This is a genomic window from Streptomyces sp. NPDC093225 (assembly GCF_044753805.1).
GTDB lineage: Bacteria > Actinomycetota > Actinomycetes > Streptomycetales > Streptomycetaceae > Streptomyces.
Map to the genome: position 1 here is coordinate 32,313 of NZ_JBIVNX010000005.1, position 53,887 is coordinate 86,199.

57 protein-coding genes and 2 pseudogenes (1 of these 59 running past the window's edge) are annotated in these 53,887 nt (G+C 75.3%); 31 read left to right on the forward strand and 28 right to left on the reverse strand.

The annotated features are described in order from the left end of the window. Together ACIQCH_RS07005 and ACIQCH_RS07010 are read right to left on the reverse strand one after the other, a co-directional pair. The coding region (locus ACIQCH_RS07005) for a hydrogenase maturation protease (RefSeq protein WP_402579155.1) at positions 1-635 on the reverse strand (635 nt) is incomplete at its 3' end. Beyond that, positions 632-1,516, reverse strand: coding sequence for a universal stress protein (locus ACIQCH_RS07010; RefSeq protein ID WP_402578762.1), 885 nt, complete (start codon positions 1,514-1,516; stop codon positions 632-634). The genes ACIQCH_RS07005 and ACIQCH_RS07010, both read right to left, overlap by 4 nt. A 315-nt stretch (positions 1,517-1,831) precedes the next feature. Between ACIQCH_RS07010 and ACIQCH_RS07015 the strand changes: the two genes are divergently transcribed. Both ACIQCH_RS07015 and ACIQCH_RS07020 read left to right on the forward strand, forming a co-directional pair. Next, positions 1,832-4,522, forward strand: coding sequence for a GNAT family N-acetyltransferase (locus tag ACIQCH_RS07015; protein ID WP_402578764.1), 2,691 nt, complete (start codon positions 1,832-1,834; stop codon positions 4,520-4,522). A gap of 89 nt (positions 4,523-4,611) precedes the next feature. Continuing rightward, positions 4,612-5,199 carry a TetR/AcrR family transcriptional regulator gene (locus ACIQCH_RS07020; protein WP_402578766.1) on the forward strand — a complete coding sequence of 196 codons (588 nt, stop codon included), beginning with the start codon at positions 4,612-4,614 and terminating at the stop codon, positions 5,197-5,199. A gap of 103 nt (positions 5,200-5,302) precedes the next feature. Here ACIQCH_RS07020 and ACIQCH_RS07025 read toward each other — a convergent pair whose 3' ends face one another. The 3 genes and pseudogenes from ACIQCH_RS07025 to ACIQCH_RS07035 form a co-directional block, all read right to left on the reverse strand. Next, positions 5,303-6,001, reverse strand: a complete 699-nt coding sequence (locus tag ACIQCH_RS07025; protein WP_402578768.1) for an NADPH-dependent F420 reductase — start codon at positions 5,999-6,001, stop codon at positions 5,303-5,305. Between the two features lie 117 nt (positions 6,002-6,118). Then, positions 6,119-6,283, reverse strand: a complete 165-nt coding sequence (locus ACIQCH_RS07030) for a hypothetical protein (protein WP_402578770.1) — start codon at positions 6,281-6,283, stop codon at positions 6,119-6,121. Positions 6,284-6,315: 32 nt separating this feature from the next. Further along, positions 6,316-6,757: pseudogene (locus ACIQCH_RS07035) on the reverse strand (CapA family protein); the annotation flags it as partial. Positions 6,758-7,011: 254 nt separating this feature from the next. Between ACIQCH_RS07035 and ACIQCH_RS07040 the strand changes: the two are divergent. Then, on the forward strand, positions 7,012-8,373 hold the full coding sequence (locus ACIQCH_RS07040) for an MFS transporter (protein ID WP_402578772.1): 1,362 nt from the start codon (positions 7,012-7,014) through the stop codon (positions 8,371-8,373). Positions 8,374-8,512: 139 nt separating this feature from the next. Then, positions 8,513-10,492, forward strand: a complete 1,980-nt coding sequence (locus ACIQCH_RS07045; RefSeq protein ID WP_402578774.1) for a helix-turn-helix domain-containing protein — start codon at positions 8,513-8,515, stop codon at positions 10,490-10,492. A 98-nt stretch (positions 10,493-10,590) separates the two neighbouring features. On the opposite strand, the gene ACIQCH_RS07050 is transcribed toward ACIQCH_RS07045, so the two are convergent. Both ACIQCH_RS07050 and ACIQCH_RS07055 read right to left on the reverse strand, forming a co-directional pair. After that, a complete protein-coding gene (locus ACIQCH_RS07050; RefSeq protein WP_402578776.1) occupies positions 10,591-12,684 on the reverse strand; it encodes a TerD family protein in 2,094 nt (697 codons plus the stop codon). 175 nt (positions 12,685-12,859) lie between these two features. Further along, positions 12,860-13,246, reverse strand: a complete 387-nt coding sequence (locus tag ACIQCH_RS07055) for a VOC family protein (protein WP_402578778.1) — start codon at positions 13,244-13,246, stop codon at positions 12,860-12,862. A gap of 242 nt (positions 13,247-13,488) precedes the next feature. Here ACIQCH_RS07055 and ACIQCH_RS07060 point away from each other — a divergent pair, with 242 nt between their 5' ends. The 7 genes from ACIQCH_RS07060 (at position 13,489) to ACIQCH_RS07090 (ending at position 21,066) form a co-directional block, all read left to right on the forward strand. Then, entirely contained in the window at positions 13,489-14,007 is a 519-nt protein-coding gene (locus ACIQCH_RS07060) for a nitroreductase/quinone reductase family protein (protein ID WP_402578780.1), read from the forward strand. A gap of 130 nt (positions 14,008-14,137) precedes the next feature. After that, positions 14,138-14,812 (forward strand): HAD family acid phosphatase, encoded by a 675-nt coding sequence (locus ACIQCH_RS07065; RefSeq protein ID WP_402578782.1) that lies wholly within the window; start codon positions 14,138-14,140, stop codon positions 14,810-14,812. A 139-nt stretch (positions 14,813-14,951) separates the two neighbouring features. After that, positions 14,952-15,716, forward strand: a complete 765-nt coding sequence (locus tag ACIQCH_RS07070; RefSeq protein WP_402578784.1) for an alpha/beta fold hydrolase — start codon at positions 14,952-14,954, stop codon at positions 15,714-15,716. 186 nt (positions 15,717-15,902) lie between these two features. Continuing rightward, a complete protein-coding gene (locus ACIQCH_RS07075) occupies positions 15,903-16,589 on the forward strand; it encodes a FadR/GntR family transcriptional regulator (protein WP_402578785.1) in 687 nt (228 codons plus the stop codon). Between the two features lie 134 nt (positions 16,590-16,723). Beyond that, positions 16,724-18,196: a hypothetical protein gene (locus tag ACIQCH_RS07080; protein ID WP_402579157.1), complete on the forward strand. Its 1,473-nt coding sequence runs from the start codon at positions 16,724-16,726 to the stop codon at positions 18,194-18,196. Further along, positions 18,193-20,151 (forward strand): GMC family oxidoreductase N-terminal domain-containing protein, encoded by a 1,959-nt coding sequence (locus ACIQCH_RS07085; protein WP_402578787.1) that lies wholly within the window; start codon positions 18,193-18,195, stop codon positions 20,149-20,151. The genes ACIQCH_RS07080 and ACIQCH_RS07085 overlap by 4 nt, the downstream gene beginning before the upstream one ends. A 132-nt stretch (positions 20,152-20,283) precedes the next feature. Further along, entirely contained in the window at positions 20,284-21,066 is a 783-nt protein-coding gene (locus ACIQCH_RS07090; RefSeq protein ID WP_402578789.1) for a 1-acyl-sn-glycerol-3-phosphate acyltransferase, read from the forward strand. Positions 21,067-21,193: 127 nt separating this feature from the next. Here ACIQCH_RS07090 and ACIQCH_RS07095 read toward each other — a convergent pair whose 3' ends face one another. Then, positions 21,194-21,808: a MarR family winged helix-turn-helix transcriptional regulator gene (locus tag ACIQCH_RS07095; protein ID WP_402578791.1), complete on the reverse strand. Its 615-nt coding sequence runs from the start codon at positions 21,806-21,808 to the stop codon at positions 21,194-21,196. A gap of 202 nt (positions 21,809-22,010) precedes the next feature. Between ACIQCH_RS07095 and ACIQCH_RS07100 the strand changes: the two genes are divergently transcribed. The 4 genes from ACIQCH_RS07100 to ACIQCH_RS07115 all read left to right on the forward strand — a co-directional run bounded on the left by ACIQCH_RS07100 (position 22,011) and on the right by ACIQCH_RS07115 (position 24,507). Further along, on the forward strand, positions 22,011-23,075 hold the full coding sequence (locus ACIQCH_RS07100) for an alkene reductase (protein ID WP_402578793.1): 1,065 nt from the start codon (positions 22,011-22,013) through the stop codon (positions 23,073-23,075). Positions 23,076-23,178: 103 nt separating this feature from the next. Then, on the forward strand, positions 23,179-23,676 hold the full coding sequence (locus ACIQCH_RS07105; protein WP_402578795.1) for a peptidylprolyl isomerase: 498 nt from the start codon (positions 23,179-23,181) through the stop codon (positions 23,674-23,676). 175 nt (positions 23,677-23,851) lie between these two features. Beyond that, positions 23,852-24,241 (forward strand): hypothetical protein, encoded by a 390-nt coding sequence (locus tag ACIQCH_RS07110; RefSeq protein ID WP_402578797.1) that lies wholly within the window; start codon positions 23,852-23,854, stop codon positions 24,239-24,241. Continuing rightward, a complete protein-coding gene (locus ACIQCH_RS07115) occupies positions 24,238-24,507 on the forward strand; it encodes a hypothetical protein (RefSeq protein WP_402578799.1) in 270 nt (89 codons plus the stop codon). The genes ACIQCH_RS07110 and ACIQCH_RS07115 overlap by 4 nt, the downstream gene beginning before the upstream one ends. Here the strand turns inward: ACIQCH_RS07115 and ACIQCH_RS07120 are convergent. Beyond that, the gene (locus ACIQCH_RS07120) at positions 24,494-25,243 is read right to left on the reverse strand and encodes a carbonic anhydrase (protein WP_402578801.1); all 750 of its coding nucleotides are present in this window, start codon (positions 25,241-25,243) and stop codon (positions 24,494-24,496) included. The genes ACIQCH_RS07115 and ACIQCH_RS07120 overlap by 14 nt on opposite strands. A 123-nt stretch (positions 25,244-25,366) precedes the next feature. After that, positions 25,367-26,272, reverse strand: a complete 906-nt coding sequence (locus tag ACIQCH_RS07125; protein ID WP_402578803.1) for a LysR family transcriptional regulator — start codon at positions 26,270-26,272, stop codon at positions 25,367-25,369. A gap of 71 nt (positions 26,273-26,343) precedes the next feature. Here ACIQCH_RS07125 and ACIQCH_RS07130 point away from each other — a divergent pair, with 71 nt between their 5' ends. Next, positions 26,344-27,258: a dihydrodipicolinate synthase family protein gene (locus ACIQCH_RS07130; RefSeq protein ID WP_402578805.1), complete on the forward strand. Its 915-nt coding sequence runs from the start codon at positions 26,344-26,346 to the stop codon at positions 27,256-27,258. 6 nt (positions 27,259-27,264) lie between these two features. Here ACIQCH_RS07130 and ACIQCH_RS07135 read toward each other — a convergent pair whose 3' ends face one another. Both ACIQCH_RS07135 and ACIQCH_RS07140 read right to left on the reverse strand, forming a co-directional pair. Then, positions 27,265-27,882: an SUMF1/EgtB/PvdO family nonheme iron enzyme gene (locus ACIQCH_RS07135; protein WP_402578807.1), complete on the reverse strand. Its 618-nt coding sequence runs from the start codon at positions 27,880-27,882 to the stop codon at positions 27,265-27,267. A 282-nt stretch (positions 27,883-28,164) separates the two neighbouring features. Further along, positions 28,165-28,575 carry an organic hydroperoxide resistance protein gene (locus tag ACIQCH_RS07140; RefSeq protein WP_402578809.1) on the reverse strand — a complete coding sequence of 137 codons (411 nt, stop codon included), beginning with the start codon at positions 28,573-28,575 and terminating at the stop codon, positions 28,165-28,167. 117 nt (positions 28,576-28,692) lie between these two features. Between ACIQCH_RS07140 and ACIQCH_RS07145 the strand changes: the two genes are divergently transcribed. From ACIQCH_RS07145 to ACIQCH_RS07155, 3 genes are all read left to right on the forward strand, one after another. Further along, on the forward strand, positions 28,693-29,199 hold the full coding sequence (locus tag ACIQCH_RS07145) for a MarR family winged helix-turn-helix transcriptional regulator (RefSeq protein ID WP_402578811.1): 507 nt from the start codon (positions 28,693-28,695) through the stop codon (positions 29,197-29,199). A gap of 109 nt (positions 29,200-29,308) precedes the next feature. Beyond that, complete coding sequence (locus tag ACIQCH_RS07150) at positions 29,309-29,983, forward strand: helix-turn-helix domain-containing protein (protein WP_402578813.1); 675 nt, start codon at positions 29,309-29,311, stop codon at positions 29,981-29,983. 11 nt (positions 29,984-29,994) lie between these two features. Beyond that, positions 29,995-30,180: a DUF6126 family protein gene (locus tag ACIQCH_RS07155; protein WP_402578815.1), complete on the forward strand. Its 186-nt coding sequence runs from the start codon at positions 29,995-29,997 to the stop codon at positions 30,178-30,180. 174 nt (positions 30,181-30,354) lie between these two features. Here the strand turns inward: ACIQCH_RS07155 and ACIQCH_RS07160 are convergent, their stop codons facing one another. Next, positions 30,355-30,795, reverse strand: a complete 441-nt coding sequence (locus ACIQCH_RS07160) for a subtilase-type protease inhibitor (protein ID WP_402578817.1) — start codon at positions 30,793-30,795, stop codon at positions 30,355-30,357. A gap of 455 nt (positions 30,796-31,250) precedes the next feature. Between ACIQCH_RS07160 and ACIQCH_RS07165 the strand changes: the two genes are divergently transcribed. Beyond that, a complete protein-coding gene (locus tag ACIQCH_RS07165) occupies positions 31,251-32,165 on the forward strand; it encodes a glycoside hydrolase family 19 protein (RefSeq protein WP_402578819.1) in 915 nt (304 codons plus the stop codon). Positions 32,166-32,299: 134 nt separating this feature from the next. Here ACIQCH_RS07165 and ACIQCH_RS07170 read toward each other — a convergent pair whose 3' ends face one another. Then, positions 32,300-32,911, reverse strand: coding sequence for a short chain dehydrogenase (locus ACIQCH_RS07170; protein WP_402578821.1), 612 nt, complete (start codon positions 32,909-32,911; stop codon positions 32,300-32,302). A 70-nt stretch (positions 32,912-32,981) separates the two neighbouring features. Between ACIQCH_RS07170 and ACIQCH_RS07175 the strand changes: the two genes are divergently transcribed. The 3 genes from ACIQCH_RS07175 (at position 32,982) to merB (ending at position 35,256) form a co-directional block, all read left to right on the forward strand. Then, positions 32,982-33,863, forward strand: coding sequence for a LysR family transcriptional regulator (locus tag ACIQCH_RS07175; RefSeq protein WP_402578823.1), 882 nt, complete (start codon positions 32,982-32,984; stop codon positions 33,861-33,863). A 58-nt stretch (positions 33,864-33,921) separates the two neighbouring features. Beyond that, positions 33,922-34,482: a GNAT family N-acetyltransferase gene (locus ACIQCH_RS07180; protein ID WP_402578825.1), complete on the forward strand. Its 561-nt coding sequence runs from the start codon at positions 33,922-33,924 to the stop codon at positions 34,480-34,482. A gap of 153 nt (positions 34,483-34,635) precedes the next feature. Further along, a complete protein-coding gene (merB, locus tag ACIQCH_RS07185; protein WP_402578827.1) occupies positions 34,636-35,256 on the forward strand; it encodes an organomercurial lyase in 621 nt (206 codons plus the stop codon). Between the two features lie 103 nt (positions 35,257-35,359). Here the strand turns inward: merB and ACIQCH_RS07190 are convergent, their stop codons facing one another. The 3 genes from ACIQCH_RS07190 to ACIQCH_RS07200 form a co-directional block, all read right to left on the reverse strand. Further along, complete coding sequence (locus tag ACIQCH_RS07190) at positions 35,360-36,175, reverse strand: alpha/beta fold hydrolase (RefSeq protein WP_402578829.1); 816 nt, start codon at positions 36,173-36,175, stop codon at positions 35,360-35,362. Positions 36,176-36,509: 334 nt separating this feature from the next. Beyond that, positions 36,510-37,238, reverse strand: coding sequence for a GNAT family N-acetyltransferase (locus ACIQCH_RS07195; protein ID WP_402578831.1), 729 nt, complete (start codon positions 37,236-37,238; stop codon positions 36,510-36,512). 494 nt (positions 37,239-37,732) lie between these two features. Then, on the reverse strand, positions 37,733-38,326 hold the full coding sequence (locus tag ACIQCH_RS07200) for a cysteine hydrolase family protein (protein ID WP_402578833.1): 594 nt from the start codon (positions 38,324-38,326) through the stop codon (positions 37,733-37,735). Positions 38,327-38,397: 71 nt separating this feature from the next. Between ACIQCH_RS07200 and ACIQCH_RS07205 the strand changes: the two genes are divergently transcribed. Continuing rightward, positions 38,398-39,360, forward strand: coding sequence for a GlxA family transcriptional regulator (locus ACIQCH_RS07205; RefSeq protein ID WP_402578835.1), 963 nt, complete (start codon positions 38,398-38,400; stop codon positions 39,358-39,360). A 136-nt stretch (positions 39,361-39,496) separates the two neighbouring features. Here the strand turns inward: ACIQCH_RS07205 and ACIQCH_RS07210 are convergent, their stop codons facing one another. Then, complete coding sequence (locus ACIQCH_RS07210) at positions 39,497-41,386, reverse strand: protein kinase (protein ID WP_402578837.1); 1,890 nt, start codon at positions 41,384-41,386, stop codon at positions 39,497-39,499. A 115-nt stretch (positions 41,387-41,501) separates the two neighbouring features. Continuing rightward, positions 41,502-42,131: an alpha-ketoglutarate-dependent dioxygenase AlkB gene (locus ACIQCH_RS07215; RefSeq protein WP_402578839.1), complete on the reverse strand. Its 630-nt coding sequence runs from the start codon at positions 42,129-42,131 to the stop codon at positions 41,502-41,504. A gap of 94 nt (positions 42,132-42,225) precedes the next feature. On the opposite strand from ACIQCH_RS07215, the gene ACIQCH_RS07220 reads away from it, so the two are divergent. After that, a complete protein-coding gene (locus tag ACIQCH_RS07220; RefSeq protein ID WP_402578841.1) occupies positions 42,226-43,824 on the forward strand; it encodes an ATP-dependent DNA ligase in 1,599 nt (532 codons plus the stop codon). 92 nt (positions 43,825-43,916) lie between these two features. Here the strand turns inward: ACIQCH_RS07220 and ACIQCH_RS07225 are convergent, their stop codons facing one another. The 3 genes from ACIQCH_RS07225 to ACIQCH_RS07235 all read right to left on the reverse strand — a co-directional run bounded on the left by ACIQCH_RS07225 (position 43,917) and on the right by ACIQCH_RS07235 (position 45,621). After that, positions 43,917-44,525, reverse strand: a complete 609-nt coding sequence (locus ACIQCH_RS07225; RefSeq protein ID WP_402578843.1) for a CBS domain-containing protein — start codon at positions 44,523-44,525, stop codon at positions 43,917-43,919. A gap of 50 nt (positions 44,526-44,575) precedes the next feature. Beyond that, positions 44,576-45,070 (reverse strand): universal stress protein, encoded by a 495-nt coding sequence (locus ACIQCH_RS07230; RefSeq protein ID WP_402578845.1) that lies wholly within the window; start codon positions 45,068-45,070, stop codon positions 44,576-44,578. A 158-nt stretch (positions 45,071-45,228) separates the two neighbouring features. Beyond that, a complete protein-coding gene (locus ACIQCH_RS07235) occupies positions 45,229-45,621 on the reverse strand; it encodes a molybdopterin-binding protein (protein ID WP_402578847.1) in 393 nt (130 codons plus the stop codon). A gap of 160 nt (positions 45,622-45,781) precedes the next feature. Between ACIQCH_RS07235 and ACIQCH_RS07240 the strand changes: the two are divergent. The 3 genes and pseudogenes from ACIQCH_RS07240 to ACIQCH_RS07250 form a co-directional block, all read left to right on the forward strand. Further along, a pseudogene (locus ACIQCH_RS07240) lies at positions 45,782-46,291 on the forward strand (SigE family RNA polymerase sigma factor); the annotation flags it as partial. Between the two features lie 230 nt (positions 46,292-46,521). Next, positions 46,522-47,448 (forward strand): hypothetical protein, encoded by a 927-nt coding sequence (locus tag ACIQCH_RS07245; RefSeq protein ID WP_402578849.1) that lies wholly within the window; start codon positions 46,522-46,524, stop codon positions 47,446-47,448. A 56-nt stretch (positions 47,449-47,504) separates the two neighbouring features. Then, positions 47,505-48,350 (forward strand): GNAT family N-acetyltransferase, encoded by an 846-nt coding sequence (locus ACIQCH_RS07250; RefSeq protein WP_402578851.1) that lies wholly within the window; start codon positions 47,505-47,507, stop codon positions 48,348-48,350. 20 nt (positions 48,351-48,370) lie between these two features. On the opposite strand, the gene ACIQCH_RS07255 is transcribed toward ACIQCH_RS07250, so the two are convergent. Beyond that, positions 48,371-48,970 carry a histidine phosphatase family protein gene (locus tag ACIQCH_RS07255; RefSeq protein ID WP_402578853.1) on the reverse strand — a complete coding sequence of 200 codons (600 nt, stop codon included), beginning with the start codon at positions 48,968-48,970 and terminating at the stop codon, positions 48,371-48,373. A gap of 149 nt (positions 48,971-49,119) precedes the next feature. Then, positions 49,120-49,608, reverse strand: a complete 489-nt coding sequence (locus tag ACIQCH_RS07260) for an ester cyclase (protein ID WP_402578855.1) — start codon at positions 49,606-49,608, stop codon at positions 49,120-49,122. 82 nt (positions 49,609-49,690) lie between these two features. Between ACIQCH_RS07260 and ACIQCH_RS07265 the strand changes: the two genes are divergently transcribed. Beyond that, complete coding sequence (locus ACIQCH_RS07265; protein WP_402578857.1) at positions 49,691-50,374, forward strand: TetR/AcrR family transcriptional regulator C-terminal domain-containing protein; 684 nt, start codon at positions 49,691-49,693, stop codon at positions 50,372-50,374. Positions 50,375-50,456: 82 nt separating this feature from the next. Here ACIQCH_RS07265 and ACIQCH_RS07270 read toward each other — a convergent pair whose 3' ends face one another. Further along, entirely contained in the window at positions 50,457-50,915 is a 459-nt protein-coding gene (locus tag ACIQCH_RS07270; protein WP_402578859.1) for a MarR family winged helix-turn-helix transcriptional regulator, read from the reverse strand. Between the two features lie 159 nt (positions 50,916-51,074). Between ACIQCH_RS07270 and ACIQCH_RS07275 the strand changes: the two genes are divergently transcribed. Continuing rightward, positions 51,075-51,590, forward strand: coding sequence for a DoxX family protein (locus ACIQCH_RS07275; RefSeq protein WP_402578861.1), 516 nt, complete (start codon positions 51,075-51,077; stop codon positions 51,588-51,590). A gap of 117 nt (positions 51,591-51,707) precedes the next feature. On the opposite strand, the gene ACIQCH_RS07280 is transcribed toward ACIQCH_RS07275, so the two are convergent. Further along, positions 51,708-52,286, reverse strand: a complete 579-nt coding sequence (locus ACIQCH_RS07280; RefSeq protein ID WP_402578863.1) for a hypothetical protein — start codon at positions 52,284-52,286, stop codon at positions 51,708-51,710. Continuing rightward, the gene (locus tag ACIQCH_RS07285; RefSeq protein ID WP_402578865.1) at positions 52,283-53,314 is read right to left on the reverse strand and encodes a MerR family transcriptional regulator; all 1,032 of its coding nucleotides are present in this window, start codon (positions 53,312-53,314) and stop codon (positions 52,283-52,285) included. The genes ACIQCH_RS07280 and ACIQCH_RS07285 overlap by 4 nt, the downstream gene beginning before the upstream one ends. A gap of 111 nt (positions 53,315-53,425) precedes the next feature. On the opposite strand from ACIQCH_RS07285, the gene ACIQCH_RS07290 reads away from it, so the two are divergent. Further along, positions 53,426-53,674, forward strand: coding sequence for a hypothetical protein (locus tag ACIQCH_RS07290; protein ID WP_030197095.1), 249 nt, complete (start codon positions 53,426-53,428; stop codon positions 53,672-53,674). Positions 53,675-53,810: 136 nt separating this feature from the next. Here the strand turns inward: ACIQCH_RS07290 and ACIQCH_RS07295 are convergent, their stop codons facing one another. Then, positions 53,811-53,887 carry the end of an XdhC family protein gene (locus tag ACIQCH_RS07295; RefSeq protein ID WP_402578867.1) on the reverse strand. 916 nt of this gene lie beyond the right edge of the window, so only the last 77 of its 993 coding nucleotides appear in the window; the start codon falls outside the window, past its right edge — the gene reads right to left on this strand; it ends in the stop codon at positions 53,811-53,813.

Below are 53,887 nucleotides of genomic sequence, written 5' to 3' on the forward strand. Positions count from 1 at the left end.
GGGGGGGGGGGCGGGGTGGGGGGGGGGGGGGGGGGCGGCGGGGGGCGCGGCGGGGGGGGGGGGGCCGCCCGCCCCCCCCCGGGGGGGGGGGGGGGGCGCGGGCACTCGCCGGTGCCGTGCCGTCCGATGTCCGCCTCGACGCGTCGGACCACTCGGGGAACGGCCGCCACCACCTCCGGGGTCATGCCCGGCCCCACGGAGCGGTCGCCGCCTTCCACCGCGTACACGATCAGACGGCCGGGACCGCGCCCCAGGGCGGCGCCGAGCCGGAGCGCCTCGGAGAGGCCCAGACCGTGCGTACTCTGCCTGCCCGGCCCGTCCGGAAGCAGCTCGCCCCGCTCTGCGGCCTCCCAACGGTGCACTCGTCCAGGTTGCGGGGCCGGTGGGAAGAGCGCGTCGACGATGATCACCAGCTCGGTGTCCGTCCACAGCTCCAGCAACCGGCCGGGGTCGCCGTCGCACTGCGCGAGGACGGTGTCCGGCGGCCGCCGCCGAGCGGCCCGTGCCCGCAACACCGCGACCACGGCCCATCCCACCCCGTCGTCGCGGCGGAACTCGTTGCCGATCCCGATGACCGCCCTGCGCCGGGCGGGGACCGGGGGAGGGAACGACCGGTCGGTGGGCGGGTGCGTCACGCGCGGACGCCTCCCTCGACCCGGGGGACGACCACGACGGGACAACGCGCGTGATGCAGCAGGACGTGCGCGATGCGGCCCAGCTGCAGGCCCGGCTGGTGCGGGTGGCGGTACGTGCCGACGACCACGAGGTCGGCCGCCGCGGTACCTGCCAGGAGAACCTTGTGCGCGGGGCCCTCCACGAGGACCCGGTGCAGCTCGGGGGAGGAGGGCTCCTCCTGCCGCGCCCGTGCCAGTGCTTCGTCGAGCAGGGTGTCCGCGCGGGCCCGGTGGTAGAGGCAGGTGCCGTCGGCGAGGGCGGGGTGGGGGGTGTCGTCGTGCGGGGGGCAGCGCCAGGCGCGTACCGCCTCCAGGGCACAGTCCCGCGCGGAGGCTTCGCGCAGCGCGAAGCGCACGGCCTCCGTGGCGCCGGGCGTGTCCGAGACCCCGAGCAGGACCCGGTGCCGCCCGTCCCGCCGCCCCGGCCCGTCACCGCGGACGACCACGACGGGGCACAGCGCGCGGGCGGCGACGGCCAGGCCGACCGAACCCAGCAGGAGGCCGGCGAAACCGCCGCGGCCCCGGGCACCGGTGACCAGGGCCCACGCGGTGCGGCTCTCCCGTATCAGGGCCTGGGCAGGGTCGTCGGCGACCACCTCGGTCTCCACCTTGACGTCCGGGTTCCGCTGCCCGGCCCGCCTGGCCGCGGACTCGACGACTCCGTGGCCGACGCCTCGGGAGGACCGTCCGGCCGTGGGGGCCGCGAGGTCGTACCACTCCCACCGGGAGGCGTACACCACCCGCAGCGGGCACCGGTGCAGCGCCGCCTCGTCCACGGCCCAGTCCAGCGCCGCGAAACCGGGCTCGGAGCCGTCGAGACCGACCGTCAGGGGCAGCTCCATCGCAGCGACCTCCTCGCGGCCGTCCCGTGCGGCAGGGGGTCGGGAGTCGGGAGGGGAGGGACACCTCCATGCTGCTCGTACGCCCGTGAACGCGCGATTCGGCCCGGGAAGGGAGGGACCGGCGGTGCCGAGGTGGCCGGGGGCGGGTGGGCCGTCCGGCCCGAAGGATGTCCCGATCGGCCCAGCCCCCGCCGCCCCGCGCCGCGCGACCCTGGACGGAGGACGGGCGCGGCCGCGGGCCACGACGAGCATGCGCCCCCGACGCGCACGCGGCGCCGACGCGCTCGAGCCCTTCGCACCGACAGGAGGCCGGCCATGGCACGAACGGCACAGGTGGTCCAGCCCGTACACGTCCTCCTCGCGGACGGGGCGACCGTGTCCGTCCGTCCGGTCGTGCCGGACGACCGCGCCGAGGTGGCCGGGTTCTACGAGGCCATGTCGGCGGAGAACCTGCGCCTGCGGTTCTTCACCGCGAACCGCCGCTCGGGCGAGCAGTCCGCCGAACGGGTCAGCCGTCCCGCTTCCCCGGGGCGCGGGGCGCTGCTCGCCGAAGCGGGTGGGGAAGCCGTCGGACTCGTCGAGTACGAGCGGCTCCCCGGGACCGACCAGGCCGACCTGGCGTTGGCGGTCGCCGACCGCTGGCACCACCGGGGTGTGGGCACGGTGCTGCTGGAGCACGCCGTGTCCCGGGCGAGGAGCGAGGGCATCACCGCGTTCGCGGCCGACGCACTGGCGGAGAACCACGCCGTGCTCAAGGTCTTCACCGACCTCGGGCTGAAGGTCACACGCCGTTTCAACGGCCCGGAGGTGCACTGCCTGGTCCAACTGGACGCCGACGAGACGTACCTGTCCGCCGTCGAGGCCCGCGGCCGCACGGCCGACGTCGCGAGCCTCCAGCCGCTGTTCCGGCCCCGATCGGTCGTGGTGGTCGGGCCGGGGAGGCGTCCGGGATCCGTGGGACGCGCGATCCTGGGCAACCTGCGCCGCGGCGGCTTCGCCGGCCGCCTGTACGCCGTGCACCCGGTGGCTTCCGACGTCCTCGGAGTGACGACCTACCGTTCCGTGCCAGACCTGCCGCAGGCACCCGACCTCGCCGTGGTCGCCGTGCCGGCCGCAGCCGTCCCGGCCGTCGCGGGGGAGTGCGGCGCGAGGGGCGTGCGCGCCCTGCTGGTGGTCTCGGCCGGCCTGGACCGCGTACACGGCCACGCGCTGCTCGAGGCGTGCCGCCGGTACGGGATGCGGCTCGTCGGCCCGAACTGCCTCGGTCTGGCCAACACGGAGGACGGGGTGGGACTGGACGCCACGTTCGCCGCCGAACTCCCCCGGCCCGGCTCGGCCGGGGTCGCCGTCCAGTCCGGAGGCGTGGGCATCGCCCTGCTGACCGGACTGTCCCGCCTCGGCATCGGGGTCTCGACCTTCGCGTCGCTCGGTGACAAGTACGACGTCAGCGGCAACGACATGCTGCAGTGGTGGGAGACGGACGACCGGACGGAGCTGGCACTGCTCCACCTGGAGTCGTTCGGCAACGCCCGCGCCTTCTCGCGCACCGCGCGCCGGGTCACCCGCCGCATCCCGGTGCTGACCGTGGACGCCGGGCGCACGGCGGTGGGCCGCCGGGCCGCCGCCTCGCACACCGCCGCCGCGGCGACGCCCACGATCACCCGCCGGGCGCTCTTCCGGCAGGCCGGTATCACGTCCACCACGAGCATCGCCGAGCTCCTCGACACCGCCGCCCTCATGCACGCCCAGCCGCTCCCGGCCGGGCGCCGCGTCGCCGTCGTCTCCAACGCCGGCGGCACCGGCGTCCTCGCGGCGGACGCCGCGGTCGAGGCCGGGCTGGACGTGCCGGCCCTGTCGGCGGAGCTGACCGGAAGCCTCCTGGCCTCCCTCCCCGAGGGCGCGGCCGCCGCCAACCCGGTCGACACCACGGCCGCCGTACCCGAGGACCGGCTCCAGGACTGCCTGACCGCGCTGGCCCGCAGCGGCGAGGTGGACGCCCTGGTCGTCTCCCTGGTCCCCACGGCCGTCGCCACCGCCACGGGCAGCGACCTCACGCGCGCCGTCATCCGCACGGCGGGCGAGAGCCCCTGCCCGGTGGCCGTCGTGCTCCCGGACCAGGCCGAATCCGTGCGCTACCTGGCGGGCCGTCGCGTCGCGGTCCCCTCCTACGCGGACCCGCAGTCCGCGGTCCGAGCCCTGGCGCACGCCGCCGACCGCACCGCATGGCTCGCCCGCTCCACGGGAGCGGCGACCGACCTCGGCGACCTGGACCCCGCGCGTGCCTCCGAGGCCGTCGCCGCCTACCTCGCGACGCATCCGGAAGGCGGCTGGGCAGACCCCGCGACGTGTGCCGCCCTCCTGGACTGCTACGGCATCCCGCAGACCCCGTCGGCGTGGGCGACGAACGGGTCGGAGGCCGTCCGCGCCGCCCGCCGACTCCGCGACCGGCGCGGCGGGGCGGTGCTCAAGGCCCACTGGCCGGGCCTGGTCCACAAGAGCGAGGAACACGCCGTCCGGCTCGACCTGAAGGACGACGCCGAGGTGGCGGCCGCCTACCGGGACCTGGCCGAGCGTTTCACGGGCAAGCTCTCCGGCGTCCTGGTCCAGCCCATGGCACGCAGCGGAGTGGAGCTCTTCACGGGCGTCGTGCAGGACGCGGTCTTCGGCCCCCTCGTGATGTTCGGGCTCGGGGGCACCGCCACCGAGGTGCTCGCCGACCACGCCGCCCGGCTCGCACCGCTCACCGACCAGGACGTCAGCGACCTCCTGCACGCCCCCCGCTGCGCCCCGCTGCTCCTGGGCCACCGCGGCGCGGACCCGGTCGACGCCGGGGGCCTGAGCCAACTCCTGGCGCGGCTCTCCCGGCTGGCGGGCGACCTGCCGCAGCTCGCCGAAGCGGACCTCAACCCCGTCATCGCACGCCCCGACGGCATCGACGTCGTCGACGTCCGGATGCGACTCGCGCCCTGCCGGCCGTACGACCCGTACCTGCGCCGACTGCGCTGACGACTCCGGTCCGACGACCGCAGCACACCCCGGCCGCCGGTGGAATCGCTACCGAACCGTTCGGTCCGGATATTGGCTATCCTGCGCCCATGGGAGCGGCAAGAGGGGCCGGGCGTCCGAGGTCGGCCGAGAAGGACCAGGCGATCCTGCGGGCGGCGCTCGAACTGCTGGCCTCGCAGGGGTACGTACGGATGACGCTGGACCAGGTCGCGCTGGCGGCCGGGGTCAGCAAGTCGACGATCCACCTGCGGTGGAAGAGCAAGGGCAACCTGGTCACGGCCGCCCTGGAGTCGATCCGGATGGTCCAGGCCCCGCTCGCGTCCGGTGACACCGCGGCGGACCTCACGGCGGTGCTCGAGGACTTCGCATCCACCGTCACGCGGGTCCGCGGGATGGCGCTGATCGGGACCTGCCTCGCCGAAGAGGCCCACACGCCCGAGCTGATGGCCATGCTGCGCGAGCGCACCGTGCTGCCCCGCCGGGCACTGCTGCGCGAGGTGCTGGAGCGGGCCCGGGCGCGGGGGGAGATCCGCGCCGACAGCGATCTGGAGGCCGCGGTCTCGGGGCTTCTCGGTCCCTTCTACGCCGACTACATGGCCGGCCGGACGGGCCGGGCCGGATGGGCACGACAAGCGGTCGACCTCACCCTCGCCGGGCTGCGGCCGCCCACTGCCTGAGGGGGCGGGTTCGCCGCCGGCCGGTGGCCCCCCGGGGCGGCCCGGCTGCCGCTGCCGTGCGGGCCCCCGGGGCGGGGCCGGGGCCCGGACCGCACGGTACGGGTCAGGCGCCGGTGCGGGCGCCCTGGATGTGGAAGTTGAACTCCCCGTGGCCGAGTGCGCCCCACAGGCGCAGCCAGATCGGCAGCAGCATCTCGGTGCCCCGCGCGGTGGTGATGTCGCCGAGGTCGATGATGCTGGCGGCCGGCCATCCGAACGAGAGCAGGAGCTCGGTGGCGGTCTTCTTCGCGCCGATGTCGTCACCGGAGACGAAGACGTTGTGCTCGCCGGGGACCCGGGCGGGGTCGGTCATGACGGCCGCGGTCATGGTGTTGAGCGTCTTGACGACCTTGGCGGCGGGGAAGGCGCGCTGGATCTGTTCACCCAGGCTGTCGGTGTTGACCGGGTCCAACGAAGGCGGCATGCCCCGCGAGAAGTCGAGGGGGTTGGCGATGTCCAGCAGCGGCTTGCCCTCGAGGTTCTCGGCGCCGGCGAGTCCGAGGGCCGCGAGGGCAGTGGCGCCGGAGGTCGCGTTGACGACGACGTCGGCGTGCGCGGCGGCGTCGGCGAAGGCGGCCAGCCGTACCTGAGGGTGGTCCCGGCCCCATTCGGCGAAGGGCGGGGTGCCCGTGGCGTCGGGCTCCGTCCGCGAGAGCGTCGACCGCGGGTCCCGCGTGCCGATGGTGACGTCGTGGCCGAGCAGGGCCAGCTTGGCGGCGACGGTTCGGCCGACCGTGCCGGTCCCGAAAACTGCGTAGCGCATGGGGAAGTTCCTTCTTCGAGGGTCAGGGCGCACCGCGGCCGGGCTCGACCGCTCACACCTCCCCTGAAAACTAAACCGAGTCGTTCGGTATTTCAAGGGTCGATGCCGGAAGTGCGGTCACGCCCCCGGCCCCTCCAGGCCGAGGGTCGGCGTCGCGTCGTCGCGGACGCTGAGCGTCGGCGAGAACCGGCGGCTGCTGCGCGTGAGGGCGGCCCGAAGCCATTGGGCGTCGCGCCGGTGGGCCCGGCGCAGCGTGAGGCGGTGGGCCTGGAAAGGGCTCACGCGCAGTGCGCGCAGCGCGCCCGTGGCCGCGTCGAGGCCGCGGGCACGAGGGCGACGCCGCCGCGGTCCGGGGTGGCCGCCCAGCTGAGCGGGATGCCGCTGCAGGGAAGCCCCACCGAGAACACCGGCAGGCGGGGTCCGTCCCCGTCCGAGGGCCCCGCTGCGGGCGGGGCGGGCCCCAGCGCCACCTGCGCCGGGCTCCAGGCCTCGGCACTGTCGCGCCCCGCGCCGGCGGCACGCAGCCCGGCGGCGCGAAGGCTGTCGAGGGTCTCGGCCAACCCGTCCCGGCCGAAGTCGAGGACGTGGTTGTTGGCCAGCGCGCACACGTCCGGCCGCGCGGCGGCCAGGCACGGCAGGTTCGCCGGCCCACGGCTCGGCCAGCTCCGGGTCGCCGGGATGCGGCAGCACCTGGTCGAAGCCCCGGCCGAGCATCACGTCCCCGGCCAGGCAGACCGCGACCTCCCGGGCGGCCACCGGGCCGCTGCTCGCTCCCACTCCGCCACGGTAGGCCCGGGCCGTCGCTCCGGAATCGTGCGCAGCAGGCCGACCCACGCACCTCCGTCCGTGCCACAGGTGCCCGGTCGCGGTCCGGACCGGCTCTGGTGTGGTGGTTGTGACGGGGTCGACGCCCCCAACTATGGCGGTCCACCACATACGCCCTTGACCTGGGCGTTCCTATGGTGTGGCGACACGACGACGTCCCCCGAACCCCCTCGGAAGTGGTGACCATGGCCGCCGCAACATCCGCTCCCACGCCTCCCCGATCGCTCGCGCGCATCGTCGGCGCCAGCCTCGTCGGCACCACCGTCGAGTGGTACGACTTCTTCCTCTACGGCTCCGCCGCCGCGCTCGTCTTCAACACGCTCTTCTTCCCCACCACCGACCCGCTGACCGGCACCCTGATCGCCTTCATCACGTACGCCGTCGGGTTCCTCGCACGCCCCCTCGGCGGCATCGTGTTCGGCCACTACGGAGACCGGCTCGGCCGCAAGAAGCTGCTCGTCGTCAGCCTCGTGATGATGGGCGGCGCGACCTTCGCCATGGGCCTGCTGCCCACCCACGCCACCGTCGGCGCCGCCGCCCCCGTCCTGCTCACCTTCCTGCGCCTGGTGCAGGGCTTCGCCCTCGGCGGCGAGTGGGGCGGCGCCGTCCTGATCGTGGCCGAGCACGGCGGGGAACGGCACCGCGGCTTCTGGGCCTCCTGGCCCCAGGCCGGCGCCCCCGGCGGCAACCTGCTCGCCACCGGCGTCCTCGCGCTGCTCGCCGCCGTGCAGTCGGACGAGGCCTTCCTCGCCTGGGGCTGGCGCATCCCGTTCCTGCTGTCCGGCGTCCTCGTCGGCGTCGGCCTGTGGATCCGCCTGTCCGTCTCCGAGTCCCCGCTGTTCCTGGAGGCCCGGGCGCGCGCCGAGGCCGCCGCCGAACAGGGCGCGAAGGAGACCCCGCCGGTGGTCGACGTGCTGCGCCGCTCCTGGCGCGAGGTGCTCACCGCCATCGGCACCCGCTTCGGCGAGAACATCTCGTACTACGTGCTGACCTCCTTCCTCCTCGTCTACGTCACCGTCCACCTCGGCCTGCCCAAGAGCACCGCCCTCGACGCCGTGCTCATCGGCTCGGCCGTCCACTTCGCCGCCATCCCCGCCTGGGGCGCGCTCTCCGACCGGATCGGCCGCCGCCCGGTGACCCTGATCGGCTCGGTGGGCATGGCCGGGTGGGCCTTCGCCTTCTTCGCGCTGCTCGACACGAAGTCCTTCCCGGTCATCGCGCTGGCCGTGACGGCGGGCCTGCTGCTGCACGGCGCCATGTACGGCCCCCAGGCGGCCTTCATCTCCGAGATGTTCGACACCCGCGTGCGCTACTCGGGCGCCTCGCTCGGCTCGCAGCTCGCCTCGATCGTGGCCGGCGCCCTGGCCCCGATCCTGGCCGTGGAACTCCTCAAGGACTACGACTCCTCGACGCCGGTCTCGCTGTACCTCGCCTTCGCGGCCCTCGTCACCACCTTCACGGTCCTCGCGGCCCGCGAGACCCGCGGCCGCACCCTCGACACGTCCGCCGCCACCGGCACCCCCGTCTCCGCCGCCGAGCGCGTCTGAGCGACGGCGCCCCACCGCCCGGACCCCGACGCCCCACCGCCCGGACCCCGACGCCCCACCACCCGGACCCCGACGCACTCCGCGCCGGGGTCCGGACCCGCCCGCCGTACGCACACCCCGCAGGCCTACGATCCGCACCATGCGCAGCCAGAGCCATCACCCCGACGCCCCCGACGGCGACCGACCCGCCGCGGCCGCCGCCACCCCCGTGGCCCGGGCCCTGCTGGACCTGCTCGACGCCCTGGCGCACGGCGGCCCGGCCGAGGAGCTCGACCGCCCCGTCGCCACCGCCCGGTCCGCCGGGGCCGCCCCCGCGGAGCTGGCCTTCCTCGCCGAGGCCACCGGGGCCGCCCGCGCCATCCACCGCACCCTCGACCAGCACCGGCGCCGCGAGGCCGAACTGGAGGCCCTGTTCGACACCGCCGGGGACCTCGCGGGCCTGCGCGACCTGGACGCCGTCCTGCGCGCCATCGTGCGGCGCGCCCGGACCCTCCTGCGTGCCGACGTCGCGTACCTCACCCTCCACGACCCGGCGGCGGAGGACACGTACATGCGCGTCACGGAGGGCTCCGTCTCGGCCGCCTTCCAGCAGCTGCGCCTCGGCATGGGGGAGGGCCTCGGCGGGCTGGTCGCGCAGACGGCCCGCCCGTACGCCAGCACCGACTACCGCACCGACACCCGCTTCAAGCACGTCGCCGCCATCGACACCGGCGTCGCGGAGGAGGGCCTGCGCGGGATCCTCGGCGTACCGCTGCGGCTCGGACCGCGGGTGATCGGCGTGCTGTTCGCGGCCGACCGGACGGTCCGCGAGTTCACCCAGGACGCCATCGCCCTGCTCGGCTCGCTCGCCGACCACGCGGCCATCGCCATCGACAGCGCCCGCCGGCTGGAGGAGACCCGCGCCGCCCTGGTCGACCTGGGCACCGCCAACCAGGCCATCAGCCGGGCCGCCGAGACCCACGACCGGCTCACCGACCTGGTGCTGCGCGGCGGCGGGGCCGGGGACGTGGCCCGGGAGACCGCCGCCATCCTCGGCGGCGAACTGGTCGTGCACGACGCGGACGGAACCGAACTGGCCCGCACCGCGGCGGCCGCCGCCGAGCCCCCGCCCGCCGGCGTGGCGGCCTCGCGCACGGCCGGCCGGGCGGTACGGGTCGACGGCGTGTGGGTGTGCGCGGTGCTGGCCGGGCCCGAACTCCTCGGCGCCCTCGCCCTGTCCGGTCGGCCGGAGCTGCCCGACACCGACCGCCGGCTGTTCGAACGCGCCAGCCTCGTCACCGCCCTGCTCCTGCTGATGCGCCGGTCCGTGGCCGAGGCCGAGGACCGGGTCCGCGGCGAACTCCTCGACGACCTGCTCACCCTCGCCCCCGACGCCGGGACCCGGCAGGTCTCCAGCCTCGCGCTACGGGCCCGCCGGCTGGGCGTCGACACCTCCCGCCCGCACGCGGTCCTGGTCGCCCAGTGCCCGCCCGGGTCCCGCTCACGCCTGGCCACCGAGGCCACCCGGCACGCCCGCGCCCTCGGCGGCCTGGCCGGCACCCACTCGGGCCACGCGGTCCTCGTCGTCCCCCTCCCGGCCCCCGAACCGCCACCCACCGGCGGTACGCCCCCCGCCACCCCCACCCCCACCCCCGGCCCCCTGGCGGCCGCCCTGGCCGGCGACCTCGGCCGCGCCGTGGGCACCCCCGTGACCGTGGGCGCGGCCGGCCCCGCCGCCGAACCCCAAGCATTCCCGGCCGCCTACGCGGAGGCCGCCCGCTGCCTGGAGGCCCTGCACACCCTCGGCCGCACCGGCGAGGGTGCGGCCCTCGCGGACCTGGGCTTCGTCGGCGTACTCCTGGGCGAGCGCACCGACATCGCCGGCTACGTCGACCGCGTCCTCGGCCCGGTCATCGCGTACGACCGCACCCGCGGCACCGACCTCCTGCGCACCCTGGACACGTACTACCGCCAGGGCGCGAGCCTCACCCGGGCCAAGGACCACCTGCACGTCCACATCAACACGGTCACCCAGCGCCTCGACCGCATCGCCCACCTCCTCGGCAAGGACTGGAACACCCCCTCCCGAGCCCTGGAGAACCAACTGGCTCTCCAACTCCACCGCCTCACCCGCCCCTGAGCCCTGCGAGGTCGGTCGCCGTCCCCGGCCGGTCCCGCCCCGTCCCCGGCCGGTTCCCGGCCCGCTCGTGGACGGACCGGGAACGATGTCGGCCGGGATCAGCCGGCCGCCGCGCCTCCCGCGGCGTGCGCCCGTCGGTCGGTGCGGCGTTGCAACTGTGCGAGGTGGACCACGACCGTCGCGTAGAAGCGGTCGACCGCCTCGTCGACGCTGCGGATGAAGCCCGACTCCGTGGTGCCGCGCGCCCCACCCATGCCCTTGAAGAGCGACAGGCGGAAGCCGGTGATCGGGGCGCCGTCCTTCGGCAGGAGGTCGCCCGGCTCGGGCCGCAGCCGCTCAAGCGTGCCGCGCGGGCCGTTGCGGGCCTCGACGAGCGTCTCGACGTGCAGGTCGGCAGGCGCCTCGGCGAGCATGCGCACCAGCCGTTTGGCGGCGGTCAGCGGGTAGCCGCCCTCGGGTGCGGGGATGTCCATGGACGTGCGCAGCTTGCCGGTGCGCAGGTCGGCGCTGAGACCGAGGACTCCCGGCGAACCGTCGACGCGTACCTCGGCCGCGAGGCGGCCCTCGGCGGACAACACGTCCGCGGCCTCCGCCCGCCGCGACCGCGGATCGCTGCCGCGGCGGGCCCGCTGTACGGGCAGTGCCTTCTGGCCCAGTTCGCCGCCGAGTCGGAGGCAGACCTGGCGCACCAGCCGCTCCCAGCTCTCGACCACCTCGACGGCGCGCGGGTCCCCCGCGGACAGCGTCTCGGTCTCGATGCCGGTGCGTACCGGCACCCATGAGGGACCCATGTTCTGGAAACCGTGGCAGCCGGAGTTGTCGTGGTGCAGGTAGTGCAGCAACTCCTGGAGGAGCCAGGCGTGGGCGGCGTTGCCCACGCCCTCGTGCCGGATCAGGAGCTGGGCCTGCTGGGCCACCTCCGCCCAGGACAGGTGCCAGAGCCCGACTTTGTGCTTGCGCCGGCCGTCGAGCTTGACCGTGACGAGGGGACTGCCGTCCAGCGCGACGTCGTTGGAGAGGGTGATCACCGCCTCGTATCCGCGGCGGGCGGCGATGTCCATGTAGTCCTGGACCTGTTCGCTCTTCAGCGGATTGCCGTTGGTCTTCGTCTCGACCAAGGCCGTCCACAGCTTGCCGGCCCGTTCGACGCGGACCACGCCGTCCGGTCGCCGGGGCGTGTCGCCGTGGGGCAGCGACACCTCGGTGAACGTCTGCATCCGACCCGCGGGGGCACCGAATCCGGCCGTCAGGCGGCGGCCGAGCTCGGGGACCTCGGCCATGACGGCGAGGAGCACCGACGTGGCCCGCGCCTCGCGCTCCCGGTCGCTCTTGGCGTTCGGTACGGGGAAGAGGCGCGCCGGCCGCCACGTCTCGTTCTCCGCGAGGGACTTCTTCGCGACCCGCGGGACGGTGATCTTCTTCTTGGCGGTGCGGACCGTACGGGTGCGGGCCGGCGCGGGGCCGGGGTCCGTCGGCCCGGCCTGTGCCGGCACGACGGGGGCGGCCGTGGCGGCCGGGTCCGCTCCGGTCCCGCCGCCGGGAGCGTCGGCGGAGGTGGATCCGGCGGGCCCACCGGCACCGGTGAGGGTGGGGCCGGCCCCGGCCGCTTCCATGTCGGCCTCTTCTCCCGCTTCCTCGGCACCCTCGTCGTCGACGATCGCGATGCCGAAGTCCGTGGCCAGCCCGGCGAGGCCGGAATCGTACCCCTGTCCCACGGCCCGAAATTTCCACTCCTCCCCGCGCCGGTAGAACTCGCCGAAAATGAAGGCCGTCTCGATGCCCGCATCCGGGATCGAGAAGCCGAGCAGCGTGTCCCCGGAGCCGTCGGAGAGCGTCATCCGGAGGTCGGCCAGGTCGCCGAACCGGGCGCCGCCATAGCGGCTCGCCGCGACGACGATGCGGGCGACCGCCTTCGGCACGACCGCGAGGTCGAGGCTGATGCGGTCCTCGCTGCCGTTGGAGGTGGGCGTCTTGCCCAGGAGCTGGACGCTGCCGTCCTGGGCCGCGGGGTGGTTGTAGAAGTAGAAGTCGTCGTCGCCTCGGACCTTGCCGTTGTCATCGAGCAGGATCACGGAGACGTCGGCGTCGCCGTCTCCCGTCGCGCTGGTCCAGCCGAGGCTGACGACCATCGCGCCGGGCTGCTCGGTGAGTGCCGCGAGTGCGACGTTGGCCCCCTTGGGCATTTCGTGCATGTGGAGTCCCCCCGGACCCGCGGCCGCCGGTGTCGGCGCGTGTCGGCTGCCGTGTCCAGTCGTTCGGTTCGTGGTGTGACGTGACACACGTTGGCGTCAGTGAGTGAACCGTAACGCTGTGCAGCGATGTGACGGGAGGTCACTTTCCGGCCACGGGACGGGCGGGGTGCGTCCGTCAGGGGCGGTAGCGCAGGGGGTGGTCCTCCGGTACCTCGACGACCGCGATCCGGACCCCGTCCGGGTCGGCGATCCACATCTCGACCAGCCCCCACGGTTCGCGCTGCGGTGGTCGGAGGACCTCGACCCCGCGGTCGCGGAGTTCGTCGTACGCCGCCCGGCAGTCGGCGACTTGGAGCCACAGTCGCATCGCGGGGCCGGCCGGCTCCGCCGACCGTCCGGACACCTCCAGGAACCCGCCGCCCAGGAAGTACACGGTCCCGCGGTCGACGCCGGTCCCGAACTCCCGGTACACCGCAAGCCCGAGCGCCTCCCCGTAGAAGGCGCGGCTGCGTTCCGGGTCGCTCGGCCGCAACAGGACCCGACTGCTCAGTACGTGCACCATGCCCCCGCACCCTAGGCCGTGCCGTCGGGTACACGTGCCGCGCCGTGCCGCGCCGTGCCGGGGAGTCCGGATCCGGGCGGGTCGTGCCGTCGGTGCACCCGGTCCGGGCGTGGTGCCGGGCCCGGGGCCGGTTCCGAGCCCCTCGTCGGGCCGTGCGCGGGATCTGGTCGGGGGCGGGGCGGTGGGGCTATCGTCCTCCGCGCGGTCGGCGCCGCCGGCGGGCCGGGGAGGGGGAGGGCGGCATGACGGGTGGGGGCGGGGCGAAGGCGCCGCGGGTTCCGCCGCGCTGGTTCGTGCGGCTGGCCTGGGCCGTGCACCGGGGGCTGTACCGCGCCTTCGGCGGCCGGGTCGGGCTGTGGCGCCCGGGCCGCAAGGGCTGGGGCACGCTGCGGCTGACGACCACCGGGCGTCGGACCGGCCGGCCGCGCAGTGTGATCGTCGCGTACGTGGCGGACGGACCCGACCTGGTCTGCCTGGCCATGAACGGCTGGGGCGCGGGCGGGCCCGCCTGGTGGCTCAACCTCCTGGCGCACCCCGACGCGGCGGTCCAACTGGTCGACGGGCGGCGGCCGGTACGGGCGCACGCCGCGACCGGCGAGGAGCGGTCCCGGCTCTGGGCGCGCTGGCGCACGATCGACGCGAACCTCGACGGGTTCGCGGCGCTGCGCCCCTCCGGGACCGCGGTGGTGGTGCTGGCGCCGCGGTCCGAGGGCGGGGCGGGTTCGAAGCAGTCGGAGCGGGGCGGCGGGGGCGGCGGTTAACCGGGCGGTCACCCCCAATTTCCTACCGACCAGTAGACATGGCGACGCAGCCCTCTCATTCTGGGCCGTGCACATGCCAATTTCTGCCGGCGGTCCCGCCAGACCGCCATGGTCGGAGGAGCAACTCCCCATGCCCGCACGCAAGTTCATCGCGCGCACCACGGCCGCTGCCGCCGCTGCCGCCACCGCCGTGGTCGTCCTGACGGCCCCGGCGCAGGCCGCCCCCGCGTCGGCCGCGCCCCGCCCGGCGCCGGTCGCGCCCGGAGCCTCGTACTCCGCCCCCGGAGGCAACGCGGTCTTCCTGGGCATCGACTACGACACCTGGCTGCGCGACGTCGGCACCGTGGTCGACCAGGCTCGCCCGTACCTCCGCCAGCGCATCGCCAACTCCCCGGCCGGCGAGAAGCCCGCGATCGTCCTCGACATCGACAACTCCTCGCTGGAGACGGACTTCCACTGGTTCTGGACCTGGCCCACCCCGGCGATCGCCCAGGTCCGCGACCTGGTCCAGGAGGCCCACGCCAGCGGCGTCGCGGTCTTCTTCGTCACCGCCCGCCCCGGCGTGGTCTACAGCCCGACGCTGTACAACCTGAAGACCGTGGGCTACCCGGTCACCGGCCTCTACGTGCGCGACCTCCCCGACCTCTTCCACGAGGTCAGCACGTACAAGACCGCCAAGCGTGCCGAGATCGAGGCCCGCGGCTACACCATCGTCGCCAACATCGGCAACAACGACAGCGACCTGGTGGGCGGCCACGCCGAGCGCACCTTCAAGCTGCCGGACTACGGCGGCAAGCTCTCCTGACGCGGGCTCCCGGGCCTGGCGGCCCCGCCCCCGTTCCCGTACCCCCGGTACGGGAACGGGGCCGGGGCGCAATGGGGTTGACGGCGCCCGGGACGCCGGATGGGATGGCCTGCCGATCACTCCGCCAGGAAGGCAGGCCGTGCGCAAGACTCCCGTAACCCCCGAGGGTGACGTCATCCGCTGGACCGAGTTCCCCGGCCGCGAGCCGGTCCGCCTGTACCTGCACGGACTCGGTGCCATGTCGGCGTACTTCAACGAGATCGCCTGGCACCCGCTGCTCGCCGGCCACCGCTCGCTGCTGGTCGACCTGATGGGGCACGGGACCAGCGACCGCCCGACCGGGTTCGCGTACACCCTGGAGGCGCACGCCGACGCGGTGGCCGCCGTGCTCGACGCGGCCGGGGTGGCCGGCGTCGAGGTGGTCGGGCACAGTATGGGTGGCGCCGTCGCCATCGTGCTGGCGGACCGTCATCCCCGTCTGGTGTCACGGCTGTTGCTCGTGGACGCCAACCTCGACCCGGTGCCGACCGCTCCGGCGGCCCCCGGCAGCAGTGGCATCGCCTCCTACACGGAGGAGGAGTTCGTCGCCCACGGCTGGGACCGGACGGCCGAGCGCGTCGGCGCCCACTGGTGGGCCACCATGCGGCTGGCCGGCCCGGTCGCCCTGCACCGCAGCGCCACCCACCTGGCCCGGGGGACCCGGCCCACCATGCGCGAGCTGCTCCTCGACCTGAAGGTCCCGCGCACCTTCCTGTACCCGGCCCCGGACGGCGCGCTCGACGGTGCCGACGCCCTTGCCGCGGCGGGCGTCGCCGTGGTGGCCGTTCCCGACTGCGGGCACAACATCATGCTGGACAACCCGGAAGGGTTCGCCCGCGCCGCGGCCGCGGCCCTCGCCTCCTGAGCCACGCTCGGGCGCCAACCCCCCTGCCGAATCGAGGGTTTGACCGCGCGCACCTCTTGACGGGGTGCGCGTGCATTGGTTGAGTGGCTGAGCCACTAGGCCACTGGGTCGCCGCCGACCCGCCGGCCGTCCTGGCCGCTCGGCTGGCGAGCCGCCGGACCGGGGGCCGCCCCGGAGGAGACCGCTGTGGAAGCCCTGCCCCGCGAGACCATCGTCGACGTCCTGGAAGGCCGGCTGCGCGAGGACATCCTCGCCGGCCGGCACCCCGCCGGAAGCCTGCTGCCGCCCGAGCGGCAACTGGCCGACGGGTACGGCGTCACCCGCACCACCCTCAAGCACGCCTTCGGCCGCCTCGTCCAGGCGGGCCTGCTGGAGACCCGGCACGGGGTGGGGACCCGGGTCCGGGACTACATCAGGCTCGGCGGTGCGGACCTGCTGCCGATGCTCGTCCGGCACAGCCCCGACTGGATCGGAGAGATCTTCGAAGTCCGGCGCAGCATCGGTGCACTGATCGCCGAGCGGGCCGCCGACCGGGCGACCGCACGCGACAGCGCCGCACTGGTCGAACTCCTCGCCGCGGTCCGGGAGTCCGAGGGCGGCGACGCCGTCCAGCTCGCCGACGCCGAGGTCCACCGGGCCCTGGCCAGGGCCACCGGCAACCGGGTCTACGTCCTGCTCACCAACACCCTGTTCAACGCCTACCTGCCGGTCCGGGCGGCGCTCGTGGCCCCCTTCACCGACCCCGCCGCCGCCCATGCGCGGCTGGCCCCCGTCGTCGACGCGGTGACCGCCGGCGACCCCGCGGCCGCCCGGACCGCGGCCGGGGCGTACCTCACGGCCACCGAGCGGATCATGCTGGAGGGGCTCGCGTGAGCGCCCCGCGCGGCACCCGGTTCGAGGAGGCCCTGCTCGGCACCCTCGACCTCGCCCCCGCCCTCGCCCCCGCCGGAGCCGGCCGCTCCGGCCTCCCGGTCCGCCTCGACCTGCGCGCCGCGTCCGACCGGCCGCTGCGGCCCCTCGGCACGACACCGGCCCGCCTGACCGGCCGGGTCCGCATCCGCGGCTGGGCCGACGACCCCGACGCCACGGGCGAGTTGGAGATCTCCCCGCTGGCCCGCCGCCGCATCCGCTACCGGCTGCACTTCACCGCCGCCGACGGCCGCGCGCTGACCCTCGACGGCTGGAAGTCGATCACCCCGGGGCGCCCCGTGCGGTCCATGACCGTCCTGCCCTTCACCCTGTACGAGCGCCACGGCGCGGCTCCCGAGCACGACGCGACCCCGTCGGAAGCCGGGCCGGAGACCCCCACCCCCACCCCCACCCCCAACGAGGCGACCCCGGGTCGGCGGATCGGCACCGGCAGCCTCCGCTTCCCCCTCGCCACCGGCCTCCTCCCGTTCCTCGCGAGCTTCCGTTTCCCGCGCCCCCCGGACGACCCCGGCGGCATCGGCCCCGCGGGCGACACCCGCGACGACCACACGGGCACCCCGGCCCGGGCGCTGATCCCGGCCCGGGCCGGGACCCCGGCCCCGACCCAGCTGCTCGCCCCGCGCTGGTCCGGCGAGCCCGGCCGCACCGAGGTCTGGTACACGACCCTCACCGACCCGGCCACCGGAACCGGCCTCTGGCTGCACCACGAACTCGTCGCACCCACCGATCCCGCCCGACCCGCGCACGCCCACGGCTGGATCGCGCTCTACCCGCCCGAAGGCCCCGTCGCGCACGCGCGCTTCGGACCGGAGCCGTGGCAGCCCGGCCCCGACGCGGACGGCTTCGCCGCGCGGGAGGTCCGGGTGCGCCCCGGCCGCCTCACCGGGACCGCGGCCGGGTTCACGTGGGACCTGACCGAACGGCCCGCCGACGAGCCGCTGTTCACGTTCCCCCGCTGGTCCTGGCGGCGCCCGCTGCTGCCGGCCGCGCAGATGCTGCCCGCTGCCCGGTCGACGTACCGGGGCACCGTGACGCACCCCGGTGGCACCCTCACCCTGACCGGCGCCCCCGGGGCCACGGCCCGCATCTACGGCCACGGCAACGCCCGGCGCTGGTCCTGGCTGCACGCCGACCTCGGCGGCGGCGACGTGCTGGAGGTCGTCGCCGCCGTTTCCACCCGGCCGGTGCTACGGGCCCTGCCCCCGCTGGTGTTCCTGCGGCTGCGCCGCGGCGGCCGCACGTGGCCCCGCCGCGCCGAGCGGACCGCCGTCGGCTGGGCGGGACCCGGCCGCTTCAAGGCCCGGCTCGGGCTCCCGCGGTGGACGGTGACCGGCCGCGCCGGGCTGCGCCGCATCCACGTGACGGTCACCCAGCCGCCCGACCGGACCCTGGCCCTCGACTACCACGACCCGGACGGCTCCCACGCCGTCTGCCGCAACAGCGAGCGCGCCGACGCGGTCGTACGGCTCGAACGCTGGCGCGGCCGCTGGCGGACCGAGGCCCTCTGGACCCTCGACGGGACCGCCCACGCGGAAGTGGGGGAGCGGTGAGCGCCGCCGGACTCGTGGCGGCCCTGCTCGCCACCGGCCTGCCGGACGCGCAGGATCCGGCCCCGCACGCACCCGGCGCCGAGCGGAGCGCCCCGCCCCCCGACCCGGCCTGGGAGCACCGCGTCCCCGGCCGCCTCCACGCCGTGCTGCGTACGATGCCGGGCCCCGCCCGGGCCGGGGTGCGCGCCGCCGCGGCCGCCGTGGACGCGTACGCCGTCGCCCGCACCGGGCGGCGGCTCGGCGCCCTCGACCCGGCCGCCCGCGAGGAACTCGTCCGTACGCTCGGCGCCCACGCGGCCCCGGCGGCCCTCCTGGACCTCGTCAAGGTGCCGGTCCTGCTGGCCGCCGGCACCGAGCGCCTGCTGGCCGCGCAGCCGCCCGCGGGCCCCCGCCCACCCGGTCCCGAGGACCCGCCGCTGGACTGCGTGCCCGTGGCGCAGTGGCCCGCCCGCAGCACCGCGGACGCCGTGGTGATCGGCTCCGGCGCCGGCGGGGCCATGGCGGCCCGCACCCTCGCCCGGGCCGGACTGCGCACCCTCGTCCTCGAAGAGGGCGAGCACCACACGACGGCCTCCTTCGCGGCCCGCACCCCGCTGGAGCGCTTCGGCGCCCTCTACCGCGACGGCGGCGCGAGCGCGGCCCTCGGCCGGCCCCCGCTCCTGCTCCCCACCGGCCGGGCCGTCGGCGGCACCACCGTCGTCAACTCCGGTACCTGCTACCGCACTCCGGACCACGTGCTGGCCCGCTGGCGCGACCGGTACGGCTGCGCCCTCGCCGACGGCCTCGAAGCCCGGCTCGACGACGTGGAACGCACCCTGCGCGTGGCCACCCAACCGCTCGGCCCACTGGGCCGCAACGGCCTGCTGGCCCTCGCCGGCGCCCGTGAACTCGGCTGGCGAGCGGCTCCGTTGCGGCGCAACGCGCCGGGCTGCAAGGGATCCTGCCAGTGCGTGGTCGGCTGCCCGACCGGGGCCAAGCAGAGCGTCCAGCTCTCCGTGCTGCCCGACGCCTGCGCCGCCGGGGCCACCATCCTCACCGGCGCCCGCGCGCTGCGCGTCCTGGTCGACCGCGACCGGCCCGGCGGACCCGCCGCGGCGGGCGTCCGGGTACGCCGGCCCGACGGCGGCGAGTGCGAGGTCCTCGCCCCGCTCGTGGTGGTCGCGGCCGGCGCCCTCCAGTCGCCGCCCCTGCTGCGCCGTTCGGGCCTCGGCGGCCACCCACGGACCGGCCGCAACCTCAGCGTCCACCCGGCCGCGGCGGTCGCGGGCCGGTTCCCCCGACCCGTGACGGCCTGGGAGGGCGTCCTGCAGAGCGTGGGCGTGGCGGAACTCCACGACCGGGGCGTCCTCATCGAGGCGACCGCCACCCCGCCCGGGATGGGCGGCGTCGTCCTTCCCGGCCTCGGCGCCGACCTGCGCCGCGAACTCGACGCCGCCGACCGGCTCGCCACCCTCGGCGCGATGATCGCCGACCTCCCCTCGGGCCGGGTCCTCGGCGCGGGCCGCCGCCCGCTGGTCCGCTACGACCTCGCCCCGCGCGACGCCGGACGCCTGCTGGCGGCGGTCCGGGCCATGGGCCGGCTGCTCTTCGCCGCCGGCGCGCAGGAGGTGCTGACCGGCATCACCGCCGCGCCGTACGCCCGTACCCCCGACGAACTGGACGCGGTACTGGCCCGGGTGAGGGCACGTCAGCTGCACCTCTCCGCGTTCCACCCCACCGGCACGCTGGCCGCCGGCGCCGACCCGGAGCGCTTCCCGGTCGATCCCGAGGGCCGGTTGCGGGGCGTACGGGGCGTGTTCGTGGCCGACGCCTCGGTGCTGCCCAGCTGTCCGCAGGTCAACCCGCAGCTGACCGTGATGGCGGCCGCCCTGGCGGTGGCCGACGCGGCCCTCGCGGGACCCGTCGCGGGCCCCGGCACTGGCACCGCCACGGGCACGGGCACGGGGCGGGTGTAAGGGGGAACGAAGAGTCGATTCCGCCGATCGGCCGCAGCTCGTGATCAAAGGGCGCCCGCGGCCGTTGGACGGGGCAAGGGCCCTGCCCGGACGGTGGCGTGGCGTGGCGCGGGGAGCGAGGGAGGACCGCTCGTGTCGGAGAGCGTGGCCGAGGTGATCGAGGTCGCGGGAGCCGAGCTCCGGTTCCTCCGGAAGCTGCTCGGCGGCGTCGGGGAGAACGCCTGGGAGCGACTGCTCGAGCGGTTCGTCGACGACTGGTTCCGGCTGGACGTGCTCGGGCTCGAGAACATCCCCCAGGACGGCCCCGCCGTGCTCGTCGCCAACCACTCCGGCGCCTGGGGCCTGGACGCGTTCGTCCTGCAGAAGACGCTGCTGCGGTCCCTGGGCCGGCCGCTCTCCGTGCTCGCCGCGCCCTTCGTCTTCCGGCTCCCGGTGCTGGGCCCGTACGCGGCGAGGAAGGGGGCGGTGCCGATCGGCCCCCGGGCGTGCATGGAGCGGCTGGCCCGCGGCGAACTCGTGGGCATGTTCCCGGAAGGTGTGTCCGGTCTGGAGAAGTCGTTCCGCGACGGTCACCGGCTCCGACCGTTCGATCCCGGCTTCGCCGTGGCGGCCCTGCACGTGGGTGCGCCGGTCGTGCCCGTCGCCGTCATCGGGGCGGAGGAGTCCAGCCCGAAGATGGGTGAGCTGCCCGGGCTGGCCAAGCTCCTGGACCTCCCCTACGTTCCGCTGACCTCGCCCTTCCCGCTGCCGGCGAAGTGGCTGATCACCATCGGTGAGCCGATCGGACCGCCCGACCGGCCACGGGCGTGGGGAGCACGTTCGGCAGCGGCCCGCCGGCTCTCCGAGGACGTCCGGGACACGCTCCAGGACATGATCGACCGCGAGCGGCAGCGGCGGGGCGGGCTCGTGCCGTAACGCCCGAGGGGCGGCGGCGGGGCCGTCGCGGGGTCCGGACCTCGGCGGCGGCACGGGCGCACCGTTCGGCGTGGTCGAGCAGCCGCATCCGGAACCGTTCGCCCGTCTCGGTCCCGTTCCAGCCGGGTCAGGCCCGGGCCGGCCCGCGGTCGCCGTCGGGCGTCGGGCAGGCGGCCACGGCGCCCTCGTGGCACAGGCTGCCCTCCACCTTCGCCAGCAGCCGCGCCAGTTCGGTCCGTTCGGGGCCGGTCAGCCCGGCCAGTGTCTGCTCCTCCAGCACGCCCCACGCGGTGCGCACCTCGCCGTGCAGGTCGCAGCTCGCCTCGGTGGCCTCGATCAGTACGGCCCGCCGGTCCGCCGGGTCGGGCCGGCGCCGCACGTGCCCGGCGTGCTCCAGGCGCTGCAGCATCTTCGTCACGGTGGACGGGTCGAGGCCGACCGCCTTGATCAGCTCGGCCTGGCGCACCGCGCCGTTGGCCCACAGGTGCATCATCAGGAACTCCTGGCCCGGGTACAGGCCGAGGTCCTTGAGCAGCCGGCCCGCCGCGGCCCGGTGCAGCCGGGCCACCCGGCTCACGGCGTGGCTGACCGGCCCGCCGAGCGCGGCGCCGGGCGCCGGCGCGCAGACGGGCGCCTCCCGGTGGGGGCCGCCCGTGCCCGGGTCCGTGGGCGCGCCGGCCCCGACCTCGGTGCCGGTCCCGGCACTCGCCCCGGCGACGCCGGTCTCGGCGTGGGTCGCCATGTGCTGTCCCTCCCTCGGGTGCTCCGTCCGCGGTCGTCCCCGGACGTGTCCGGCGTGACCGGACGCGTCCGGTCGACCGTACGTGCTGCTCAGAGGCATTTTACCTTGGTCGGCCAAGCTTTACCTTGGCCGACCAAGTAAATGGGTCTACAGTGTCTTCCGAAGCCATTGCTTGGCCGACCCATTAACTGTGAGGCACCACATGACCACAGCGTTCGAGCCCGTCGTCCTCGCCGGCACCCCGCTGGCCAACCGCATCGTCCTGGCCCCGATGACCCGCAGCCGCGCGGTCGAGGGCGGCGTACCCCCGCAGCTCACGGCCGAGTACTACGCCCAGCGGGCGTCGGCCGGACTGATCGTCACCGAGGGCGTGCAGCCCTCGGTGGAGGGCCAGGGCTACCCCTTCACCCCCGGTCTCCACACCGCCGAGCAGGTCGCCGGCTGGCGCACGGTGACGGACGCCGTGCACGCGGCGGGCGGGCGGATCTTCGCGCAGCTGATGCACACCGGCCGCATCGGCCACCCGGCCCAGCGCCCCGGCGCCGCAGGTTCGGTCGCCCCCTCGGCCGTGAGGGCGGCCGGCCAGTCCTTCACCCCCGACGGGCTCCAGGACCACGCGACCCCGCGCGAGCTCACCGTCCCCGAGATCCGCCGTGTCATCGCCGACTTCGCCGCGGCCGCCCGCAACGCCGTCGACGCCGGCTTCGACGGGGTCGAGGTCCACGGTGCCAACGGCTACCTGGTCCACCAGTTCCTCGCCCCCGGCTCCAACCGGCGCACCGACGAATGGGGCGGCTCCGTCGAGAACCGCATCCGCTTCGCCGTCGAGGTCGTCAGGGCCGTGGCCGCCGCGATCGGCGCCGAGCGCACCGCGCTGCGCGTCTCGCCCGGCAACGGGTACAACGACATCGAGGAGCCCGAGCCGCTCCCGGCGTACCTGGCGCTGGTCAAGGAGCTCGCCCCGCTGGGCCTCGGCTACCTGCACGTCCTGGAGTCCTCCGCCGAGACCCGCGAGGTCACCCTCGCGCTGCGCAAGGAATTCCCCGGCCTCCTCGTCCTCAACCCCGCGACCGCGGAGCCGACCGACCACGAGGCGCTGGCGCTCGTCGAGGAGGGCGTCGCCGACCTCATCGCCTTCGGCCGGCTCTTCCTCGCCAACCCCGACCTGCCGGCCCGGCTGCGCACCGCCGGCCCGTACAACACCCCGGACCCGGCCACGTTCTACGGCGGCGACGGCCGCGGCTACACGGACTACCCGGCGCTCTGAGGGCCCGTGACCGCACGGGCGCTCCCCGGCCGGTTACGGCGAATGGGGCCGTGTCGGGGAGCCCCGTGTGAAACCATCCGCCCGAAGATGTGAGGATGGGTCCATGAGCAACAACGTCTTCTTCGACATCACCATCAACGGCGAGCCGGCCGGCCGCATCGTCTTCAAGCTGTACGACGACGTGGTCCCGAAGACCGCCAAGAACTTCCGCGAGCTGGCCACCGGCGAGCACGGCTTCGGCTACGAGGGCTCCTCGTTCCACCGCGTCATCCCCGCCTTCATGCTGCAGGGCGGCGACTTCACCGCCGGCAACGGCACCGGCGGCAAGAGCATCTACGGCGAGAAGTTCGCCGACGAGAACTTCGAGAAGAAGCACACCCGCCCGGGTCTGCTCTCGATGGCCAACGCGGGCCCGAACACCAACGGTTCGCAGTTCTTCATCACGACCATCGTCACCGACTGGCTGGACGGCAAGCACGTCGTCTTCGGCGAGGTCGTCGACGGCATGGACCTCGTGAAGCAGATCGAGGACCTGGGTTCCCGCAGCGGCACCCTGTCCGCCAAGGTCACCATCGCCAAGTCGGGCGTCGTCGGCGAGTAGTTCGGCCGCGGACCGCTGGCGGCGGCCCCGCCGCCGGACGCCCCGTGCACCGCGTACGGACCCTCCCCGAGCCGAGCTCGGCGGAGGGTCCGCGTGTTTTCGGTGCGGAGATCGCCGGCCCCCTCCCCGGTGACTGATCCAGCGCGTACGGTGGAGTAGGACGGAGGAGGACACCATGAGTGCGCTGCCCCACGAGAGCCCCACCCGCCCCTGGGCGGACCCCTACCGGCTCGCCGCCGCCGAAGGGCCCCAGACCATCGCCGACCTGCGGGCCGCGCTCGCCGTCGTCTCCCCGCCCGACCTCGTCGCCTTCGACGCGCGCCTCGGCGCCGCCCGGCTCGACGAGGTGCCGCTGGTGCTCACCGAGTACCGCCACGTGTGGGCACTGCGCACCCGCCCCGAGGTGGCCGACGCGATCGGCGCGGCGCTCGAGGGCAGCGAGAAGACGGGCGGCCTGGACGAGTTCTTCGCCCGCTTCGACGACACCTACGCGGACACGTACGCGGACGCCTACGGCGACACCTACGGGGACGACTCCGGCGACGCGCGCGAGGGGGGCCGTTGAGCGACTGGCACGTCCTCCTGCCGGAGCGCCTCAACCGCGAAGTCGCCGAGCTCAGCCCCGGCGAGCGCCAGGCGCTCTACCGCGCCCTGAAGCGGCTGGTCGGCGACCCGCGGGCCGACAGCGCCGCCGAACCCGCCGCCAGCATCGAACTGCGCCGCGTGCTGGCCGGTCCGGCGACCGACACCGGGCGGATGGTGACGGTGCTCTACCGGGTGATCACGGAGACCCGGACCGTGGCGATCATCTGGATCATCAGCGGTCCCTGAGGGGCAGCGTGCGCACCGCCTGGTCGGTCAGTTCGTAGCGGGCACCCACGATGGCGAGCCGTCCCGCCGCCACCCGCCCGGCCAGGTCGGGCTCCGCCGCCAGCCGCTGCCTGACCAGCCGGACCTGCGCGGTGATCGTCGCGTCGACCCGGGCCGCGCCCTGCTGGGTGCGGTCGATGGCCGGGCGTATCTGATCGGCTATGTACTGGATGTGGTTCGGCAGCCGCTCGCCCGTCTCGTCGGCGTGCACGGCGGCCTTGACGGCCCCGCACGACTGGTGGCCGAGCACCACGACCAGCGGGATGTCCAGCTCCAGCACGCCGTACGCGACGCTGCCCAGCACCGCCTCGTCCAGTACCTCGCCCGCCGCCCGGACGGTCATCAGGTCGCCGAGCCCCTGGTCGAAGACGAGCTCCGGCGGCACCCGGGAGTCGATGCAGCCGAGCACCACCGCGAAGGGGTGCTGGCCCTCCACGAGTTGGCGGCGCACCGCCGGCGACTCGTGGGGGTGCCGCTCGCGGAACGCGCGCCAGCGGCGGTTGCCGGCGGCCAGCTCGCGCAGCGCCTCGGCGGGCGTGTCGGGGCGCGCGCAGCCGACGGGCGCCGCGGCCGCGGGCGGGGCCGCGCCCACGGCCAGGCCGGCCCCCGCGACGGCGGTGCCGGCCACGGCGGCGCGCAGGAGCCCGCGGCGGCTGGCGCGGGCGGGGGTGGGCGGGGTGTTCGTGTCAGTGGTCACGCCCGCAGCCAACCCTGAAGCTGAACTTGATAGTTGAACAAAAAGACGGATTGTCGGCTTGTCGGACAAAAGTCGGCCGGATCTGGACGAACCCGTCTCGCGGAGTGGGCATCCGCCCGCGCGCTAGACGGCCCGCAGTTCCGCCGGCAGGGCCTCGCGCAGCGCCTCCGCGAGCGCGGCCACCGCCGGGTGCCCCGCCGCCCCGCCGCGCGACGCGATCCGCGTCCACCGCCGCACCGGCAGCCGCGTCAGCGACACACCGACCGGTACGTCCACCAGCCCGAGCTGCGGCACCACCGCCACGCCCTGCCCCGCCGCGACCAACGCCAGCACGGTGTCGAACCCGTCCACCCGGTGCCGCACCCGGGGTGTGAACGCGGCCGCCTGGCAGGCCCGTACGGTCATCGCCTCGCACAACGTCCCCGGCGTGGCCGTGATCCACGGGGCCTCCCGCCAGCGGGCCAGCCCGGCCAGCTCCGTCGCGACCGCCGGAGCCGGGTCGAGGGAGGCCAGGTACATCCACTCGGCGCACAGCGGCTCCAGGGCCAGCCCCGGCTCCGGCTCCGCGGGCACGAAGTCGTACTCGTGCACCAGGGCCACGTCCAGCTCCCCGGCCCGCAGCGCGTGCGCCACCCCGGCCGGATCGGTCTCCGACACCATCGGCTCCAGGCCCGGGTGGCGCCGGGCGAGCGCGACCAGGGCCGCCGGTACGATCGCCCGGGCGGCCGTGGGGAAAGCCCCGATCCGCAGCGGCCCCGCCAGGCCGTGCCGGGCCCCCGCCAGCTCCGCGGCCGCCTCCTCCAGCCGCTCCAGCACCGCCTCCGTGTGCCGGACGAGGTTGCGGCCGGCGGGAGTCAGCCGCACCCGGCGGCCGGTGCGCTCCAGCAGGGGCACCCCCGCCTCCCGCTCCAGCGCGCTGAGCTGCTGGGACACCGCCGACGGGGTGAAGGACAGGGCCTCGGCCACGGCCGCGATGGTGCCGCGCAGGGCGAGTTCGCGCAGCAGGCGCAGACGTCGTACATCGAGCATCAGCTCAGCTTACGGTTCAGCTCAGAAAAGCGAACTGGACCTGTGGTTCGCGGACCGACAGGCTCAGGGGCATGACAACGCGCACCCCTCATGCCCCGTTCCGCCCGTACGGGATCCACGTCCCGCTCGTCACCCCGTTCGCCGCCGACGGCTCCGTGGCCCGGGACGCCCTCGAAGCCCTCGCGCACGACGTGCTCGACGCCGGCGCCGTGGGCCTGGTCGCCCTCGGCACCACCGCTGAGGCCGCGAGCCTCGACCACGCCGAGCGGGACGCCGTGGTCGACACCTGCGCCCGGGTCTGCCGCGAGCGGGGCGCGAGCCTGGCCGTCGGGGCGGGCGGCAGCGACACCCGGGCCGGTGGGCGGGCCCTCGCGGAGCTGGCCCGCCGGCCCGAGGTGGGGGCCGCGCTGGTGACCGTGCCCGCCTTCGTGCGGCCCGCGCCGGCCGGGGTGGTCGCGCACTTCGCGCGGCTGGCCGAGGACAGCCCCGTCCCGCTGGTCGTCTACCACATCCCGTACCGCACCGGCCTGCCGCTGGACGCGGCGACGCTGCGCGCCCTCGGTGCGCTCCCCGGGGTCGCCGCGATGAAGTACGCCGGGGGCGGGATCGACCAGGACGCGGTGGCCCTGCTGGGCGACCTGCCGGCCGACTTCGCGGTGCTGGCCGGCGACGACGCGTTCGCCTCACCGCTCATGGCGCTCGGTGCGACGGGCGGGATCCTGGCCTCGGCGCACCTGGCCACCGGGCGCTTCGTCGCGCTGGAGGCCGCCTGGCGCGCGGGGGAGGCGACGCGGGCGCGCGAGCTGGGCCACGGCCTGGCCCGGCTTTCGGCCGCGCTCTTCGCCGAGCCGAACCCGGTGGTGGTCAAGGGCGTCCTGCACGCACAGGGCCGCATCCCGACGCCCGACGTCCGGCTGCCGCAGCTGCCCGCCGGACCGGATGCGGTGGCGGCGGCGCTGAAGGAGCTGGCCGAGCTGGGCGCCTGAACGGTCTCAGGGTGCCGACGCGCACCGGAAGCCCAGGTTCCCGGCCGTCAGGACCGGAACCAGGCCCGCCCGGGCGCCGCCCGTTCGGACGGTCCGCGTCCCGCGCCCGGGGTCGTGGGCGTCGGCTGTCCACTCCCAGTGGTCGCCGGGCGCCCGGTGGGAGCCGGACCGCTCGTACCCGACGCCCCGGGTGGCCGCCGCGCGCACCCACTGCGCCTCGGACGGCAGTCGCTTGCCCGCCCAGGCGGCGTACGCCGCCGCGTCCGACCACGCGACGTGCACCACGGCGGCCTGCGGATCGGCGGCCGCGCCGAGCCGGTACGGGGTGCGCCACGTCAGCCCCGCGACGGCCCGCCGGCCGTGCTCGCCGACCTCGTACGTCCAGCCGGTCCGCTCGGCGGCGGTGACGTGGCCGGTCTGTCGGGTGAACCGGGCGAACTCCGCGGCGGTCACGGAATGCGCATCGATCCGGAACGCCGCCACGGGCAGCCGGTCGGGCCCGCTGCCGCCCGCCACCGGCACCATCGGCGCGGTCGCGCGGATGTGGGAGGCGAGCAGGACCGGCGGCGGCCCGCTCCGCGCGGGGTCGGGCCGGCTGCCGGCCCGCGGGCTCTCGATCAGCACGCGTTCCACCCCTGCCCCGCTCGACTTCCGGTACGGCGACCACTGTCGCCCGTCGGAGGGCGCGGGAGAACCGCGCCGGGCGTCTTGTCACGCGTTGTTCATGCGCAGTGCGCACCCGGGACGGGGAAGGGACTGGGGACGGGAGGGCAAGGGGAGGGGCGGGAGCCGGAAACGCCTCCGACCGCGCGTCGTGGGCGGCGGCCCGGGTGACGGCGGTCGGAGGCGTTCTGGTGCGGCCGCGGACGTCGCCACGCAGGTGGCGGCGGGTGCGGCGCGCCGCGACTACTCGACGACGAGCTCGACGGGGATGTTGCCGCGGGTGGCCTTGGAGTACGGGCAGACCTCGTGGGCCTGCTTGACCAGCAGGGTGCCGGTCTCGTTGTCCAGCTCGGCCGGCAGCTCGACGCGCAGGGTCACGGCCAGGCCGAAGCCGGTGTCGTCCTTGCCGATCGAGGCCTCGGCGGTGACGGAGATGTCACCGGTGTCGACCTTGGCCTGGCGGCCGACGAGGCCGAGGGCGCTGGCGAAGCAGGCGGCGTAGCCGGCGGCGAAGAGCTGCTCGGGGTTGGTGCCCTGGCCGTTCCCGCCGAGCGCCGGAGGCATCGCCAGGGCGAGGTCCAGCACACCGTCGGAGCTGACGGCGCGGCCCTCTCGGCCGTTGGCGGTGGCGACAGCGGTGTACAGCGCGTCCATCAGAGGGGTCCTCTCGTGGAGAGATCGGTGGTCGCGGCCGTCGTCCGGCCGCCCCATCAATAGACCACACAATTCAGTTGTGCACAACTGAATCGCCGTCGAGGTAACATGGGCCACATGACCGAGAACTGGACCGCAGCCGTCCCCGACGAGGAGTTCCTGCGGCTGGACCGGCAGATCTGCTTCTCGCTGGGTGCCGCGTCCCGTGCGTTCGGCGCGCTCTACCGCGTGATCCTCAAGGAGCTCGACCTCACGTACCCGCAGTACCTCGTCATGCTGGTGTTGTGGGAGCACGGTCCGACGCCCGTGAAGGAGCTGGGCCGGCGGCTGCGGCTCGACTCGGGGACGCTCTCGCCGCTGCTGAAGCGGCTGGAGGCGAACGGCCTGGTACGGCGCGAGCGCAGCGCTGCCGACGAGCGGTCCGTCTCCGCCCACCTCACCGCGGCGGGATCGGCGCTGCGGGAGCGCGCCGCGGCGGTGCCGCGCCGCATCGCGTCCTCGACCGGCTTCGACCTGGCCGAGGTCGCAGACCTGCAGGCGCGGCTGGACCGGCTCACCCTCGCCCTCGACGCGGCGGCGCTGGACGCGACCGCGGAAGAGGGCGGGCCCGTGGCGGGCGCCTGACCGCCCCGCCCCCGGCCGCCCCGGCCTCGGCCCGAAGGCCTCGCTCCCGGAGTTTGCCTCTGAGGCAAGACGGTTTGCCGCTTAGGCAACACTCTGGCTCAATCGGGGTATGAACCCCGTTCCCGAAGGGCCCGCTCCGCACGGGCTCCCCGGTACGCCCGACGAGGCCGACGGGTCCCCGCCCGTCCCGGAGGACGAGCTCCCGGTCGTCGCACCGCAGCTGCGCGAGCTGCGCCGGCGCACCGGGCTGACCCTGGAGGCCGCGGCGGCGCGGGCCCGGATGTCCCCGGCCCACCTGTCCCGGCTGGAGACCGGACGCCGCCAGCCCTCCCTGCCGATGCTGCTGGGCCTCGCCCGCACCTACGGGACGACCGTGTCCGAGCTGCTCGGAGAGACCCCGGCCGCCGCCGATCCGATCGTACGCGGCGGGGGAGCCGGGGCCCGCGAGGCCGACGGGTGGACGTACTGGCAGGCGGGCGGCTCCGGCCGCGGCATGCAGGCACTGCGCGTCCACGTCCCGTACGGGAGGAGCCAGGGGGAACTGGTCCGCGTGCACCCGGGCGAGGAGTGGCTCTACGTCCTCAAGGGGCGGCTGCGCCTGCACCTCGGGGAGGCCGAGTACGTGCTGGAGGCCGGGGACGGCGCGCACTTCGACTCGCTCACCCCGCACCGCATCGCGGCCGCCCGGCCCGGCGGGACCGACCTGCTGTTCGTCCACACGCTGCTGCAGAGCGCCGTGTCCCAGCTGTGCCTGGGCGGCGATCCGCGGCGCCCGAAGATCTGAGGAGACCCGCCGTGCCCGAGGAACCCACCGTCGTCCCGTCCGAGCGCCCCGGCGAGCTTCCCGCCGGGCGTCCCGCCCGCTTCGAGAACGGCTTCCCGCGCGGGCTGGCGATCCGGCTGTTCGCCTATCTCTTCGTCGGACACGTCTTCGCCGCCTTCCTGTACCTGCTCTTCGAGGTGGGCTCGCGCCGCGGCTGAGGCCGGCGCGCACGGGCGGAAGGGCCGGCGCGCACAGGCGGAGGGGCCGGGGTCCATGCGGACCCCGGCCCCTCCGTGTTGCTGTCCGCGCGGCCGGCGGGGAGGCGGCCGGAGCGGGTCAGAAGCCGAACTGCCGGACCGGCCGGTCGCCGGCCGGGTCGTGAGGCGACGGCGTCAGATGCCGAACACCGTGCCGCTGCCGTTGTGGAGCGTGCACCGGTTGGCGAAGGTGTGCCGGTAGGAGACCCGGCTGCCCTCCCAGACGCCGTCGACCGTGACGGTCATGGGGTGCCACTCGCGGGTGCACACCGCCGCCGACCCGGCCTTGGTGATCTGGTCGAACTTGGCGTTGTTGGCGCGCAGTTCGCCGCACGCCCCGGCCGGGTCCGGGTGCGTCCCGGTCGGCGTCGGCATACAGCTGAGGGTCACCGCACGTATGATCCCCTCGCTCGGGTCGACCCCTTCGGCGAGCGAGATGACGAGCGCGGACGGCGCGTAGAGGCGGGCTTCCCCGGTGGGGGCGGCGTCGGCCGTGCCGACGGCGGTGACCGCGGTGGCTGCCGTGAGGGCCATGGTGGTGGCCGCGAGTCCCAGACCCCTGACGATGGACCGCATTTCGAACACTCCCTGTGTGTGGTTGCGGATTGCGAACGTGAGTCTTGCCGACTCCGGGACCGCACGCATGGTCGAACCATCAATTCCGGTCACCTCGGGTGACCGTGCGGACGCGGGACGTGGTCGGCCGCACCGCCCTGACCAGGGCGGATGGGAATCCGTGAATCGGCTGAAGAAAGCCGTAACCAGTAGTTGATCAAGTGAACTTAAGGGCAGTAAACCGTTGAACCATTGATTGCAAGGTGTCAACGGAGAGGTGTTCGATCGGGGGTGCGGCCTGGCGGTGCGTCCCGCCTGATGGGCCCTCAGGTGGCGCGCGGCGCGGGGGATTTGCGTACGGCGGGTGTGCGGAGCGTGAAAGTTGGTCTAGACCTTGACAGGTCCAGACCAGTTTCGCTTCAGTGGCGGTAGCCGCCCCCCACCACGGCAACTCCCCCCACACAAGGAGCAGTTACGTGTCCCGTGCATCCCGCCGTCGTGCCCTCTCCCTGCTCGCCGCCACCGCTGCGGCCGCCGCTCTCGCCCTCGTCGTCCCCGCCTCGCCCGCCGCGGCCGCGGCCTGCGCGAGCCCCTGGAACTCCGGCGCTGTCTACACCGGTGGCATGACGGCCGCCCACAACGGCCACAACTGGCAGGCCAAGTGGTGGACCCAGGGTGAGACGCCCGGCACCACCGGCCAGTGGGGGGTCTGGGCGGACCAGGGCGCCTGCGGGGGCGGCGGCACGCCCGACCCCGACCCCGGCACCCCCTCCGGATTCGTGGTGAGCGAGGCCCAGTTCAACCAGATGTTCCCGAACCGGAGCTCCTTCTACACGTACCGCGGCCTGACCGCCGCGCTGTCCGCGTACCCGGGCTTCGCCACCACCGGCAGCGACACCGTCAAGCGGCAGGAGGCGGCCGCGTTCCTCGCCAACGTCGCGCACGAGACCGGCGGGCTCTACTACGTCGTCGAGCAGAACACCGCCAACTACCCGCACTACTGCGACGCGTCGCAGCCGTACGGCTGTCCGGCCGGCCAGGCCGCGTACTACGGCCGCGGCCCCATCCAGCTGAGCTGGAACTTCAACTACAAGGCCGCCGGCGACGCCCTCGGCATCAACCTGCTCGCCGACCCCTACCTCGTCGAGCGGGACGCCGCCGTGGCCTGGAAGACCGCCCTCTGGTACTGGAACACCCAGAACGGGCCCGGCACCATGACCGCCCACGCGGCCATGGTGAACGGCCGGGGGTTCGGCGAGACCATCCGCTCCATCAACGGTTCGCTGGAGTGCAACGGCGGCAACCCCGCGCAGGTCCAGAGCCGGATCGACAACTATCAGCGCTTCACGCAGATCCTGGGCGTCGCGCCCGGTTCCAACCTGGGCTGCTGACCGCCCGCGGTTCGCCCCCCCCGTGACCGCGCGGGGGCCGCGGTGCCGATCCCGCAGCCCCCGCGCGTCCCACCCGTCTCCCTCCGTCTCCCTCCGCCCCCCGTTCCACCCGTCCGGTGCTCGTCCGCCGCGGTCTACTGGCCCAGCTCGAGGACCCGGCCGGTCTCCGTCCCCTCGATGGTCCGCACGTAGGCCTGCGCCACCTCGGCCAGCGGCACCGGCGGGAAGCCGGGGAAGAAGTCCCCGTACGCCTCCAGGGACTCGGTGAACACCGTCGGGCTGATCGCGTTGATGCGCAGCGGCGCGATCTCCGGTGCGGCCGCCTGGACGAACGCCTCGACCGCCCCGCTGGCCATCGCCGCGGCCGTGGCGGTGGGCACCGGCCGACGCGCCGTGATCCCCGTGATCAGAGTGAACGAGCCGCGCGGCGCCAGCCGCCCCAGGCCCTGGCGCACGAGCTCCAGCTGTGACAGCACCTTGCCGCGGAAGGCCGCCGTCCAGTCCTCCGGGGTCATCTCGGCGACGGGTCGGTACGGCACGTCGCCGGCCGCGCTGGCCACCGCGTCCAGCGGGCCGGCCGCCGTGGCCGCCTCGTACAGGGCGCCGATCTGCGCCGGGTCCGTCACGTCGTGGCGCAGGTCGCCGCCGGTCCGGCCCGCGGTGATCACCTCGTGGCCGCGTGCGGACAGGGTCGTGTGGACGGCCGCGCCGAGCGTGCCGCCCGCGCCGATGAGAAGGATTCGCATGACGACGACGCTAGGCGAGCCCCCTCGGGCGAGGGAAATACCCGTCGCACAGCACTTATGCTCGGTGGTTATGAATGTGGACCTCCGGCACCTGCGCGCCCTCGCGGCCATCGGCGACGAGGGCACCGTCACCGGCGCCGCGGCCGCCCTGCACGTCAGTCAGCCCGCGCTCTCCCGCACGCTGGAGCAGTTGGAGAGCCGGCTCGGCACGGTGCTGGTCGAGCGTACGACCCGCAGTCTGCGGCTGACGGCGGCGGGCCGGCGCCTGTACGAACACGCGCACCGGATCCTCCACCAGGTCGAGGACGCGCTCGCCGAGGCGGCGGCCGGGGCGCGGCCGCTGCGCGTCGGATTCGCGTGGGCCGCCCTGGGCCCGTACACCGTCGGGCTGCTGAAGGCCTGGCGGCGCGACCACCCCGCCACCGAGCTGCGGGTCCACCGGCTGGCGGACCCCGAGGCGGCGCTGCGGCGGGGCGAGGTGGACGCGGCGTTCCTGCGCACCCGCCCCGAGGGGGACGGACTGGGGTGGCTCGACCTGTACGAGGAGCCGCGGGTGGCCGCCCTCGCGGAGGACGACCCGTTGGTGCAATCGGGGCGGCCGCGGGTCACGCTCGCCGAGGTCGCGGCGCGGACCGTGGCGCTGTGCGCCACGGCCGCCACGACGGGGGAGGAGCTGTGGCCCGGGGACCGGCGGCCGGCGGCCACGTTGGAGGTGGCGAACGTCGACGAGTGGCTCACGGCCATCGCCACCGGGGACGCGGTGGGCGTCACGGCCGACGCCACCCGCCACAGCCACCCGCAGCCGGGCGTGGTGTACCGCCCACTGGCCGACGCGGCGCCGGTGACGGTGCGGCTGGTGTGGCCCGCCGAGCCCGCGCACCCCGCGACCGGGACGTTCCGCGACCACGCCCGCCGCACGCTGGCCGCCCTGCACTCCGAAGCCACCGGCTGACCGGTACGGGGACGGAATTCGGTTGTCGCGCGGGCCCGCCGGGGCCTAGAACGTGCGGGTGATACGAGCACACGGAATCGGGCTGCGCGCCCGCCTCGCCGCGGACACGGCCGTCCTGCACGCCGAGTTGTACGACGACGTGGCCGGCCAGTCGCGCGCCGACACCAGGCCCTGGCGGCCGCTGCCGGCCGACAGCGCGCACGCGCCCTACGCCGTGCGGGACCCCTCGGAGACCGACACCCCGTTCTCGGTGGTCGAGCTGGCCGGCGGCGAGCTGATCGGCGAGGCCATCGTGTGGGGCATCGACACCCACAACCGCTTCGCCCACCTCGGGGTCGCCCTGCGGCCCGCCCACCGGGGCCGGGGGCTCGGCGGCGACGTCGTCCGGGCGCTGTGCCACTACGGCTTCGTGGTGCGCGGGTTCCACCGCCTGCAGCTGGAGACCCTCGCCGACAACGCCGCGATGATCGCGGCCGCCGAGAAGGCGGGCTTCGTGCACGAGGGCACCCTGCGGCGGGCTGCCTGGGTGTACGGCGAGTGGCTGGACGAGGTGGTGTACGGCCTTCTTTCGGAGGAATGGAGTCCGCTTCAGCCCACGGCGGACGGTCACGGAAAGTAGCGATCTCCTTGGATTTCAAGGCCGAGTGGCGGGGCAAGTAGCCCGTACGGCCGTGAAAACCGACGCAGATCGTCCCGTCCGCGTCACTGCGCGTTACTTTTTGAAGGGGGTGGAAAGCATGTCCGATCCGAGTTCGAGGTGAGGAGTGCGGGCATGGACCTGCGCGTGCGTGAGCTGTCGGACCACCTTGTGGCCAAGTGGACCTCCCCGACGGGGGTCGCCCTCATGGCCGCCGGGGCCACCCTGGTCGGAGGGCTGCTGGACCGGGGCGCGCTGTCACCGGCCGCGGCGGGCGCGCTCCTCGGCTGGCCGGCCGCGGAGGTGCTCGACCGCTTCCGCGACATGCGGTTCGACCTGGAGACCGACCCGTCGGGGGACATCATCGGCGCCGGTGTGTCCCTCAACGCGGACCGGCCGCACGCGATGGAGCTCCAGGGCGTCCGGCGCTACGGGTGGTGCGCCATGGACGTCCTGATGTTCCCCGTCGTGTTCAAGGAGACCGCCAGTCGGGTCACCTCGCGCTGCGCCGCCACGGGTGCGCCCGTCTCGCTCACGGTCACCCCGGACGGCGTCCGCGACCTCAGCCCGGTCACGGCCGTCGTCACCCTCGCCCCCGCCACCGGCGCGGACATCCGGGAGGTCTTCTGCGACCGGGTGAACTTCTACGCCACGCCCGAACTCGCCCGCCGCGCCGCCGACGCCGACCACGACCTCGCGGTCTGCCCGGTCGACGACGCCTGGGCCATCGGGAAGCGCCTCGCGGACCTGTTCTGACCCGTGCCGTCGGGCCGCGCCGGACACTGCCGGGACGGAGAGGGGAGGGGGCAGGGGGAAGGAGGGGAGGGGAGGGGGCGGGGCGGGGCAGCGGGAGGGGCGGTCAGGCGCCGCCGGCGAACCGCGTCACGAGCTCCGCATACTCCCGGGGGTGCGTCATGTGGGGGATGTGGCCGGCGCCCTCGAAGGTGTGGCGGCGGGCCCGGGGCAGGGCGGCGGCCAGTCGGTCCAGCAGCGGTGCGAACCAGGCGGGGCTCTCCGTGCCGCCGCTGAGCAGGACCGGCACCCGGCAGTCGGCGAGCGCGTCGAGGTCCAGGGCGCCCCACTCCGGGTCCTCCTGCTCGTCCCGCCAGGTCTGGGCGTGCCGGACGAAGCGGTCCTGCACGGCCTCGGGCAGCGCGTCCCACGCCCCGGGGCCCATCGCGACCTCCTCCACGAACAGGCGGGCGCCCTCGGTGTCGTGGCCGCGCCGCAGGTGCTCCAGCACCGCCTCGATGGCGGTTCCGGCCGAGCGCAGCTGCGCCGCGGCGGCGGGGTCGTCGGCGGCGACCCCGACGAGCGGCGGTTCGTGGGCCACGAGGCTGCGCAGCAGCTCGGGCCGGCGCGCGGCCAGCCCGAGGGCGATGGACGCGCCGAACGAGTTGCCCGCCACGTGCGCGGGAGCGATGCCGAGGCCCTCGATGAGCCCGGCCAGGTCGTCCTCGTCCTGGCGGCGCGTGCCCTGGCCCGGTACCGCCTCGCTCTCCCCGTGGCCGCGCCGGTCGTACGCCACCACGCGGAACGACGCCCGGACGTCCGCCTCGATGGCGGCCTGCCAGGAGCGGTGGTCGTTCCACGAGCCGTGCACCAGCACGAGCGGATCGCCCTCGCCGGTCTCCACGTAGTGCAGTCCGACACCGCCGACGCGCACGTACGCCATGTCGTCACACCTCCCAGCCGGGGACGGCGCCGCCGCCCCACGCGTGATCCGGCGGCCACGCTCCCATACGGGGGCTCCGCCCCCGGCCCGACACGGGTGCCGGGGGAGGGGGGACCACCCGCCTTCCCCCGTCCGGCGGGGAGCGGGCTCACCGGGTGGCGGCGCCGTTCGGCCGGCCGCGCGGGCAGCGGCAGCGGCGGTACGCGCGGCAGACGTGACCACGGAAGGTCGTGTGGACGGAGGACGGAGGGCGGCGGACGGAGGGGCGGTGGACGGCGGAGGGCGGCAGCGGAGGGTGCCGCTGCCGCCCTCGGACGCGTCTCGCCGGAGCCGACTAGGCCATCATCAGGAGGCCGCTGCCGCCGTCCTGGCCGAGGCGCTCGCGGTCGATCGCCCGGTTCAGGGCGGTCGGGGAGGCGGCCGCGGCCAGGCGCAGCTCGATGATGGCCCGCACCGCCGGCCACTCCTCGTCGAGGATCGAGTAGAACGCCGTGCTGCGCACCTCGCCGTCCAGGCCCCGCGAATGGGCCCGGCGGACCCCTTCGCAGGTCGCCCCCAGCCGTTCGATGGCCGCCCGCGAGCGGGCGTTGCGGGCGTCCGCCCGCAACGAGATCCGCCGCACGCCCCACGTCTCGAAGGCGTGCCGCAGCATCAGCAGCTTCATCTCGGCGTTGATCCCGGTACCCTGCGCCCGCGGGGACAGCCAGGTATTGCCGATCTCTGCGGCGTCCGGCACCGCCGTCGCCGGATCGCCGTACGGGACGCCCGGTACGGAAGGCCAGATCAGCGGGCCCTTCCAGTAATCGAGCTCCAGGAATCTGGTCGAACCGACCACCCGCCCGTCGGCAGCGCTGAGCACCGCGAAGGGCAGCATCCGGCCCGCCGCCTGTTCGGCGAGGGCATGGTCGACGTACCGCTCGGCCGCCTCCAGGCCGTGGGGCACGGGAGTGAAGGCGTACGACGTACGGTCCTCGGACCCGGCCTCGGCGAGAGCCGGGGCGTGGTGGGGGGCGAGGGGCTCCAGCCGCGCGAGGCGGCCGGCGAGGGCTACGGGTACAGGCACGGGCCCTTCGGTCCTTCGGAGGTCGGAGTGTGCCCACACATCGTGGTCGCGATGCGGGGACGGTGGAACAGCATGCTGCCGAGGCATGGCTGGGGTGGGAAAGGCAATGCAAAGGCCGGCAGGCGGTCAGGTGAACGCGGGGTTCTCCCTGCCGTGGTCATGTTTGCCGGGTGTCGTGGAGCCGCATCGCGGATCACGGACACGCGCTCACCATAAGGCCTAGTCGGGCCGTAGTGAAGGTGGTGGGAGCATGTGGCCGAACACGTCTTTCCCGGACCTCCCGAGCGGGGCCGGAAACGACCCGCGTTGGGCCCCCGACCAGCGCAAATGCGGCCGGCGAAGGTTAGCAATCCGAAGGGTTTTCGGGGGCCTCCCGGCGTGCCGGGAGGCCGTGCCCGCGGGCCCCGGGGACTTCCTCCCGGCCGGCCGCGCGAGGCCCCTGCAAGACCTCCCGCGAGCCCCGCCGCGAGCACTTCCGTGCGGCCCCCGCCGGGCTACTTCGCGGCGGCCACCACCGCCTCCGTGGTGACCACCTTCGCGAACCGCATCGTGTGCAGGACGGCGGCCGTCGCCCGGGACAGTTCGGCGGCCGGGATCACCGCTCCGTCCGGGCCCGCCATGTCGAAGGTGTGCATCGCGTCGACGGGGAAGACCGCGTCGTAGCCGAGGTTCCCGGCCATCCGGGCCGTGGTCTCGTTGCAGACGTTCGTCATGATCCCCGCGATCACCACCTGCCGCGCGTTCCGCTCCCGGAGCCAGGCGTGCAGGTCGGGCGTCCCGTAGAAGGCGCTGTTGACGGTCTTGGTGACGTGCAGGTCGGGAACCAGCTCTGCGACGCCCGGCTTGAGGTCGTAGCCCGGTGTGCCCGGCTGGAGCGGGCCGCGCGCCGAACCGTGCTGGACGGTCACCAGCGGCCGTCCGGTGGCCTGCCAGGCCTCCGCGAGCGCGAGGATGTTCCGCTCGGCGTCGGGGTTGTCCCGCGGCCCCCAGAAGGCGTGGTCCTCGAAGCCCTTCTGGACGTCGACGAGGATCAGGACGGCGTCGGGGTCGAGGGCGAGCGGGGCGTCGAATGCGTCGGTGTTCGTCATGACTTCATCCTGCGGCGGGCGGGCCCGGGGCCGTGATCGTTCCGACCGCCGCCGATCGATACATTCCTGCCATGAGCATCCGAGCCTTCCGCACCGTCGGCTGCCTGGTCTTCGACGGGGTACGGGCCTTCGACCACGCCGTCGTCGGCGAGGTCTGGCGCGGTCGTTCCGCGTTCCGGCTGACGGTCTGCGGCCCGGGCGGGTCCCGGGTCCGGCTCGGCGGCGGTCTGGAGTGCGTGCCCGACGCGGGGCTCGACGCCCTGGCGGACTGCGACCTGGTCCTCGTACCCGGCATGGAGGAGCCCCTGGCGGCCCGCCCGCCGGAGGTCCTGGAGGCGCTGCGCGCCGCGCACGGCCGCGGGACCCCGATCGCCTCGCTCTGCGCCGGGGCCTTCGTCCTGGCCGAGGCGGGGCTGCTGGAGGGCCGGGAGGCCACCACCCACTGGGCGATCGCCGGGCAGCTGGCCCGTGCCTACCCGGGCGTCACGGTGCGGCCCGAGGTGCTCTTCACCGGGGACGGGGAGATCTGGAGCTCCGCGGGCGTGGCCGCCGGCATCGACCTCTGCCTGCACCTGGTGCGCACCGGACACGGGCAGCGGGCCGCCGCCGAGATCGCCCGTGCGATGGTCACCGCGCCCTTCCGGCCGGGCGGCCAGGCGCAGTTCATCCCCTCCCCGGTGCCCGAGGAGGGCCCGGCGGACGACCCGCTGGCCCGGGCCCGGACGGAGGTGCTGGCCGCGCTGGACGCGCCCTGGACGGTGGGCGGGATGGCGCGGGCGGCGCTGATGTCGGAACGCTCCTTCGCCCGCCGGTTCGTCGAGGCCACGGGCACCACGCCGCTGCGCTGGCTGCTGGAGCAGCGGGTGCTGGCGGCGCAGCACCTGCTGGAGGAGACCGACCTCCCGGTCGACGAGATCGCCGTACGGACCGGCTTCGCCTCGGCGGTGTCGCTGCGGCCGGCGTTCGCGCGGCGGGTGGGCGTGGCGCCGCGGGACTACCGCAGCGCCTTCCGGGGCCGCGCGGCCCCCGCGTAGCCGCGGCCCCGGGCCGGTCCCGTCCCGCTCCGGGCCGGCCGGGGCCGGTCCGGAGGACGACGGGACGGGGCGTGACGCGACGAAACGTGACGCGAGGGGACGTGACACGACGGGCCGGGGCCGCCGGTGTGCCGCGTCAGCGCGGCATGACCCGGGTGACCTTGCCGTTCAGGTCGGCCTCCATGTACCCGGCGCCGTAGTCGTCGGTCAGGTAGATCCGCATCGAGGCGACCTTGTCGATGAGGCCGCGGTCCACGATGACGTACCTCATCGTCGGGTTCTTGACGTTGAGTTCCTTCTCGGCGCGCTTGAAGAGGCCCGGCAGGGCGTCCCAGTTCACCTTGTTCAGGTCGATGGTCTTGTCGTCGGCGTCGAGGGTGCTGCCCGGCCCGGTGCGGGTGGCGATGTCGGCGCCGGAGTCGTACCGGTAGTTGTCGTAGGCGTCCGTACGGCCCTTCGGGGAGATCTCCGCCATGGCGTACTCCTCGTAGAACGTCACCTCGATGACGTCCTTGCTGGCCGCGGCGGCGAACGCGGACACGGTCTTGCGGATGTTCGCGGGCGTGAGCAGGTTGCCCTTGGCCGCGGTGCTGCCGCCGCCGTCGTCGCTCCCGCTGTCGTCGCCGCCCGAGGCGGTCTGGCCGCTCCCGGGGGTCCGGCTGGCGGCGACGGACGGGTTGGCGCCGCCCCCGCTGCTGCTGCCGTGGTCGTCCTCGGTGTCGAAGATCGGGAGCTGGGTCGCCAGCGTGACCAGGCCGGCGATCATCCCGACCGCGACGGCGGCGCCGATGACCCTGCTGCCGCGGCCCGGCGGCTTGGCGACGCCCGGCTGCGGCACGGCCGTGGTCGTGCCCAGCGGACCGAGCGTCCCGCCCAGGGGTCCGGTCGGGCCCGACGGGCCGCCGTACCCGGGAGCGTGCGGCTGCGGTGCGTAGGGGGAGGCCGCGGCCGGTCCGAACTGGCCCGCACCGTACGGCGAGGAGGCGTACGGGTTCGAGGCTGCCCCCGGCACGGGAGTGCCGTGGCCGGGCGCCCCGGGAACGGGCGTACCCGGTACGGGGGTGCCGGGCACCGGCGTACCGCCGGACAGCGGGCCGGGGGCGGTCCCGACCGGGGTGGCGGCGCCGAAGCCGGCCGCGGGGGCGGGCGGCACGGCGGCCGCGACGTCCGCGCCGGAGCCGCCCGGGTTGGCGGCCACGGCGCGCAGGAGCAGCTCGAGCCGCTCCGCGTCGGGGCGCATGTCGGGGTCCCGCACCAGCAGCTGGGCCAGTACGGACGCCAGCGCGCCGGACCGGGTCGCGGACGGGATCGGGTCCTCCAGGACCGCGACCATGGTCGCCATGGTGGTGGTGCGGCGCAGCGGGTGCGCGCCCTCGGCCGCCACGTACATCAGCATGCCCAGGGACCACAGGTCGGACGCCGGGTGGCCCTCCTCGCCGCGGATCCGCTCGGGGGCGATGTACTCGGGGGAGCCGATGAGGTCGCCGGTCGCGGTGAGGCTGGTCGAGCCGCGCAGGGCGGCGATGCCGAAGTCGGTCAGCACGGCGCTGCCGTTGGGGCGCAGCAGCACGTTGGCGGGCTTCACGTCCCGGTGGTTGACGCCGGCGGAGTGGGCGGCGCGCAGCGCCGACAGGACGTCGAGGCCGATCCGTGCGACCTCGGAGACGGGCAGCGGGCCGTGCTGCAGGCGGTCGTTCAGGGATCCGCCCTGGACGAGCTCCATGACGATCCAGGGGCTGGAGCCGTCGGCCGGCTCGAGGATCTGGTGGATCGCCACCACATGGGGGTGCGCCAGCCGGGCCATCGCCCGGGCCTCGCGCACGGCCCGCTCGCGCAGCGTCGCGGCGAGCGCCGGATTCCCCTCCGTGACGCTGGGGTCGGGCGGCTGCACCTCCTTGAGGGCGACCTCGCGGTCCAGGGAGATGTCCCGGGCACGCCACACCGTGCCCATGCCGCCGCTGCCCAGTCGTCCCAGCAGTTCGAAGCGGCCCTCGACCAGCTGTCTGCCGGCCTCACTCGTGTCCATGGCAGGACATGTTAGGAGCAACCTCGGACACCCGGTCACCGCCCCCGCGTACCGTCCGGTCGGCTCGGAGGACGAGGTGTGCGCGGGGCCGTGGCACCGGGGGTGCGCCGCCCCCCTACTGCACCCCGCGCGTGCGGAACTGGATGCTGATGCGGGGGCCCACCGCGCGGGCGGACTTGGGGATCGCGTGGTCCCAGGTGCGCTGGCAGGAGCCGCCCATCACGACCAGGTCGCCGTGTCCGAGCGGCAGCCGCAGGGCCACCGGGCCGCCGCCGCGCGGGCGCAGGGCGAGGTCGCGCGGGTCGCCGACGGAGAGGATCGCGACCATCGTGTCCTCGCTGGAGGAGCGCCCGGTGCGGTCCCCGTGCCAGGCGACGGAGTCGCGTCCGTCCCGGTACAGGCACAGCCCGGCCGTCACGAAGGGCTCGCCGAGCTCGCCCGCGTAGTGGCGGCCGAGCGCGTCGCGGGCCTCGGCGAGGGCGGGGTGCGGGAGCGGTTCGCCCTCGCGGTACGAGGCCAGCAGACGCGGCACGTCGACCTCCCGCTCGTACATCTGGCGGCGCTCGGCCCGCCAGGGCACGTCGGCGGCCAGCCGTTCGAACAGCGCGTCGGCCCCGTGCAGCCACCCGGGCAGGTGGTCGACCCAGGCGCCGGAGCCCAGCCCGGTGCGCTCCAGCCCGGTGAGGGGGCCGAGCCGGATCTCGTCGCTCTGGTCGAACAGGGAGGCCTGGAGGTGCGCGTGCATGCTCCCAGCGTACCCCCGGGACTCGAACACGTGCACGATTAACGGTGGGGGGTGCCCTGGTGCGGCGCTCCGGCGGACGCGGGAGGATGACGGCATGCAGCTGGCGGACGTGGCGCGGGTGTCCCGCGAGGTCGCCGGGACCTCGGCGCGGTCCCGCAAGACGGCCCTCATGGCGGAGCTGTTCGCCGCCACCCCGGCCCCCGACGTCGACCTGGTGATCGCCTACCTCTCCGGCCGGCTGCCGCAGGGCCGCCCCGGCGTCGGCTGGACCACCCTGTCCCGTCCGGTCGCCCCCGCGGCCGAGCCCACCCTGACCGTACGGGCCGTCGACGAGGCCGTGACCGCGCTCGCCGCGGTCTCGGGAGCCGGCGCCCGGGCCGAGCGGCGGCGGATCCTCGACGAGCTCCTCTGCGCCGCCACCGCCGACGAACAGCCCTTCCTCCTGCGGCTGCTGTCGGGCGAGGTGCGGCAGGGCGCACTGGACGCGCTGGCGCTGGAGGGCGTGGCCGCCGCGGCCGGGGTGCCGGCCGAGCGGCTGCGCCGCGCGGTGATGCTGGACGGCTCGCTGCCGCGCGTCGCACGGGCGGTGCTGGCCGGGGGCGCCCCCGCACTGGACCGCTTCACCCTGCGCGTGGGACGGCCGGTCCAGCCGATGCTCGCCCACACCGCGAAGTCGGTGGCCGAGGCGCTCGCGACGCTCGGTCCGTGCAGCGTCGAGGAGAAGCTCGACGGCATCCGCGTCCAGGTGCACCGCGACGGCCCGGAGGTACGGGTCTACACCCGCTCCCTCGACGACGTCACCGCGCGGCTGCCCGAGGTGGTGGCCCTGGCCGCCGGCCTGCCGGGGGACCGGTTCGTCCTCGACGGCGAGGTGATCGCGCTGGACCCCGTCGGGCGGCCGGTGCCGTTCCAGGAGGTCGCGAGCCGGGTCGGTTCGCGGCTCGACGTCGCCGGGGCGCGCGCCGCCCTCCCGCTCTCCCCGGCGTTCTTCGACGTCCTGGCGGTCGACGGCGAGGAACTGCTCGACCTCCCGGTGCGCGACCGGCAGGTCCGGCTCGACGCGCTGGTGCCCGGAACCGCCCGCGTCCGCCGGCTGGTCGTGGCGGACCCGGTCGCCCAGGCCGCGGCCGCCGAGGAGTTCTGGGCCGAGGCCCTGCGGCGCGGGCACGAGGGCGTGGTGGTCAAGGCCCTGGACGCGCCTTACACGGCCGGGCGGCGCGGCCGTTCGTGGCTGAAGGTCAAACCCGTGCACACCCTGGACCTCGTGGTCCTCGCCGCCGAATGGGGCCACGGGCGGCGCACCGGCCTGCTGTCCAACCTCCACCTGGGTGCCCGGACCGCCGACGGCGGGTTCGTCATGCTCGGCAAGACCTTCAAGGGCCTCACCGACGAGATGCTGCGCTGGCAGACGCAGCGGCTGCGCGAACTCGCCGAGGACGACGGCGGATACGTGGTCCCGGTCCGGCCCGAGCTCGTCGTGGAGGTCGCCTTCGACGGTCTCCAGCGCTCCTCGCGCTACCCGGCCGGCGTCGCCCTCCGGTTCGCCCGCGTCGTACGGCACCGGCCCGACAAGCGGGCCGAGGACGCGGACACGATCGAGACGGTGCTCGCCACGTCCTCCGCGCCACCTCCCGCCCCGTCACCACCCGGGGGGCCGGACGGGGCACCGTCGGAACCCCCGGACGCGTCATAGCCGATCGTGCCCACCGGGGCCACGACCTCCAGACGCGGACGGCCACGTACCCGACCGTCATCCCCTGGCCGAACGGGCAGCTGCCCGCCCCTTCATGACGCGGTGTCGTCGTGCTCGTACGTCAGGCGGTCCACGACCTCGATCACGCCGTCCACGCTCTCGCACAGCCGCACGGTGATCGGCACCAGGCTCCTGCGCTCCACGGTGCCGCTCAACGTCACGCGGCCGTCGCCCACCTCGACCGTCAACGCCGACGGGGACAGGCCCAGGGTGCGGGTGAGCACGTCCTCCAGGATCTCCTCCTGGATGGCCCGGTCCCGGCGCAGGAAGACCCGCAGCAGGTCGCTGCGGCTGATGACGCCGATCAGGAAGCCCGCCCGGTCCACCACCAGCAGCCGCTTGACGCGCGCCTCCTCCATCACCCGGGCCGCCTCGACGGCGCTCCACTCGGGACGGGCCACCACGGGCGGACTGGTCATCAGGCCCTCGGCGGTGGCGGCCGTTCCGGTGCCCGCCCGACCGGCCTGGCGACGCAGCAGGTCGGCTTCCGAGACCACGCCCACCGGGCGCCCCTCGTCGACCACGGGCACCGCCGTGATGCCGTACTCGTCGAGCAGTCGGGCGATCTCCTTGAAGGAGGTGCCCCGCTGGACGCTGACGGCGGTGGGCGTCATCAGGTCGTCGACCCGGCGGTGCCTCATGCGGCATCCATCCCCTGTGGCGATGTGCGGACAATGCCCCATTGTCCACGTCAGGGCCGTACGGCGCCCAGTTCGCGCGCGTCCAGCGGCAGCCCCCGGGCGTTCCTGCGCCGTACGGTCTCCAGCGCGGCCTCCAGCGGCGAGGGCGGCACCACGAGCACCGGGCAGGCGGCCCGGGTCAGGCAGTAGCGGGCGGTCGAGGGCGCCAGCGCCCGGCGCAGTCCACGGCGCGTGCCGGTACCGACGACCAGGACGTCGTCCGGGGCCTGCGCCACGTCGACCAGGACCGGGCCGGGGGACCCGAGGGCCGTCAGGCCCGCCAGCGGCACGCCGGGCCCGGCGGGGCCGAACGCCTCGTCGAGGATCTCCCGCAGCCGCGCCACCGCTGTGCTCCGCCAGGTCTCGCGCCGGTCCGGATCGTGCCCGGGCAGCTTCCAGGCCAGTACCGTCCACAGGTCCGCACCGCGCACCCGGGCCTCGTCCGCCGCCCGGTGCAGTGCCGTCGCCCCGTGCGGGGTACCACTGACTCCGACCACCACGCGCATCGCTCGCACCCTCCTGTGCCCGTGTCCGCCGTGCCATAGAAGCGTGCGCACGGCGCGGGGCGGGCCGTGCTGACGTCATCCTGACGCACGGCGCCCGAACCCTGACACAGCCCTGACGGAGTCCTGGCGGAGCGGCCCGGCCGGCGCCCGCGGCGCGGTCAGGCGCGGTCGATGAACACGCTGGTGGACTTCACCCGGGCGGTGGCCTGCATGCCCACCTCGATGCCCAGCTCGTCGACCGCCTCGCGGGTCAGCAGCGAGACCAGCCGGTGCGGGCCGGCCTGGATCTCCACCTGCGCCGCGACGTCACCGAGCTTCACCGCGGTCACGATCCCCGGGAAGGCGTTGCGGGCCGAGGTGTACTGGGCCTCCTCGTCGCCCTCCGCGTCCTGGGCCACCTCCACGCAGAAGGCGGCCAGCTCCCGCCCGTCCACGAACCGGCGCCCGCCCTCGCGGCGCGTCACGAACCGGCCCGCGTCCGCCCAGCGGCGCGCCGTGTCCACGCTGACGCCGAGCAGTCGGGCCGCCTGCCCGATGGTGTAAGACTCCATGCCCCCACCCTACGGCCCGCCCCTGACGCCCCGACGAAGCCACCCCCGCCGTCCGGGCCCCCTGCCGTCCGGTCCCCGTCGGTGGGCCGGGGCACTTTCGGTGGGCCGGGCAACCGAATCCGGCGGACCGGTGGTCTGGAGGGCGGAAGGGGGATGCGCGATGCATGCCGAGGAAGAAGAGGAGTTCCAGGCGTTCGTCAGAGCGCGCTGGAGCCATCTGGTGCGCACGGCCTACCTGCTGACGGGCGATCCGCACGACGCGGAGGACCTGACGCAGACCGCGCTGGCGAAGGCGTACCGCTCGTGGCGGCGCGTCTCGCGCAGTGACCGGCCGGAGGCGTACGTGCGCAAGGTGCTGGTCACCTGCAACAGCGACCGGTTCCGCAAGCGGCGGATCGCCGAGTGGCTGACGGGTGCGCCGCCGGACACCTCCGCGCGGTCCGACACGGCCGTGCAGTGGGCCGGCGAGCGGACCGCGCTGACGGCCGCCCTCGCGACGCTGCCACCGCGGCAGCGGGCGGTGGTCGTGCTGCGGTACTGGGAGGACCTCGCGGAGGCCGAGGTCGCCGAGGCGCTGGGTTGCTCGCCGGGAACGGTGAAGAGCCAGGCGTCCAAGGGACTGGCGAAGCTGCGCGCCCATCCGGGCCTCGCGCTGCTGCGGGACGGGCGGGACGAGCCGGACCGGACGGAAGGCCGGGACGGGCGGCACGCACGGGGCGGTGCCCCCGGCGGGGGCCCGGGCCCCGGACCCGGCCGAGCGGCGGCGTACCCGAAGCGGACGGCCGCACCGACGGCGCGCACCCCGGGCGAGCCGAGGGCGGCGATCGGGGCGCGGGGGCTCACGGACACCCCGAGCAGGGGCACGGAAACCAGGAAGACGATGGAGCAGGGGGCACGACGATGACGAACGACGACGGGCGTCCGGAGGACGCCGAGCGGGCCCTGCGCAGGCTGCTGGCCGAGGACGCCGAGGGCCTGCGCCCGACTCCGGTGCCGTACGCCGCCATCCTGCGGCAGGGCCGGACCGAGCGGCGGCGCCGCACCGCGGCCGTCGCGGCGGCGGTGGTGGCGCTGGCACTCGTACCCGCCGCGGCGTACGCACTGACGGACCTGACCCGCGGCGAGCAGCGGCCGTCGGCGGCGGGGCCCGCCCCGAGCACCACTGCGCCGGCTGCCCCGAAGCCCGGGACGAAGCCGGCGCCGAAGGGGCCGGGGGCGCCCGCCACGCCGGGCCAGCTGGTGGACGGGATCACCTTCGCGCAGGCGGCCCACGGGCTGGAGGCGTGCCTGGAGTTCCGGCGCGCGAACCACCTCGACCCGCGCAATCCCGGCCCGGGGCGGCCCGACGACTACCGGATCCTGCTCGCGCACCGCAGCACCGGCGACGACAACGCCCCGGGCGACGGCACGTACGTCGTCGCCGTGCCCGCCGCGGGGCGGCAGGGAGAACGGCTGATCTGCTCCCTCAAGGACGGCCGGGCGAACGGCCTCAACGCCTCCACCCCCGACGCCGATCCCGGGGCGGGCCCGGTGCAGCCCGACGTCAACGGCCAGAAGCTGTACCGGCAGGCGCTCGTCACCAGCACCGGGTACCGGCTGCCGTTCCGCTGGGGCGCCATCGGCACCGTCGACGCGGCGGTGGCCAAGGTGACCGTCTCGTACGGGGGCCGGACCGAGGCGGCCGCGCTGGACCACGGCTGGTTCGCGGCCACCGGGGTCCTGACCGACCAGCCGCAGCGCGCCCCGCACATCATGGGATACGACGCGGCCGGCGCCCAGGTGTACGACTCGGACGACGACCGCTCGTACGACGGCGGCCTGTCCTGAGGAACCCGGCCCGAACGTCCGGCGCCCGCGCCGCGTCCCTCTGGTAGAAAGCCGTCATGGCCGACCTTGAGATCGCGAGCGCGAGCGCCGCGGACCTGCAGTTGATGCGCGACTGGGCCGAGGAGGAGGGCTGGAACCCGGGGGACTCCGACCGGTTCGCCTTCTCCGTGGCCGACCCCCGCGGCTTCCTGGTCGGGCGGCGCGACGGCGTCCCGCTGGCCTGCATCTCGGCCGTCCGCTACGGCTCCGGCTTCGGCTTCATCGGCTTCTACATCGCCCATCCGTCGGAGCGCGGACGGGGGTACGGCATCCAACTGTGGCGGGCCGGCATGGCCGCCCTCGACGGTCGCCTGGTCGGGCTGGACGGCGTGGTGGAGCAGCAGGACAACTACCGGCTCTCCGGGTTCCGTTCGGCCTGGACCAACATGCGCTTCGAGGGCGTGCTGCCGGCGGCGGCCCCGCCCGCCGGCGTCGAGCTGGTGGACGCCCGGGAGGTCCCGTTCGCCCAACTTGCGGCGTACGACCGGCGGTTCTTCCCCGAGGCCCGCGACGGCTTCCTCGCCGCGTGGACCGTTCTGCCGGGCCGCGCGGCGTACGCCGCCGTGCGCGACGGGCACCTCGAGGGGCTCGGGGTGATCCGACCGGCCGCCGCCGCGCACCGCGTGGGTCCGCTGTACGCGACCACGCCGGAGATCGCCGCCGCCCTGCTGCACCGGCTGGCGGCCACCGCCCCCGGCGAGCCGCTGGCGGTCGACGTGCCGGACGCGAACCCCGCCGCGTTCGCCCTCGCCGAGTCCCTGGGGCTGGCCCCGGCGTTCGAGACCGCCCGCATGTACACCGGACCGGTCCCGGACCTCGACCTGCCGGGGCTCTACGGGATCACGAGCCTCGAACTCGGCTGAGCCGCTCCCTCGAGCCGCTCCTACGGCAGGGGGCGGGTGTTCCAGCCCGCGATGACGGGTTCGCCGTGCTCGGTCGAGAGCCGGCCGACCGTGCCCGTCTGCAGCAGGAACAGCCGCCCGTCCGCGGGCGGCAGCCGCAGGTAGCGGGCCGTCAGGACACGCAGGAAGTGGCCGTGCGCCACCAGCACCGCGTCGCCCGGCCGGTCGGCCAGCGCGTCCGCGACCCGCTTCAGCACCCGGTCCGCGCGGGCGCCCACCTCCTCGGGCATCTCGCCCGGGTGCTCCGCGTCGCCCGCCGGCACCCCGTCGTGCCACAGCGTCCAGTCCGGCCGGGTGCGGTGGATCTCCGCCGTGGTGATGCCCTCGTACGCCCCGTAGTCCCACTCGTGCAGGTCCGGGTCGACCGGCGCGTCCGGCAGTCCGGCCAGCCGGGCGGTGCTCCGGGCCCGGCTGAGCGGGCTGGTCAGCACCAGCGCGGGGGAGAGCCCGGAGAAGTAGGGCGCGAGGGAGATCGCCTCCTCCACGCCCCGCGGGGCGAGCGGCACGTCGGTCAGCCCGGTGTGCCTCCCGGTCGCGCTCCAGGCCGTCTCGCCGTGCCGCACCAGCAGCACATCGCCCATGCCGTACGCCTCCTCGCTCGTCCGGGCGGGACGTCGTCCCGCCCGGGCCGTTGCTTCCGGTCATGATCATGCCGGTACGCACACCCCGCGTGTCCACCCGGGCCCGTGACGCGCCGGTCCGGTCCGCCGGAACGCGTCCCGGGTCGGCCTCAGTCGACGGTCGGCCAGTCCCAGCCCAGCTGGAGGAACAGGCCCAGGCGGTCCGACACGGCGCGCATCTCGGTGATCCGTCCCCCGGCGAGCGTGAACACGAACATCGCCTCGTTCTCGAAGGACCGGCCGGTCGGCCGTGGCATCCGCGGGTGCGCGCCGGAGTTGACGCCGCTCTGGGTGATCCGCGCGACCACCCGGTCGCCCTCGACCAGCAGCTCGTCGACCCGCGCGTGGTACGGCTCGAAGGCGGCGAGCTGCATCGCGATGGCCTCGAACGCGGCGCCGGGCTCGTCCGGCTCGCCGTGAATGATCTTGTTGTGGTCGATCACGTCGGCCGCCAGGTAGCGGGGCAGGTCCGCCAGCCGGCGCTCGTTGACGGCCGCGAAGAACCCGGTCACCACCGCCCTGTTCGCCGCGGTGCCGGGGACCCCGGCGCGGGCGTCGGTGGGGGCGGGGGGCTGCACGTCCTGGCGTAGGGCGGTCATGGTCCGACCTCTCTCTTACGGTGTAAGGATCCGATGGCGGCTACTCTTGCTCTTACGCCGTAAGAAAGTCAAGGGGGCAGAGATGGCCGGGACCCGCAGCCGCACCGGAGCCAAGGCGGGCCTCAGTCGGGACCAAGTCCTGCGCGCCGCACTGGAACTGACGGACCGTGAGGGGATCGAGAAGCTCTCCATGCGCAAGCTGGGTGCCGAGCTCGGCGTCGAGGCGATGACCCTGTACCACTACGTGCCGAACAAGGCCGCCCTGCTGGACGGCCTGGTGGAACTGGTGGTCTCGGCCGTCCGTCCCGCGGCCGGCCCGCCGGTCGGCGACGCACCCGCCGACGCGTGGTCCGCCGACGCCTGGCCGGCACGGCTGCACGGCTTCGCCGTCGCCTTCCGTGCCGAACTCCTGCGCCACCCGGGCGTGATCCCGCTCGTGGCGACCCGGCCCGCCCGCTCGGCGGCGGCCCTGCGGGCGGTGGAGGACACCGCGGCCGCCCTCGCCGGTGCCGGCCTCGAGCCGCTGCGGGCGCTGCGCATCGTCAACGCGGTGGCCACGTTCGTGATCGGGCACTGCCTGGCCGAGGCCGCCACCACTCCCGGGCACCCCGAGGAGGCGGACGCGCCGCTCGACCTCGCGGACTTCCCGACCCTGGCGGCGGCCGTCGCGGCCGGACTGGGCACGCCCGAGGACCACCGGGCGCGCTTCGACCTGGCCCTGGACGCCCTGCTCGGCGGCCTCGCGGCCGCACCCGCGGCCGGCTGAACCGACCCTGGCCCGCAGGGCTGCCGCGGTCCTGGGGGTCGCGGCGCCGTCGCGCCGCCCGGTGTCGCGGGGTGGGGTCGGGTCAGATCCTCCGCAGGCGCCGCGAGACCTCGCCCAGGCCGTCGGCCAGGGCGTCGAGCTGCTCGGGCGTGAGGACGTCGATGAGGTGCCGGCGGACCTCCGTCACGTGGCCCGGCGCCGCCTGCTCCAGCCGCTCGCGGCCCAGGTCGGTGAGGACCGCGAAGACGCCCCGGACGTCGGAGGGGCAGCTGCGGCGGCGCACCAGGCCGGCCTTCTCCAGCTGTGTGACCTGGTAGGTCAGCCCGCTCTTGGAGTTGATGAGTCCGTCGGCGAGCTCCGTCATGCGCAGCTCGTGGTCAGGGGCGGCCGAGAGCCGCACGAGGATCTCGTACTGCGGGTGGGAGAGGCCCGAGTCGTCCTTCAGCTGCTGGTCGAGGCGGCGGTTGAGGAGTGCGGAGGCGGCCAGGAAGCCGCGCCAGGCCCGCATCTCGTCGTCGTTCAGCCATCTCGTGTCACCCATGCCTCCCAGCGTACGTCAGTTGTTCGGATTCGAACGACCCGCTATGGTCGGACGCCTGGTGGTTCGAATTCGAACCACTTTTGCGTGGCGGCGCCCGTACGGACGTACGGCGTCCCGCGCTCCCCGACCAGCCACCCGCCCCAACGAGAGGGACCCCCCATGTCCTCCCCGTCCGCCACCCTGCGCCCCAGCCACGCCTCCGACGCCGGTCTGCTCCTGCTCCGCCTGGCGGTGGGCCTGACCATGGCCGCCCACGGCAGCCAGAAGCTCTTCGGCTGGTTCGGCGGTGGCGGCATCAGCGGCACCGGCCAGTTCTTCACCGCCAGCGGCTACCCGGCCGGCGACGCCATGGCCGTGGTCGCCGGCCTCGCCGAGACCCTCGGCGGTCTGGGGCTGGCGGCCGGCCTGCTCACCCCGCTCGCGGGCGCGGCCCTGGTCGGCACCATGATCAACGCGCTGGCCGTCATCTGGAGCGGCGGGTTCTTCGCGCCCGAGGGCGTCGAGTACGAACTGCTGCTCACCGTCTCCGCGGCCGGCCTCACCCTCGCGGGGCCGGGCCGCTACGCGCTGGACTCCTTCGTGCCCGCCCTGCGGACGCACCGCCTGCGCACCGGCCTGTACGCCCTGCTGCTCGCGGTGGCGGCCGCGGCCGTGACCCTGCTGCTCCGGAAGTGACCGGCGCGGATCACGCGATCCCGGTGCCGCGCGGGTGACGACCGGCGGACACCCGGCTGCCGCGCGTGCCGATCGGCGATCGGCGCACGCGGCAGCCGGGCACGTGAACGACGCCGGTCACCGGGCGGGCTCCGCCTCCAGGAACCGGCGCCGGCGCGGCCCCCGGTAGAGCAGGCAGTCCCAGCCCCACCGGCCCAGCACGTCCGCGCAGTCCGCCAGCCGGGCCGCCTCCTCCTCGGCGGCCCGGCTGCCGGCCGGTCCCTCCCAGGTCACCCTGACCCGGCCCGGTCCCTCGCCGGCCCGCACCACGTAGCCGGTGCGGTCGCGCCGGCCGTCCGGGGCCACGGCCGACGGCGGGATCCCCGCCGCCTCCAGCACCAGCGCCACCGCCCGCACGGAGCGCTCGCGCTCCCACGGGGCCGGCCGGCCCTCGGCCGCCGCTCCGTCCGCGCCCGTCGCCCCCGGCCCCGTCGCCCCCGGCCCCGTCGCCCCCGGCCCCGTCGTCCCCGGCCCGTCGTCCGGCACCGCGCCCAGGACGCGGCGGATCTGCCGCAGGCCCTCGTGGGCGGTCCGCACCTCGGCCGCCCGTAGCGCGGCCCCCTCCTCCGGCACCGGCGGTCCGTCACCCGTGGCGGGCTCGAAGCCGTGCCCCCGGCCGCCGGCCGTCCCGGCGCCCCCGCCCCCGACCCCCGTCACGCCGGGTTCTCCCGCAGCCAGGTCAGGACCTGCCGGCCGTGCTCGTTCGGCGGGAAGACCGGGTAGAAGACGTGCTCGACCAGCCCGTCCCGGACGATCATCGTCAGCCGCTTGTACAGCGTCGTGCCGGCCGCGTCGAACTCCGGCAGCCGAAGTGCCGCGCCCAGCGCGCGGTCCGGGTCCGAGAGCATCGCGAAGGGCAGCCGCAGCCGCTCCACCACCTCCCGCTGGTAGGCGGTGTCCTGGCTCGACAGCCCGAACACCCGCGCCGCCCCCGCATCCCGCAGCTCCGCGTGGTGGTCGCGGAAGTCGCAGGCCTCGGCCGTGCACCCGCGCGCCCCCGGAATGCCGTCCCAGCCCTCGGGCAGGTCGGTGTCCGGCCGGCCGGTCAGCGGGTACACGTAGAGGACCGTACGCCCCGGCCCCAGCGCGTCCAGCCGCACCGGAGCGCCGGTCGTCGCCGTCAGCCCCAGCCCGGGGAGCGGCAGTCCGGGCAGGTGGTCGGCACCACCGTCGTCCTCGGGCACCGGCAGCCCGGCCGGCAGCACGGCGTGGTCGTGCGGCGGTGCGGTGCGGTCCTGCGGGGCGGACCGTCCGCGGTCCGCGATGGTGGTGGTGGTGCTCACGGGGTGCTCTCCCTCCCGGCCCGGGACGTCGGACGCCCGGGCGACGCTGTTGCGGTACGCGGCCCGCCGGAGGTGCGCGGCGAGGACCGCGCGGCGCTCGGTGAGCGCCTCGATCCGCGCCGACAGGTCGTCGATCGCCTCGCGGTAGCCGGCCAGTGAGGCGGGGCAGTCGTCCGCGTGCGCGCCACCGGCCGCCAGGCAGTCCAGGAACGGCCGGGTGCGCTCCACCGGGATGCCCAGTCCGCTCAGCGCCCGTATCTCGCGGACCACCCGCACGTCGTGCTCGCCGTAGTCGCGGTAGCCGTTGGCCAGCCGGTCGGGGGTGACCAGGCCCAGTGCCTCGTAGTAGCGCACCGCCTTGAGCGTCGTCCCCGCACGCCGGGCCAGTTCTCCGATCCTCATCCGCCCCTCCTCACACCCCGCACGCTAAACCCTGCCCCGAGGGGCAGGGTCAACCCCTCCGGCAGGGCGCTCCGGGATGCGCGGCCAGGCCCCGCGCCCGACGCTGGAGGCATGCGCCACGCACCGATCGTCGTGCACCGGATCTCGCCCTCGGGCGGGCGCCGCGTGACCCTGCGGACCGAGGGGCACGAGGACATCCTGGGGCTGGCCCGCTCCGACGCGGACGTGATCGAGTTCCTGCGCCGGGCCGAGGTCCCGGACCCCGACGAGCTGGTCCTCGGGGACTCGCGGCTCATCGACTGGGTCGGTGCCGAGCCGCACGTGTACGCGCTCGAACCCTCGGACACCGACATCCCCTGACCGACGGGCATCCCCTCAGCCGGCCGGCGGCCCCCGGCGCGGACCCGGCCGTCAGCACGGGCCCGCCCCGGGGCGTCCGGCGGATCAGGGCCGGACGGCCCCGGTCCCCCGGACACCCCTTATGCGGCGCGGGTGTTCACGCAGCGCCGGCGCCGGCCGGTTCGGCCGTGACGGCCGTGACGGCGGTCAGGACGCTCAGCACCTCCGCGCAGA

Bases quoted from the DNA above. Each gene is read 5' to 3' on its own strand.
- ACIQCH_RS07010 (WP_402578762.1), bottom strand. From the start codon at position 1,516: ATGGAGCTGCCCCTGACGGTCGGTCTCGACGGCTCCGAGCCCGGTTTC.
- ACIQCH_RS07015 (WP_402578764.1), top strand. From the start codon at position 1,832: ATGGCACGAACGGCACAGGTGGTCCAGCCCGTACACGTCCTCCTCGCG.
- ACIQCH_RS07020 (WP_402578766.1), top strand. From the start codon at position 4,612: ATGGGAGCGGCAAGAGGGGCCGGGCGTCCGAGGTCGGCCGAGAAGGAC.
- ACIQCH_RS07025 (WP_402578768.1), bottom strand. From the start codon at position 6,001: ATGCGCTACGCAGTTTTCGGGACCGGCACGGTCGGCCGAACCGTCGCC.
- ACIQCH_RS07040 (WP_402578772.1), top strand. From the start codon at position 7,012: ATGGCCGCCGCAACATCCGCTCCCACGCCTCCCCGATCGCTCGCGCGC.
- ACIQCH_RS07045 (WP_402578774.1), top strand. From the start codon at position 8,513: ATGCGCAGCCAGAGCCATCACCCCGACGCCCCCGACGGCGACCGACCC.
- ACIQCH_RS07050 (WP_402578776.1), bottom strand. From the start codon at position 12,684: ATGCACGAAATGCCCAAGGGGGCCAACGTCGCACTCGCGGCACTCACC.
- ACIQCH_RS07055 (WP_402578778.1), bottom strand. From the start codon at position 13,246: ATGGTGCACGTACTGAGCAGTCGGGTCCTGTTGCGGCCGAGCGACCCG.
- ACIQCH_RS07060 (WP_402578780.1), top strand. From the start codon at position 13,489: ATGACGGGTGGGGGCGGGGCGAAGGCGCCGCGGGTTCCGCCGCGCTGG.
- ACIQCH_RS07065 (WP_402578782.1), top strand. From the start codon at position 14,138: ATGCCCGCACGCAAGTTCATCGCGCGCACCACGGCCGCTGCCGCCGCT.
- ACIQCH_RS07095 (WP_402578791.1), bottom strand. From the start codon at position 21,808: ATGGCGACCCACGCCGAGACCGGCGTCGCCGGGGCGAGTGCCGGGACC.
- ACIQCH_RS07100 (WP_402578793.1), top strand. From the start codon at position 22,011: ATGACCACAGCGTTCGAGCCCGTCGTCCTCGCCGGCACCCCGCTGGCC.
- ACIQCH_RS07105 (WP_402578795.1), top strand. From the start codon at position 23,179: ATGAGCAACAACGTCTTCTTCGACATCACCATCAACGGCGAGCCGGCC.
- ACIQCH_RS07110 (WP_402578797.1), top strand. From the start codon at position 23,852: ATGAGTGCGCTGCCCCACGAGAGCCCCACCCGCCCCTGGGCGGACCCC.
- ACIQCH_RS07125 (WP_402578803.1), bottom strand. From the start codon at position 26,272: ATGCTCGATGTACGACGTCTGCGCCTGCTGCGCGAACTCGCCCTGCGC.
- ACIQCH_RS07130 (WP_402578805.1), top strand. From the start codon at position 26,344: ATGACAACGCGCACCCCTCATGCCCCGTTCCGCCCGTACGGGATCCAC.
- ACIQCH_RS07140 (WP_402578809.1), bottom strand. From the start codon at position 28,575: ATGGACGCGCTGTACACCGCTGTCGCCACCGCCAACGGCCGAGAGGGC.
- ACIQCH_RS07145 (WP_402578811.1), top strand. From the start codon at position 28,693: ATGACCGAGAACTGGACCGCAGCCGTCCCCGACGAGGAGTTCCTGCGG.
- ACIQCH_RS07150 (WP_402578813.1), top strand. From the start codon at position 29,309: ATGAACCCCGTTCCCGAAGGGCCCGCTCCGCACGGGCTCCCCGGTACG.
- ACIQCH_RS07160 (WP_402578817.1), bottom strand. From the start codon at position 30,795: ATGCGGTCCATCGTCAGGGGTCTGGGACTCGCGGCCACCACCATGGCC.
- ACIQCH_RS07170 (WP_402578821.1), bottom strand. From the start codon at position 32,911: ATGCGAATCCTTCTCATCGGCGCGGGCGGCACGCTCGGCGCGGCCGTC.
- ACIQCH_RS07175 (WP_402578823.1), top strand. From the start codon at position 32,982: ATGAATGTGGACCTCCGGCACCTGCGCGCCCTCGCGGCCATCGGCGAC.
- merB (WP_402578827.1), top strand. From the start codon at position 34,636: ATGGACCTGCGCGTGCGTGAGCTGTCGGACCACCTTGTGGCCAAGTGG.
- ACIQCH_RS07190 (WP_402578829.1), bottom strand. From the start codon at position 36,175: ATGGCGTACGTGCGCGTCGGCGGTGTCGGACTGCACTACGTGGAGACC.
- ACIQCH_RS07200 (WP_402578833.1), bottom strand. From the start codon at position 38,326: ATGACGAACACCGACGCATTCGACGCCCCGCTCGCCCTCGACCCCGAC.
- ACIQCH_RS07205 (WP_402578835.1), top strand. From the start codon at position 38,398: ATGAGCATCCGAGCCTTCCGCACCGTCGGCTGCCTGGTCTTCGACGGG.
- ACIQCH_RS07210 (WP_402578837.1), bottom strand. From the start codon at position 41,386: ATGGACACGAGTGAGGCCGGCAGACAGCTGGTCGAGGGCCGCTTCGAA.
- ACIQCH_RS07215 (WP_402578839.1), bottom strand. From the start codon at position 42,131: ATGCACGCGCACCTCCAGGCCTCCCTGTTCGACCAGAGCGACGAGATC.
- ACIQCH_RS07220 (WP_402578841.1), top strand. From the start codon at position 42,226: ATGCAGCTGGCGGACGTGGCGCGGGTGTCCCGCGAGGTCGCCGGGACC.
- ACIQCH_RS07225 (WP_402578843.1), bottom strand. From the start codon at position 44,525: ATGAGGCACCGCCGGGTCGACGACCTGATGACGCCCACCGCCGTCAGC.
- ACIQCH_RS07230 (WP_402578845.1), bottom strand. From the start codon at position 45,070: ATGCGCGTGGTGGTCGGAGTCAGTGGTACCCCGCACGGGGCGACGGCA.
- ACIQCH_RS07235 (WP_402578847.1), bottom strand. From the start codon at position 45,621: ATGGAGTCTTACACCATCGGGCAGGCGGCCCGACTGCTCGGCGTCAGC.
- ACIQCH_RS07245 (WP_402578849.1), top strand. From the start codon at position 46,522: ATGACGAACGACGACGGGCGTCCGGAGGACGCCGAGCGGGCCCTGCGC.
- ACIQCH_RS07250 (WP_402578851.1), top strand. From the start codon at position 47,505: ATGGCCGACCTTGAGATCGCGAGCGCGAGCGCCGCGGACCTGCAGTTG.
- ACIQCH_RS07255 (WP_402578853.1), bottom strand. From the start codon at position 48,970: ATGGGCGATGTGCTGCTGGTGCGGCACGGCGAGACGGCCTGGAGCGCG.
- ACIQCH_RS07260 (WP_402578855.1), bottom strand. From the start codon at position 49,608: ATGACCGCCCTACGCCAGGACGTGCAGCCCCCCGCCCCCACCGACGCC.
- ACIQCH_RS07265 (WP_402578857.1), top strand. From the start codon at position 49,691: ATGGCCGGGACCCGCAGCCGCACCGGAGCCAAGGCGGGCCTCAGTCGG.
- ACIQCH_RS07270 (WP_402578859.1), bottom strand. From the start codon at position 50,915: ATGGGTGACACGAGATGGCTGAACGACGACGAGATGCGGGCCTGGCGC.
- ACIQCH_RS07275 (WP_402578861.1), top strand. From the start codon at position 51,075: ATGTCCTCCCCGTCCGCCACCCTGCGCCCCAGCCACGCCTCCGACGCC.
- ACIQCH_RS07285 (WP_402578865.1), bottom strand. From the start codon at position 53,314: ATGAGGATCGGAGAACTGGCCCGGCGTGCGGGGACGACGCTCAAGGCG.
- ACIQCH_RS07290 (WP_030197095.1), top strand. From the start codon at position 53,426: ATGCGCCACGCACCGATCGTCGTGCACCGGATCTCGCCCTCGGGCGGG.